The sequence below is a fragment of the Gordonia sp. 852002-51296_SCH5728562-b genome (genome assembly GCF_001665475.1).
GTDB classification, from domain to species: Bacteria; Actinomycetota; Actinomycetes; order Mycobacteriales; family Mycobacteriaceae; genus Gordonia; species Gordonia sputi.
Genome location: NZ_LZMI01000012.1, coordinates 1 through 43,654, shown reverse-complemented (window position 1 = coordinate 43,654; position 43,654 = coordinate 1). Strand labels below are relative to the sequence as shown.

44 protein-coding genes and 1 pseudogene are annotated in these 43,654 nt (G+C 66.7%); 21 read left to right on the top strand and 24 right to left on the bottom strand.

What is annotated here, in order from left to right; genetic code table 11:
* Nucleotides 1–97: 97 nt before the first annotated feature.
* The 7 genes from A5766_RS03335 to A5766_RS03305 all read right to left on the bottom strand — a co-directional run bounded on the left by A5766_RS03335 (nucleotide 98) and on the right by A5766_RS03305 (nucleotide 7,792).
* Nucleotides 98–1,927, bottom strand: coding sequence for an acetyl/propionyl/methylcrotonyl-CoA carboxylase subunit alpha (locus A5766_RS03335; RefSeq protein WP_197501301.1), 1,830 nt, complete (start codon nucleotides 1,925–1,927; stop codon nucleotides 98–100).
* Nucleotides 1,928–2,188: 261 nt separating this feature from the next.
* The gene (locus A5766_RS03330) at nucleotides 2,189–3,679 is read right to left on the bottom strand and encodes a condensation domain-containing protein (RefSeq protein ID WP_064903424.1); all 1,491 of its coding nucleotides are present in this window, start codon (nucleotides 3,677–3,679) and stop codon (nucleotides 2,189–2,191) included.
* Nucleotides 3,676–4,107, bottom strand: coding sequence for a SufE family protein (locus A5766_RS03325; RefSeq protein WP_005205817.1), 432 nt, complete (start codon nucleotides 4,105–4,107; stop codon nucleotides 3,676–3,678). The genes A5766_RS03330 and A5766_RS03325 overlap by 4 nt, the downstream gene beginning before the upstream one ends.
* An 8-nt stretch (nucleotides 4,108–4,115) precedes the next feature.
* Nucleotides 4,116–5,006 (bottom strand): sulfurtransferase, encoded by an 891-nt coding sequence (locus A5766_RS03320; RefSeq protein ID WP_064903434.1) that lies wholly within the window; start codon nucleotides 5,004–5,006, stop codon nucleotides 4,116–4,118.
* A gap of 191 nt (nucleotides 5,007–5,197) precedes the next feature.
* Nucleotides 5,198–5,908 (bottom strand): Maf family protein, encoded by a 711-nt coding sequence (locus A5766_RS03315; protein ID WP_064903422.1) that lies wholly within the window; start codon nucleotides 5,906–5,908, stop codon nucleotides 5,198–5,200.
* Nucleotides 5,909–5,921: 13 nt separating this feature from the next.
* Nucleotides 5,922–6,167, bottom strand: a complete 246-nt coding sequence (locus tag A5766_RS03310) for an acyl-CoA carboxylase subunit epsilon (RefSeq protein ID WP_064903419.1) — start codon at nucleotides 6,165–6,167, stop codon at nucleotides 5,922–5,924.
* Nucleotides 6,164–7,792 (bottom strand): acyl-CoA carboxylase subunit beta, encoded by a 1,629-nt coding sequence (locus A5766_RS03305; protein WP_005205813.1) that lies wholly within the window; start codon nucleotides 7,790–7,792, stop codon nucleotides 6,164–6,166. The genes A5766_RS03310 and A5766_RS03305 overlap by 4 nt, the downstream gene beginning before the upstream one ends.
* 143 nt (nucleotides 7,793–7,935) lie before the next feature.
* Here A5766_RS03305 and A5766_RS03300 point away from each other — a divergent pair, with 143 nt between their 5' ends.
* Complete coding sequence (locus A5766_RS03300) at nucleotides 7,936–8,769, top strand: biotin--[acetyl-CoA-carboxylase] ligase (RefSeq protein WP_141630857.1); 834 nt, start codon at nucleotides 7,936–7,938, stop codon at nucleotides 8,767–8,769.
* A gap of 18 nt (nucleotides 8,770–8,787) precedes the next feature.
* On the opposite strand, the gene A5766_RS03295 is transcribed toward A5766_RS03300, so the two are convergent.
* The gene (locus tag A5766_RS03295; RefSeq protein WP_005205811.1) at nucleotides 8,788–9,438 is read right to left on the bottom strand and encodes a DUF6069 family protein; all 651 of its coding nucleotides are present in this window, start codon (nucleotides 9,436–9,438) and stop codon (nucleotides 8,788–8,790) included.
* 108 nt (nucleotides 9,439–9,546) lie between these two features.
* Here A5766_RS03295 and A5766_RS03290 point away from each other — a divergent pair, with 108 nt between their 5' ends.
* The 5 genes from A5766_RS03290 to purE all read left to right on the top strand — a co-directional run bounded on the left by A5766_RS03290 (nucleotide 9,547) and on the right by purE (nucleotide 14,314).
* Nucleotides 9,547–10,146: a PH domain-containing protein gene (locus A5766_RS03290; RefSeq protein WP_005205810.1), complete on the top strand. Its 600-nt coding sequence runs from the start codon at nucleotides 9,547–9,549 to the stop codon at nucleotides 10,144–10,146.
* Entirely contained in the window at nucleotides 10,143–10,817 is a 675-nt protein-coding gene (locus tag A5766_RS03285) for a response regulator transcription factor (RefSeq protein WP_005205809.1), read from the top strand. Before A5766_RS03290 ends, A5766_RS03285 begins: the two co-directional genes overlap by 4 nt.
* Nucleotides 10,818–10,831: 14 nt before the next feature.
* Nucleotides 10,832–12,187, top strand: a complete 1,356-nt coding sequence (locus tag A5766_RS03280; RefSeq protein ID WP_005205808.1) for a sensor histidine kinase — start codon at nucleotides 10,832–10,834, stop codon at nucleotides 12,185–12,187.
* A 58-nt stretch (nucleotides 12,188–12,245) separates the two neighbouring features.
* Complete coding sequence (locus A5766_RS03275) at nucleotides 12,246–13,535, top strand: 5-(carboxyamino)imidazole ribonucleotide synthase (protein WP_005205807.1); 1,290 nt, start codon at nucleotides 12,246–12,248, stop codon at nucleotides 13,533–13,535.
* 269 nt (nucleotides 13,536–13,804) lie between these two features.
* Complete coding sequence (gene purE / locus A5766_RS03270; protein ID WP_039855548.1) at nucleotides 13,805–14,314, top strand: 5-(carboxyamino)imidazole ribonucleotide mutase; 510 nt, start codon at nucleotides 13,805–13,807, stop codon at nucleotides 14,312–14,314.
* A 31-nt stretch (nucleotides 14,315–14,345) separates the two neighbouring features.
* Here the strand turns inward: purE and A5766_RS03265 are convergent, their stop codons facing one another.
* From A5766_RS03265 to A5766_RS03250, 4 genes are all read right to left on the bottom strand, one after another.
* Complete coding sequence (locus A5766_RS03265) at nucleotides 14,346–15,200, bottom strand: dienelactone hydrolase family protein (protein ID WP_064903433.1); 855 nt, start codon at nucleotides 15,198–15,200, stop codon at nucleotides 14,346–14,348.
* Nucleotides 15,197–15,619 carry a nitroreductase family deazaflavin-dependent oxidoreductase gene (locus A5766_RS03260; RefSeq protein WP_039855529.1) on the bottom strand — a complete coding sequence of 141 codons (423 nt, stop codon included), beginning with the start codon at nucleotides 15,617–15,619 and terminating at the stop codon, nucleotides 15,197–15,199. Before A5766_RS03260 ends, A5766_RS03265 begins: the two co-directional genes overlap by 4 nt.
* Nucleotides 15,620–15,694: 75 nt before the next feature.
* Nucleotides 15,695–16,405, bottom strand: coding sequence for a TIGR03089 family protein (locus A5766_RS03255; RefSeq protein ID WP_064903417.1), 711 nt, complete (start codon nucleotides 16,403–16,405; stop codon nucleotides 15,695–15,697).
* A gap of 16 nt (nucleotides 16,406–16,421) precedes the next feature.
* Nucleotides 16,422–18,017 carry an LCP family protein gene (locus tag A5766_RS03250; RefSeq protein ID WP_082965433.1) on the bottom strand — a complete coding sequence of 532 codons (1,596 nt, stop codon included), beginning with the start codon at nucleotides 18,015–18,017 and terminating at the stop codon, nucleotides 16,422–16,424.
* A gap of 63 nt (nucleotides 18,018–18,080) precedes the next feature.
* Between A5766_RS03250 and A5766_RS24260 the strand changes: the two genes are divergently transcribed.
* The 4 genes from A5766_RS24260 (at nucleotide 18,081) to A5766_RS03235 (ending at nucleotide 21,841) form a co-directional block, all read left to right on the top strand.
* Nucleotides 18,081–18,275 carry a hypothetical protein gene (locus A5766_RS24260; RefSeq protein ID WP_156527351.1) on the top strand — a complete coding sequence of 65 codons (195 nt, stop codon included), beginning with the start codon at nucleotides 18,081–18,083 and terminating at the stop codon, nucleotides 18,273–18,275.
* A 445-nt stretch (nucleotides 18,276–18,720) separates the two neighbouring features.
* A complete protein-coding gene (gene rfbD / locus A5766_RS03245; RefSeq protein WP_197501298.1) occupies nucleotides 18,721–19,710 on the top strand; it encodes a dTDP-4-dehydrorhamnose reductase in 990 nt (329 codons plus the stop codon).
* A gap of 95 nt (nucleotides 19,711–19,805) precedes the next feature.
* Nucleotides 19,806–20,711: a glycosyltransferase family 2 protein gene (locus A5766_RS03240; RefSeq protein WP_197501295.1), complete on the top strand. Its 906-nt coding sequence runs from the start codon at nucleotides 19,806–19,808 to the stop codon at nucleotides 20,709–20,711.
* A 59-nt stretch (nucleotides 20,712–20,770) separates the two neighbouring features.
* Nucleotides 20,771–21,841 carry a sugar phosphate nucleotidyltransferase gene (locus A5766_RS03235; RefSeq protein ID WP_231894533.1) on the top strand — a complete coding sequence of 357 codons (1,071 nt, stop codon included), beginning with the start codon at nucleotides 20,771–20,773 and terminating at the stop codon, nucleotides 21,839–21,841.
* 45 nt (nucleotides 21,842–21,886) lie between these two features.
* Here the strand turns inward: A5766_RS03235 and A5766_RS03230 are convergent, their stop codons facing one another.
* On the bottom strand, nucleotides 21,887–22,543 hold the full coding sequence (locus A5766_RS03230) for an O-methyltransferase (RefSeq protein ID WP_064903411.1): 657 nt from the start codon (nucleotides 22,541–22,543) through the stop codon (nucleotides 21,887–21,889).
* A gap of 357 nt (nucleotides 22,544–22,900) precedes the next feature.
* Between A5766_RS03230 and sigE the strand changes: the two genes are divergently transcribed.
* Nucleotides 22,901–23,539: an RNA polymerase sigma factor SigE gene (gene sigE, locus A5766_RS03225; protein WP_064868460.1), complete on the top strand. Its 639-nt coding sequence runs from the start codon at nucleotides 22,901–22,903 to the stop codon at nucleotides 23,537–23,539.
* A 146-nt stretch (nucleotides 23,540–23,685) separates the two neighbouring features.
* Here the strand turns inward: sigE and A5766_RS24255 are convergent, their stop codons facing one another.
* Together A5766_RS24255 and A5766_RS25465 are read right to left on the bottom strand one after the other, a co-directional pair.
* Nucleotides 23,686–23,832 (bottom strand): hypothetical protein, encoded by a 147-nt coding sequence (locus tag A5766_RS24255; RefSeq protein WP_156527350.1) that lies wholly within the window; start codon nucleotides 23,830–23,832, stop codon nucleotides 23,686–23,688.
* 153 nt (nucleotides 23,833–23,985) lie between these two features.
* On the bottom strand, nucleotides 23,986–24,354 hold the full coding sequence (locus A5766_RS25465) for a hypothetical protein (RefSeq protein WP_064903409.1): 369 nt from the start codon (nucleotides 24,352–24,354) through the stop codon (nucleotides 23,986–23,988).
* Between the two features lie 209 nt (nucleotides 24,355–24,563).
* Here A5766_RS25465 and A5766_RS03215 point away from each other — a divergent pair, with 209 nt between their 5' ends.
* Nucleotides 24,564–26,165 (top strand): trypsin-like peptidase domain-containing protein, encoded by a 1,602-nt coding sequence (locus tag A5766_RS03215; RefSeq protein WP_064903407.1) that lies wholly within the window; start codon nucleotides 24,564–24,566, stop codon nucleotides 26,163–26,165.
* A 35-nt stretch (nucleotides 26,166–26,200) separates the two neighbouring features.
* On the top strand, nucleotides 26,201–26,650 hold the full coding sequence (tatB, locus tag A5766_RS03210) for a Sec-independent protein translocase protein TatB (RefSeq protein WP_005205794.1): 450 nt from the start codon (nucleotides 26,201–26,203) through the stop codon (nucleotides 26,648–26,650).
* A gap of 59 nt (nucleotides 26,651–26,709) precedes the next feature.
* Here the strand turns inward: tatB and A5766_RS03205 are convergent, their stop codons facing one another.
* The 4 genes from A5766_RS03205 to A5766_RS03190 all read right to left on the bottom strand — a co-directional run bounded on the left by A5766_RS03205 (nucleotide 26,710) and on the right by A5766_RS03190 (nucleotide 31,179).
* Nucleotides 26,710–27,855, bottom strand: coding sequence for an Mrp/NBP35 family ATP-binding protein (locus A5766_RS03205; RefSeq protein ID WP_005205793.1), 1,146 nt, complete (start codon nucleotides 27,853–27,855; stop codon nucleotides 26,710–26,712).
* A gap of 110 nt (nucleotides 27,856–27,965) precedes the next feature.
* Nucleotides 27,966–29,081: a lytic transglycosylase domain-containing protein gene (locus A5766_RS03200; RefSeq protein WP_039855527.1), complete on the bottom strand. Its 1,116-nt coding sequence runs from the start codon at nucleotides 29,079–29,081 to the stop codon at nucleotides 27,966–27,968.
* 230 nt (nucleotides 29,082–29,311) lie between these two features.
* Complete coding sequence (locus A5766_RS03195) at nucleotides 29,312–29,851, bottom strand: DUF1003 domain-containing protein (RefSeq protein ID WP_005205791.1); 540 nt, start codon at nucleotides 29,849–29,851, stop codon at nucleotides 29,312–29,314.
* A complete protein-coding gene (locus A5766_RS03190) occupies nucleotides 29,848–31,179 on the bottom strand; it encodes a magnesium transporter MgtE N-terminal domain-containing protein (protein WP_039855526.1) in 1,332 nt (443 codons plus the stop codon). The genes A5766_RS03195 and A5766_RS03190 overlap by 4 nt, the downstream gene beginning before the upstream one ends.
* Before the next feature lie 35 nt (nucleotides 31,180–31,214).
* Between A5766_RS03190 and A5766_RS03185 the strand changes: the two genes are divergently transcribed.
* The 5 genes from A5766_RS03185 to A5766_RS03165 all read left to right on the top strand — a co-directional run bounded on the left by A5766_RS03185 (nucleotide 31,215) and on the right by A5766_RS03165 (nucleotide 36,817).
* Entirely contained in the window at nucleotides 31,215–31,703 is a 489-nt protein-coding gene (locus A5766_RS03185; RefSeq protein WP_005205789.1) for a general stress protein, read from the top strand.
* Between the two features lie 340 nt (nucleotides 31,704–32,043).
* Nucleotides 32,044–33,462 carry an extracellular solute-binding protein gene (locus A5766_RS03180; protein WP_039855524.1) on the top strand — a complete coding sequence of 473 codons (1,419 nt, stop codon included), beginning with the start codon at nucleotides 32,044–32,046 and terminating at the stop codon, nucleotides 33,460–33,462.
* Complete coding sequence (locus A5766_RS03175) at nucleotides 33,459–34,799, top strand: carbohydrate ABC transporter permease (RefSeq protein ID WP_005205786.1); 1,341 nt, start codon at nucleotides 33,459–33,461, stop codon at nucleotides 34,797–34,799. The genes A5766_RS03180 and A5766_RS03175 overlap by 4 nt, the downstream gene beginning before the upstream one ends.
* A gap of 6 nt (nucleotides 34,800–34,805) precedes the next feature.
* Nucleotides 34,806–35,636 carry a carbohydrate ABC transporter permease gene (locus A5766_RS03170; RefSeq protein ID WP_005205785.1) on the top strand — a complete coding sequence of 277 codons (831 nt, stop codon included), beginning with the start codon at nucleotides 34,806–34,808 and terminating at the stop codon, nucleotides 35,634–35,636.
* Between the two features lie 5 nt (nucleotides 35,637–35,641).
* Nucleotides 35,642–36,817 carry an ABC transporter ATP-binding protein gene (locus A5766_RS03165; protein WP_064903404.1) on the top strand — a complete coding sequence of 392 codons (1,176 nt, stop codon included), beginning with the start codon at nucleotides 35,642–35,644 and terminating at the stop codon, nucleotides 36,815–36,817.
* A gap of 221 nt (nucleotides 36,818–37,038) precedes the next feature.
* Here A5766_RS03165 and A5766_RS03160 read toward each other — a convergent pair whose 3' ends face one another.
* From A5766_RS03160 to fmdA, 3 genes are read right to left on the bottom strand one after another with little or no spacing between them, the layout of a single operon-like run.
* A complete protein-coding gene (locus A5766_RS03160; RefSeq protein ID WP_064868474.1) occupies nucleotides 37,039–37,896 on the bottom strand; it encodes a ParB N-terminal domain-containing protein in 858 nt (285 codons plus the stop codon).
* On the bottom strand, nucleotides 37,886–38,572 hold the full coding sequence (locus tag A5766_RS03155; RefSeq protein WP_064868476.1) for a metallophosphoesterase family protein: 687 nt from the start codon (nucleotides 38,570–38,572) through the stop codon (nucleotides 37,886–37,888). Before A5766_RS03155 ends, A5766_RS03160 begins: the two co-directional genes overlap by 11 nt.
* 48 nt (nucleotides 38,573–38,620) lie before the next feature.
* Nucleotides 38,621–39,874, bottom strand: coding sequence for a formamidase (gene fmdA / locus A5766_RS03150; RefSeq protein WP_064903426.1), 1,254 nt, complete (start codon nucleotides 39,872–39,874; stop codon nucleotides 38,621–38,623).
* 75 nt (nucleotides 39,875–39,949) lie between these two features.
* On the opposite strand from fmdA, the gene A5766_RS03145 reads away from it, so the two are divergent.
* Both A5766_RS03145 and A5766_RS03140 read left to right on the top strand, forming a co-directional pair.
* Nucleotides 39,950–40,237: an FmdB family zinc ribbon protein gene (locus tag A5766_RS03145; RefSeq protein WP_039855522.1), complete on the top strand. Its 288-nt coding sequence runs from the start codon at nucleotides 39,950–39,952 to the stop codon at nucleotides 40,235–40,237.
* A 24-nt stretch (nucleotides 40,238–40,261) separates the two neighbouring features.
* Complete coding sequence (locus A5766_RS03140) at nucleotides 40,262–40,837, top strand: suppressor of fused domain protein (RefSeq protein WP_174273051.1); 576 nt, start codon at nucleotides 40,262–40,264, stop codon at nucleotides 40,835–40,837.
* A gap of 66 nt (nucleotides 40,838–40,903) precedes the next feature.
* On the opposite strand, the gene A5766_RS03135 is transcribed toward A5766_RS03140, so the two are convergent.
* Nucleotides 40,904–41,974, bottom strand: coding sequence for a magnesium and cobalt transport protein CorA (locus A5766_RS03135; protein ID WP_005205778.1), 1,071 nt, complete (start codon nucleotides 41,972–41,974; stop codon nucleotides 40,904–40,906).
* Nucleotides 41,975–41,987: 13 nt separating this feature from the next.
* On the opposite strand from A5766_RS03135, the gene A5766_RS03130 reads away from it, so the two are divergent.
* Nucleotides 41,988–43,010, top strand: coding sequence for a glycine betaine ABC transporter substrate-binding protein (locus A5766_RS03130; RefSeq protein WP_005205777.1), 1,023 nt, complete (start codon nucleotides 41,988–41,990; stop codon nucleotides 43,008–43,010).
* 209 nt (nucleotides 43,011–43,219) lie between these two features.
* Here the strand turns inward: A5766_RS03130 and A5766_RS24620 are convergent.
* A pseudogene (locus A5766_RS24620) lies at nucleotides 43,220–43,654 on the bottom strand (HNH endonuclease); the annotation flags it as partial.

Sequence of the window (43,654 nt, the reverse complement as noted above, 5' to 3'; positions counted from 1 at the left end):
CCCCCCCCCCCCCCCCCCCCCCCCCCCCCCCCCCCCCCCCCCCCCCCCCCCCCCCCCCCCCCCCCCCCCCCCCCCCGACTGGATGGATGGTGAGTGGCTACTTGATCTCGAGCAGCACGGTGCCCTGGGTGACGGCTGCGCCCGCCTCGATGGCGAGGCCGGTCACGACACCGTCTTTGTGTGCGGTTACCGGGTTCTCCATCTTCATCGCCTCGAGCACCACGACGAGGTCGCCTGCGGAGACCTCCTGGCCCTCCTCGACGGCGATCTTGACGACGGTGCCCTGCATGGGCGCGGCAACCGAGTCGCCGGACGCGGCAGCACCGGCCCCCTTGCTGCGTGTGCGCGGCTTGGGCTTCTTGCGGACGACACCATTGCTCGACGACCCTCCGCCGAGCGCGAGATCGCCGGGCAGTGAGACCTCGACGCGGCGGCCACCGACCTCGACGACCACCTTCTGCCGCGGCGCCGAATCGTCCTCTTCGATGGCTGCGCCACCGGTGTAGGGCTCGATCGGGTTGTCCCAGTCGGTCTCGATCCACTTGGTGTAGACGTCGAACGTCTCGACGCCGTTCTCATCGGTGTGGCCGACGAAAGCGGGGTTGGTGACGATGTGCCGATCGAAGGGCAGAACCGTCGCGAGACCCTCGACCTCGAACTCGTCGAGTGCGCGGCGGGCACGCTCGAGTGCCTGCTCGCGGTTCTCACCGGTGACGATCAGTTTGGCGAGCATCGAATCGAACTGCCCGCCGATGACGTCGCCCTGCTCCACGCCGGAGTCGACGCGCACGCCGGGGCCCGAGGGCTCCTTGTAGACGGTGATCGGGCCGGGCGCGGGGAGGAAGTTTCGGCCGGGGTCTTCGCCGTTGATCCGGAACTCGATCGAGTGTCCGCGCGGTGCGGGGTCTTCGGAGAACTCGAGCTTCTCGCCGTTGGCGATGCGGAACTGCTGGCGGACGAGGTCGATGCCCGACGTCTCCTCGGTGACGGGGTGCTCGACCTGCAGACGGGTGTTGACCTCGAGGAAGGAGACCAGGCCGTCGTTGCCGACGAGGAATTCGACGGTGCCCGCACCGTAGTAACCGGCCTCGCGGCAGATGGCCTTGGCCGACGAGTGGATGCGGTTGCGCTGTTCGTCGGTGAGGAACGGTGCGGGTGCCTCCTCGACGAGCTTTTGGAAGCGACGCTGCAGCGAGCAGTCGCGGGTACCGGCGACGATCACGTTGCCGTGCTGATCGGCGATGACCTGCGCCTCGACGTGGCGTGCCTTGTCGAGGTAGCGCTCGACGAAGCACTCGCCGCGACCGAACGCGGAGATGGCCTCACGGGTGGCCGACTCGAACAGCTCGGGGATCTCCTCGATGGTGTAGGCCACCTTCATGCCGCGGCCACCGCCGCCGAACGCCGCCTTGATCGCGACCGGCACGCCGTACTCCTTGGCGAACGCGACGACCTCGTCGGCGTTGCGGACCGGGTCCTTGGTGCCCGGAGCCATCGGGGCGTCGGCCTTCAGTGCGATGTGGCGCGCGGTGACCTTGTCGCCGAGGTCGCGGATCGACTGCGGTGACGGTCCGATCCAGATGAGACCGGCGTCGAGCACTGCTTGGGCGAAATCGGCGTTCTCGGAGAGGAATCCATAGCCGGGGTGGATGGCGTTGGCGCCCGACTTCGCGGCGGCGTCGAGAATCTTGTCGAAGACCAGGTACGACTCTGCGGAGGTCTGACCGCCGAGGGCGAAGGCTTCGTCGGCGAGCTTCACGAACTTGGCGTTGGCGTCAGGTTCCGCGTAGACCGCGACACTGGGGATTCCGGCGTCGCGCGCGGCGCGGATGACGCGGACCGCGATCTCTCCTCGATTGGCGATCAGGACCTTGTTGATCGTCGAGTTGGAGCTGATCGTGGAGTTGGGCGCTTGTTCACTGGGCACTTGCTTGATCTCCTGGGCCTGGCTCTGTGCTGAGCTGTCTTCACGGGGTGCTGCCGCCGGTGCGCGACGTCCCCCTCGTCTCACCACTCGTTGTTGATCGTGCGGCTTCGTCGTACCGGTGTCACGCCTGGGCGGTGTTGTCACGTTGACTGTGCTCTCACCTGGCGGGTGTCACCTGGGCGACGTCAACCACTCGAGTCTATCGGGTGGGTTCCGCGGTTCACCCTAGCCCACCGAGCAATCGTTCGGTTGCGGTCGGGGTCACACCGTGGAACCGAATGTGCTTGCGTCACCGACGGACCGGACGAACTCGGCGAAATCATGCAGGTAGGCGTGCACCGGACCCTCCTCACGCGCGATCACACCCGGCGCAGTACGTGCTTCGGGGTCGGCGATCAGCGTGGGGCCGACGACCTCGCCGACATGGCTTTCTCGGGGGAATCGTGCCGAGAAGCGCATCCCCGACGGTGTGCGGTTGATCCAGATGAAGACCTCGTTGCGGGCGTAACTGTGGCTTCTGATCACCGTGGCGCGGCCGCTGTCGGCCTCGGCGGCGCCGGGAGCGTAGCGCGTGTCGATGAACGAGATGACGAACTGCGGCTCACCCCGATAGCCGATGAGATCCGCAACACGCAGGAAGGGCAGCGATGCGCCCTGACGTGCGCGTTTGAGCTCTTCGGTCGCGCGGGCCACCGCTTGGTCGAAGGTGGGCGAATCCGACATGTCGAGGCAGAAGGGGGCGACGGCGACGAACCAACCCAGCGCGGTGAGCCATCGCTGCTCGTTTCGTGTGTGCCGCGGCAGGACGCAGCGGAACTCTCGATCACCGGTGCGACGGTGATGGACGATCGCGAACGCGGCGAGTATGCCGGCGGTGAGCGTGCCGCCGGCCTCCGAGCACACCGCCGTGAAGCGGTTCGCCGAGTCGTCGTCGACGATCACACCCGACAGCGACTCCTGCGGGACGTCGACAGCGGGATCGGGCGGCTCGTCGACGGCGGTGTTCGCCGCTGGTGTCTGGAACGCAGGCATGTCGCCTGCGCCTGTCTTCAGAAACGACGTCCAGGTGGACACGCTGGGATGGTCGGCTCCCGTCTGGTCGGCGAGTCGACGCTCCTGGGCGCTGAAGTCGACATAACTACCGACCTCGGGCAGTGCGGGGTCGGTGCGGTCGCGTGCGGCTCGATAGAGCGTGATCAGCTCGTGCTGGGCCATGATCAACGAGTAGCCGTCGACCAACGAGTGGTCGGCGGCGAACAGCAGCGTGAACGACGATTCGCGGCCGACGGTGGCGAACATGTAGGCGGGCCATTGCATCGGGGCGGTCGCGCGGTCGAAGGCGCCCGCGATCTGTTCGAGGAGCGGACCGGACTCGGAGTACCACCCGATTCGGCCCATCTTGAGTCGGACGGTGCCCGGCGGCGTGCTCAACCGGTGCAGGCCGTCGGCCTTGATGATGACGTGGCTGCGCAGTACCTCGTGGCGATCGATCCACTGCGACAGCGCGGCACGGATAGCGGGAATCGAGAGCGGTTCGTCGAAGTGGATCGACAGTCCGAGCCATGACTCGCGACCGCCCTCCTTGCGGGTGCGCACGCGGTAGTCGAACGCGTCGCGCAGATGCTGCTCGTGGTTGTGCGACGTCAGCCGTGTGTCGTCGAGCCAGCCTCCGAGTCCGCCGGGAACAGAAGGAACCCACTCGACGAGACCGCCCGGTTCGATCGGCTCCTCGAGGATCTGGATGAACTTCACTGATGACCGGTCTGACTGCGTACCTGGCTCTTCACCCTGCCGAGCATCCCGGCCATACCGCGAAGACGCAGTGGACTGACCGCGGCGTCGAGTCCGAGGTCGTGGTAGAAATCGCCGGGCACCGCGAGGATCGCGTCGGCGGATTCGCCGTCGAGGCCCTGGGCGAGGATGGACGCGAAACCGCGGGTCGTCGGTGCCTCCGGCGGGGCGCTGAAATAGAGCCTCACGGCGTCGGCGTCGGCGGCGTCGACCGATAAGAACACCGGAGATTGGCACTCCGGTACCGGTTCCATCGCCTCGGTCGCGAGGTCGTCGGGGAGCGCGGGGAGTTCGCCCGCGAACTCGAGGAGGAGTGTCACCTTGTCCGAATCGCCAAGTGCGGCAAAGTCGTCGACGATCTCGGCGAGGGATGCGGGGAGTGTGCCCATCGGAGTTCCTACGCGGGTGCGTCGCCGGGTTCTTCGCCGACCGCGATGGGGACGCGCACAGCGTTACCCCACTCGGTCCACGACCCGTCGTAGTTGCGCACGTGTGTGAATCCGAGCAAATGGGTCAGCACGAACCAGGTGTGGCTCGACCGCTCGCCGATGCGGCAGTACGCGATGGTCGGGGTTGCGGGGTCGAGGTCGCCGTAGATCTCGTCGAGTTCGGCACGTGAGCGGAATCGGCTGTCGGCGCGTGCGGCCTTGGCCCACGGGATCGAGACCGCGGTCGGGATGTGGCCACCGCGCAGCGCACCTTCTTCGGGGTAGTCGGGCATGTGGGTGCGTTCGCCGGTGTACTCCTGTGGCGAGCGCACATCGACCAGCGGCTCGGTGCCGAGTGAGTCGCGTACATCTGCCTCGAAGGCGCGGATCAGCGAGTCGTCGCGCTCGACGACGGGGTAGTCCGTCCGCGGGTACTCGGGGACGTCGAATGAGGTGTCGCGATCCTCCGACATCCATGCGTCGCGACCACCGTCGAGCAGGCGAACGTCCTCGTGACCGAACAACGTGAAGACCCACAGTGCGTACGCGGCCCACCAGTTGCTCTTGTCGCCGTAGATGACGATGGTGTCGTCGCGTTCGATTCCCTTGCTGCGCATCAACTCTGCGAACTGTTCGCCGTCGATGTAGTCGCGCACCACCTGATCGTTGAGGTGAAGGTGCCAGTCGACCTTCTGTGCGGTCGGGATGTGACCGATGTCGTAGAGCAGGACGTCTTCGTCGGACTCGATGATCTTGAGACCCTTGGCCCCCAGATGCGCGGACAGCCACTGCGTGGTGACCAGACGCTCAGGGTGCGCGTAACCGGCGAATGCCGGGTTCGGATCGGTTTCCACAGTCACGGTGAGATTCTCCAGCTCGGATCGGGCCACGGCGCGGGCGGCGCAGGACGGCGAAATTCAGCCTAGTCGACAACACTCCGTCCGCACGGTTGGGCGGGCACGGTTCACCAGTCGTTCTGTGACGACCTAGACATGTTTGGGGCACTCGTGTCGGGGACGACTCGTGCCCGGATATCAGTCCGGCGCGGGTGCTAGGAAGACGAGTTGGGAGACCACAGGGCCGCGACCGGGATGTCCAGTCGGCGCAGAAGGTGACGGACGGTCGGCAGTCCTATGCCGATCACCGACGACGGGTCGCCCTCGATACCCGCGATGAACCACCCGCCGCGGCCGTCGAGCGTGAACGCACCCGCGACCTCGAGCGGTTCGCCCGTCGACACATACGCGTCGATCTCGTCGTCGTCGACGTCGGCGAACCGGACCACCGTCGACGCGGACTCCGCCGAACGTCCGACCACGTCGAGTCCGCTGATGTGTGCCACGCAGTGGCCCGTCACGAGCTGAGCCTCGTCGCCGCGCACTCGCTTCCACTGCTCGATCGCCACCTGCGCCGAGTGTGGTTTACCCGTCAGCGTGCCCCGGTACAGGAGCATCGAATCGCACGTGAGCACGACGAGGTCGGGGAGGGCCAGCGCGTCGTCGGTGGCGGCGAGGTCGACACGTTCGGCCAACAGGGTCGCGATCACCGAGTCGGCCTTCGCTTCGGCCAGTCGCGTCACGGCGTCGCCCGGATTCTCGGCCGCCATGGTTTCGAGGAGGTGGTCCTCGTCGACGTCGGCTACGACGACTCTCGGGTCGAGTCCCGCATGACGCAGCACCGTCAGGCGCGCGGGCGACGCCGAGCCGAGGATCACCTCGTAGCGTCGACCGGCTCGGGTCGCGTCGGACTCCTCGCTGGACACGTCGGCGTTCCCGTCAGAAGCGCAGGAACGACGACGCCGAACCCCACACGGGACGGAGGCGGTCGATCGGACGGCCCCAGTCGTTGCGCGGCTCCGCGCTGTGCGGTTCCGGAGCGCCACCGCCACCGGTGGCGAGCAGTGCCACCAGGACTGCGACGTCCTCGTCGGTCGGATTGCCTTTCACGACACGCAACACGGGACGGGCCGGTTGCTGCCCGGCATCGGCGTCGGCAGGCGTGTTGTCGTCAGGTGAGCTCACAGCGGAATGTTCCCATGCTTCTTGGGCGGTACGTTGACGACCTTGCGCTCGAGGAGCTTGAGTGCGGTCGCGATCTGGCCGCGGGTGTGGCTCGGCGGGATGACCGCGTCGACGTAGCCACGCTCGGCGGCGACGTAGGGGTTGACCAGCGTGTCCTCGTACTCCTCCTGCAGTTGGAGGCGCAGCGCGTCGACGTCCTCGCCGTTGGCCGCGGCCTCCTTGAGTCGCGCACGATAAACGAATCCGACGGCTCCCGACGCGCCCATCACGGCGATCTGAGCTGTCGGCCACGCAAGGTTGACGTCGGCACCCATGTGCTTGGAACCCATGACGTCATACGCACCGCCGTACGCCTTGCGGGTGATGACGGTGATCTTGCCGACGGTCGCCTCGCCGTAGGCGTAGAGCAGCTTGGCCCCACGACGGATGATGCCGTTGTATTCCTGGTCGGTGCCGGGGAGGAATCCGGGAACGTCGACGAGGGTCACGATCGGGACGTTGAACGCGTCGCAGGTACGCACGAAACGCGCGGCTTTCTCCGATGCGTTGATGTCGAGGCAGCCCGCGAACTGGGTCGGCTGGTTGGCGACGATACCGACGCTGCGTCCGTCGACCCGGCCGAAGCCGACGAGGATGTTGGTCGCGTACTCGGCCTGCACCTCGAGGAACTCGTCGTCGTCGAGGATGCGCCGGATGACCTCGTGCATGTCGTACGGCTGGTTCGGTGAGTCGGGGATGAGCGTGTCGAGTTCGAGATCCTCATCGGTGAGGGTGTCCTCGATCGAACCGGCGGCGGGTTCGTCGACGGGCAGCCGCGGCGGATCTGCGCGGTTATTGCTCGGCAGGTAGGCGAGCAGGTCGCGGACGTACTCGAGTGCGTCCTCCTCGTCGGACGCCACGTAGTGGGCCACACCCGACTTGGTCATGTGGGTGTTGGCGCCGCCGAGCGCCTCCATCGTCACGTCCTCACCGGTGACCGTCTTGATGACGTCGGGACCGGTGATGAACATCTGGCTCTGCTGGTCGACCATCACGACGAAGTCGGTGAGCGCGGGCGAGTAGACGTGGCCGCCGGCAGCAGGTCCCATGATCAGCGAGATCTGGGGGATCACGCCGGATGCGCGCACATTGCGATAGAAGATGTCTGCATAGAGACCGAGGGAGACCACGCCCTCCTGGATGCGGGCGCCCGCACCCTCGTTGATGCCGATCAGTGGGCGGCCGGTCTTGATCGCGAGGTCCATGACCTTGACGATCTTCTCGCCGTAGACCTCGCCGAGGCTGCCGCCGAAGACGGTGACATCCTGGCTGAAGACGCAGACCTCGCGGCCGTCGATGGTGCCGTACCCGGTCACGACACCGTCGCCGACGGGGCGACGTTCTGCGAGACCGAAGTTGGTGCTGCGATGACGGGCGAGCGCGTCGAGTTCGACGAACGACCCCTCGTCGAGAAGATGCGTGATGCGCTCGCGGGCGGTGAGTCTGCCCTTGTCGTGGATCTTCTCGATGGCGGCCTCACCGACCGGATGCAACGTCTCGTCGAGGCGCTCGCGCAGGTCGGCGAGTTTGCCTGCGGTGGTGTGGATGTCTGGAGCAGCGTCGGGCTGCTGCGGCGCAGAGGTCATAACAGCCGATGCTATCGAGCGCTCGGTAGCCCGCGTCAACCACCCCAATATGAGATCGTCCTCATCTTTCTCGTGATCGGTGCCACGTCGAGGTGTCGAAGTGTGCCACGACGACGCTGCTCGGGTGACTAATCTCGATACCTGTGAGCGACGAGCAGACACCACAGGATTCCCGACCATCTCAGGACGCCGACGCGTTGCGTGCAGCCATCGTGGAACGCTTCGGTTCGCCCGCAAGCGGTGTGGGGTCGACGATCGAGGTCGTCGAGTCGACGGGGTCGACCAACGCCGATCTCGCAGCGCGTGCGGGGGAGCCGGGGATCGTCGGAACCGTGCGCATCACTACCGACCAGACGTCGGGGCGCGGTAGGCACGCGCGGGTGTGGTCGGCTCCCGCGGGAGGGCAGGTGGCCATCTCGGTGGCGCTCGACGCGGGCGATCAGACCGAGCAGCTGGGCTGGTTGTCGTTGGCGACGGGGGTGGCCGCGGCGTCGGCCATCGAGTCGGCAACGGGCGTACGTCCCACACTCAAGTGGCCCAACGACGTGCTCGTCGACGGGAAAAAGGTGGCAGGCATCCTCGCCGAGTACATCCCGGCGCCGACGGGCGGGGTGGTGGTCGTCGGGATCGGAATCAACACCGGCATGACCGCCGACGAGCTTCCGGTGCCGACGGCCACGAGCCTGCGGGTGGAAAGCGGCCGCCCGGTCGACGTTGCCGCACTGGTCGCGGAGTACCTGCGGGCACTGGCCGACGCGCCGTGGCCCGACGACATCGCCGAGGTCGCGCGACGTTATCGGGATCGCTGCGACACGCTCGGACGTCGTGTTCGGCTCTCGCTGCCGGGCGACCGCGACGTCGAGGGTGTTGCCGACGACATCGACGAGCAGGGGCGGATCACTGTGCGCACCGATGACGGCGAGAGATTCACGGCCGCCGCGGGCGATGTGCTGCACCTGCGTCCCGCACAGGACTGAGCACGGCGCCCACAGGATTCAGCGCTGGATGCTCTTCTCGCCCATTGCGGGGATCAGCGACAGAACCGGCAGGCCGATGACGAGATGCACCACTGCCGTACCGATCCCGGTGGATATCTGCGCCGACAGCACAAGCGGGATGATCACCGCTGCGGCGATCAGTAGCCCGACGATCCAGCGGTAGAACTGGTTGGGCGACGGGGTCGTCAGGTAGAGGACGTACCAGAGGGCGCCGCCCGCGAGTGCGCACAGGAATCCGGTGATCGCGAACCAATACTCGTCCTGCGCGAGTGGGTTCCAGACGCCGAGATTGCCCGCCTCGTTGACGCGTTGGGCGATGGCCCGGATGATCCACGCCACCAGCCAGGCGGCCAGGCCGGTCACGACGCCCGTCATCACGACGCCGCCCGCGTAGAGACCCGCGTTGATGTTCGGTCGTTGACGCTGCTTGGGCTGGTTCGGGTACGAGCCCGCGGCGGCGTATCTCGGGTCGGACTGGCCGGAGCTGTAGCGAGGGTCGCCGGGCTGCTGATTGCCGTATTGCTGCTGGTACCGATCGGTCGGCTGGCTGTAGGCACGCGACTGCGGCGAGTAGCCGGTCTCGTAGCGCGCCGTTCCCTGATCCCTGGGGTCCTGATCTCGGGGGTCGCGGGGGTCGCGGTAGCTCATGGTTCTCCTGACCTGTTGCGCGTCGTGTGCACGCAGTCTACCGAGCGGGCGGCAGGAGCCGGGCCGGGTTGACCGACCGCCCGTTCATCTGCGGATATGCTGAGATTCATGTCGTTTCCCAGGGACAACCTCGCGAGTGGTGAGCGCGTCGTCGTGCATCACCACCCGCACTGGAAGTGTCTGATCGGCCCGTTCTCGATCTTCATCGTGTGCACAGGACTCGCAGGACTCGCGGCGGGGGCGATCGGGGCGTCGACGATGAACACGACGCTCGCGCTGATTCTCAACATCGTTGTCGCGGCGTGCTGGGTCGCTGCCGCGGTCTGGTTCTTCGTCCGTCCGCTCATCGCATGGAAATCGACTCACTTCGTACTCACCGACCGTCGCGTGATCTTCCGCAGGGGAGTGCTCACCCGCTCGGGTATCGACATTCCCATCCGACGGATCAACACCGTCGAATTTCGACACGGACTCCTCGACCGCATGCTGCGCACCGGCACCCTGGTCATCGAGTCGGCGTCCGATGAACCGCTCCTGTTCGACGACGTGCCGCAGGTCGAACGGGTGCATTCGCTGCTGTATCACGAGGTGCTCGACGAACACGAGGATGACTTCGGCGACCGCTTTGACCTGGCCGACAGACACGAGGGTCGCCGACACGACGGCGACTCCGCGTACTCTCGCCGCGTGGAGGTCGACAGGCGATGACGGACGTATTGCTGGCAGAAGACGACGCGGCGATCGCCGAACCGCTGGCGCGTGCGCTCGCCCGCGAGGGCTACGGATGCGACGTCGTCGGGACGGGATCGGCTGCGCTCGAGCAGGCCCGCGATCAACGCTATGAGTTGCTCATCCTCGACCTCGGGCTTCCGGAGATCGACGGACTCGAGGTGTGTCGGCGCGTGCGCGTCGAACGTCCCGAGCTCGCGGTGTTGATGCTGACCGCGCGCACCGACGAGGTCGATTTCGTCGTCGGACTCGACGCGGGCGCCGACGACTACGTGGGCAAGCCCTTCCGGTTGGCCGAACTGCTCGCGCGGGTGCGCGCGCTGCTGCGGCGACGGCAGACCGTCGACGTCGTGCTCACCGGCGGCGACGTCCAACTCGACGCGCGCGGGCGGCGGGTGCTCGTCAACGGAGAAGACCTGGTGCTCGCGAACCGCGAGTTCGATCTGCTGCGCTTCCTCATGGAGCGTGCCGGTGAGGTGGTGTCGCGCGACGAGATCCTGACCGAGGTGTGGGGTTCTGCGGACCTGCGTTCGTCGAAGACCCTCGACATGCACATCTCCTGGTTGCGTCGCAAGATCGGCGACGACCGTCACGACCGACCGCGCCACATCGTGACGGTGCGCGGCGTCGGCTTTCGGTTCGACGCCTAGGGAGAGACCTTCCAGTGCGCCGTCGAATCCTCTACACGATGATCGCCATGCTCATGGCGGTCGGCGCGCTGCTGGGAATCCCGCTCAGCGTCATCGCATGGTGGTGGGTGGCCGACAGCGCGCACCAGTTGATGGATTCGCGTCTGAAGACGATCTCCGATCAGATCATCCGCCAGGCGGAGATGGGCGAACACCTCAACAACGCGGCCATCGACTCGGAGTCGATTCGGCTCATGCTTCCCGAGGACGGCAGGCTCACCCTGCGCTATCAGGACGCCAACGGTAGGCGGGCCATCACGTCGATCGGCGCCGACATCACCGGCGCGACGATGTCGGATTCGATCGGCCTCGGCGCTGCGGGCACGTTGATTCTCGAGATCCCGATGGACAGCGTCCGCAGCGACCAACTCGCCGCTGTCGGCATCGTCTGCCTCGTGGTCGCGGGATCGATGGCCGCCGGCACCGTCGCGGCTGCGGTGACGGCCGGGCGCATCGCCGACCCTCTCATCGACCTCGCCGACCGTTCGGAGGCCATGGCTCGCGGCGACTTCCGGTCGCGGTGGAAGACCTACGGTATCGACGAGCTCGACCGCGTCTCGCGCGCGCTGGGCGACGCGAACGCCGAGATCGCACTGCGGCTCGAACGCGAGGGCGAGATCGTCGGCGATGTCTCGCATCAGATTCGATCGCGCCTCACCGCGATCCAACTGCGACTCGACGAACTCTCGCTGCACGACGATCCGGCCGTCGTGAGCGAGGCCGAAGCCGCGCTCGGGCAGGTTGAGCGTCTCGCCGCGGAACTCGACGAACTCGTTGCGGCCTCACGCGACGAACCGGTACAACCCCACAGCATCGACGTGTCGTCGCTGATCATGACCCTTGTCGGTGACTTCGATCAGGCCTTCACCGCCGAGGGCCGCACGTTGGCCGCATCATTCTCCGGCGACGCGATTGCGCGCAGCGCCGGTCCCGGTCGGCTGCGGGAAGCGGTCAGCGTGCTCGTCGACAACGCGCTACAGCACGGCAGCGGGGAGTGTCGAATCTCCGTCAGCGACCTCAAAGGCGACATGTTGCGCATCACCGTGTCCGACGAGGGCCCCGGCGTCGCCGACGACGTGGCGACCGACATCTTCCGCCGAGGGTTCTCCGGCGGCGCGGGCAACGGTGTCGGACTCTCACTCGCCCGAGCACTCGTCGAGGCCGACGGCGGACGACTCGAACTCACGTCGCGACGGCCGCCGGTGTTCGCGATCGTGGTGCCCGCGGCCGACCACGAGAACGCCCGACCCCAGGGCGCCGGTGCATCGTCGACGTCGCGCGATGTCGGCGCACGGGTGGGGCTGCGGCGCGACCGGGTACCTCATCGGTGACGTGGGTGGATGCCCATTGCATGGTCGGTGAAGCGGCAGTCACGCCGGCCATGCCACGATGTATCGCGTGACTGCCCGAGATCCAGATACCGGCGCAAACGCCGCGGCACCGCCCGATGCGGCCGCCCGAGCGATTCCCGAACGCGACATCTTGCCGACCGTGACGATGATCGGTGGTGGTCAGCTCGCCCGGATGACTCACCAGGCCTCGATCGCGCTCGGCGAGTGTCTGCGCGTGCTCGCCGCGAGTGCGACAGATCCCGCCGCCCAGGTCAGTGCGGACGTCGTGCTCGGCTCGCACGACGATCTCGACGATCTCCGACGCGCCGCCACTGGTGCGGTGGCGCTGACCTTCGACCACGAGGGGGTGCCCCTCGAGCATCTTCGGGTGCTGGAGTCCGAGGGCGTCGCGGTGCGGCCACCGTCGGCCGCGCTGGTGTTCGCGCAGGACAAGCGGGCGATGCGGGTGAAGCTGAGCGAATTGGGGCTACCTGTACCCGATTTCGCCGACCTCGCAGGTGACCTCGGACTGGCTCGCGGCCGACTCGTCGAATTCGGTGAACGGCACGGCTGGAACATCGTGTTGAAGGCCGTACGCGGCGGATACGACGGACGTGGCGTGTGGATCGTCGACAACGGGCCGGACGCGCTCGCGGTGTTCGACGAGCAGTTCGCTGCCGGCGTCGACCTGATCGCCGAGGAAAAGGTGCAGATGCGCCGCGAACTGTCGGCGATGATCGCGCGCTCGCCGTTCGGGCAGGGTGGCGCATGGCCTGTGGTCGAGACCGTGCAGCGTCGGGGACAGTGCGCGGTGGTCATCGCTCCCGCACCGGATCTGAGTGCCGAGACCGCCGAACGTGCACAGGAGATGTCGCTGCGGCTGGCATCGGAACTCGGCGTCGTCGGTGTGATGGCGATGGAACTCTTCGAGACCACCGACGGCGAGCTGCTGGTCAACGAGCTCGCGATGCGTCCACACAACAGTGGCCACTGGACGATGGACGGGGCTGTGACGTCGCAGTTCGAACAGCACCTCCGGGCCGTTCTCGACTACCCGCTCGGCGACACCTCGCCGCGCGCCGAGGTGACCGTGATGGCCAACATCCTCGGCGCACCACAGGCGCCGGAGATGTCGATGGATGAGCGCACCCACCATCTGATGGCACGCATGCCCGACGCGCGAATTCACCTGTACGGAAAGGGAGAACGCGCCGATCGGAAGATCGGCCATGTCAACATCGTGGGGAAGCCGGGCGAGGATGGCGCTGCGGTTCGCGAGCGTGCCGAGCGCGCGGCGCACTGGATGTCACACGCCGAGTGGACGGACGGTTGGGACCCGCATTCATGAACGACGAATCCGTGAACGACGAGACCGTGAACGACGAAACGACAGGCGACCTGGTGGACCACGAGACAGACACGACCGAGGCTGGGGCAACGGAGACCGCGGCAGCGGAGGCTGGGACAACGGAGACTGGGACGACCCAGGCAGGCGCTACATCTGCGCCGGACGTGGCCGGCGAGTCCGGCGCCGCTCCCGAGTCCGACACCGCCACGGAGGCGGGCGCCGCTTTTGAAACCGGCACCGCTTTTGAAGCCGAGCCGGCGTCGCCGCCGATCCGCAGCCGGGCCCGCGTCGGACTGATCATGGGCAGCGACTCGGACTGGCCGACGATGGAGGCCGCGGCCGAAGCGCTCGCGGAGTTCGACGTCCCGTTCGAGGTCGGTGTCGTGTCGGCGCATCGCACCCCGCAGCGCATGCTCGACTACGCGAAGTCGGCTGCGGGCGAGGGCATCGAGGTCATCATTGCGGGCGCGGGAGGCGCGGCACATCTCCCGGGAATGGTCGCCGCTGCCACCCCGCTGCCCGTCATCGGTGTGCCGGTACCGCTGCGCTACCTCGACGGCATGGACTCGCTGCTGTCCATCGTGCAGATGCCCGCTGGCGTCCCGGTGGCGACCGTGTCGGTGGGCGGCGCGCGCAACGCGGGGCTGCTCGCGGTACGCATCCTCGGTTCATCCGACCCCGTGCTGCGGGCACGCATGGAGGCCTTCCAGCGTGGACTCGAACAACTTGTGCTCGACAAGGACGCCGCCCTGCGTCAGCGGCTGCTCGGCGGCGACTGAGAAGCTGGGCTGACCAGCTACTGATCAGCGGCTACTGATCGTCCGCGACCGGCTTGGTGATCCCGAGCCGCTCGGCGAAGAAGTCGAGTACCGCGACCAGGGCGTCGTGCGTCGGTTCGCCCGGAACGTCGACGAGGTCGTTGGTGAGCGCGGAATGCGGTGTCGGCAACGGTGATTCCGGATTGGCCGCCGAATCGGGCAGTTCGATCGCGAGGAATGCGTCGCCGAGGACTTCGCGTAGGAACCGAAAGCGCGACGGTGGCGACATCCGATCGCCCTCGAATCGCACGCCCATGACGTCGAGTCCGCGTGCGCAGCGTCCGACGACCGTTGCGAGGTCGTCGTCGGAGATGTCGAGTGATCGTGCACGACGAGGGCTGATAGCGAACGGCAGCGACGGTTGAGCCAGGACGGGTGCAAGGATGCGTTCGTCGGTGGCCATCGCGAGGGCGAACCCACCGGTGAAGCACATGCCGATCGCGCCGACACCCGGCCCGCCGCAGCGCTGGTGTTCCTCGGCGGCCAATGCCCGCATCCACTCGACGGCGGGTGAGGTCCTGCCCGTCGCGAGGATCGTGAAATCCCTGCTGATGCAGGCGCGTCCCATCGTGCCGAGCATGTTCGACGCGGCCCCGACGACCCCGAGATTCGACGGTGACGGATCCTGGCCGTCCACACCGTAGATCGACGGCATGACCGCGGTTGCGCCGATACCCGCGACCCGTCTGGCGAAGTCGGCGACGGCGGGGCTGATACCGGGCATCTCGGCGATGATGATCACGGCGGGTCCCTCGCCGATGCTGTGGACGCGGCGAGGGGTGCCGTGGTGGGTTGCGATCCGCACGTCGAAGTCGGAGAGCGGGTCGTCGGCGGTGTGTCGGGTCACCGCGACGTGCCTGTCGACCACGCCTCGCGGCCGTCAGGGGCGACGAGGGTGCCCTGGAGTGCCCACTCGAACGCGCGGCCTGCGAGACCGGCTGCGAGCGGAAGGTCGGGTGAGTCGGCGGGAATGATGGTGGGCCGGATCAGTGTGTACTGCTTGCCTTTTCGAGTGATCCCGGCCGAGCCCGCGGCGAGCGTGTTACGTACCCAGTCGGTGTCGCGCCCGTAGGTCAGGATGATGTAGATCTTCTCTTCGTCGCCCGTCTCACTGACCCACGCGAGCACCGGGTTCGAGTAGTTTCGCCCGCTCTTGCGTCCGACGTGATGGACCATCGCCCACGGCGCCAGATAAGGCGCCCAGCGTCGTTGCAGGGGATTGGTGATCTTCTTGTTGGCGCGGGCCAACCAGTCGGGTAGCTGCATACGGCCCACTCTGCCGCATGAGGCGTCCGCCGTGAACCACTCTGGAACAAGTGTTCACCTCGACGGGCGTCGTCGTCAGTCGAGAACGACGTCGGCGCGCTCGGAGGCCGCACGCGCCGCAAGGTCGGTGGCGGGGGTCGGGGAGACCCACACGAGACTGGCGCCGACGCTCAACGGCGCGATGATGTTGCCCAGAATGCCTGCACCCGTGCGCCATTCACGTGTCGAGAGTACCCGGCTGTGTGCGGAGACCCCGTCGTCGGACGCTGTGGCCGATGCGGTGGCGAGGATGTCGGCCGCAGGGGCGCCGTCGAGCGCAGGACCCGAATATCGAGGCGGCGAGTACTGATCGCCGTGCACTCGGACCGCCGACGCATAGTCGGTGACCCCCGGTGGAAGGTCGCCGACGCCGAGCGCGAACGGATCGAGCGAGGCGACGACGAGTTCGTCGGCGTCGGGGTGCTCGTCGATTCCCGCGGCGCTGGTGAACGCGACCCGCGGAGCGTCGACCTCGGTAGTGACATGCACATGCGCGCCTGCCCACCACGCGCCCAACAGGATTGCGGCGCTCTGCCAGTGTTCGGGCAGATCGACGACGACGTCGTCGCCGGGTGCGAGACCGAGTTCGACGACGAGACAGTTGGCGGTCTTCGCCGCCCAGTTGCCCAGCGTCGCACCCGACAACTCGGTGCGTTCGCCGGTGTGGTCGTCGTAGTAGGTGAGCAGTGGGCGGGACCAGTCGTCGATACGCCCGAGCAGCGAGGTGGTCAGCGTGTCGTCGGTCATCGGTTCCCACAGTCCATCAGTTCACACACACCGGTCCGTTGGTACCCGCCGTGATCGGTGGGGCGTTGTTGCCCACCCGCTCGCCTGCGGGTGTGTTGTTCGTCTGTGGTCCGGTGTCGTTGATCGATCCCGGACCGGCAAAGGTGTTGGTGAGCACCAACTTCAGGTGATGCTCGTCGAGGTCTGGTTGCGCCTCGACGCGCACCGCACGCAGATCCTTCGCGAGCAACTGCGCGCCTGGGTTGTCGGCGCTGTGTGCGTAGATCACCGAGTCCTTGATGTCGGCGGGCGTGCTGCTGGTCTTGCCCGCTTGGAATCCCTTGTTGGTCAAGATGTTCGAGACATTGCTTGCCAGTCCGTCGATGGTGCCCGCGTTGTCGACGTCGACGGTGTAGTCGCCGCGTCGTGATTGTGACTTGGACGCACCGTCGTTGAGCAGATTGCTGGTGAAGGTGTGCACGGCATTGGGGTCGACCGTCACGACGCTCTGCTGTCCGTCTTCGCTCCAGCCCTGTTCGTCGAGCACGGGAATGGTCGCGAACTTGACGCGCCCGCCGCTGAGATCCTTGAGCTGCTCGGCGAATTGCACGACGTTCCAGTCGTCGTCGATCACCACGGAGCGCGACACGGCGTTCTCGAGGTCGTCCAACTTCGACGGATCGGTGAGGGTGTGCGCCGAGAGGATCTTCTGCGTCAGCGACGCCATGTAGACCTGCTGGCGGGTGATGCGGTCGAGATCACCGCGGGGGAGCTCGTGGCGTTGGCGGACGAAGCTCAATGCCTGTGGGCCATTGAGGGTTTGGCGTCCGGCCTTGAAACGCGCACCCGAAAGCGGTTCGTTCACAGCGTCTTTGAGGCATACCTCGACACCACCGACCGCCTTGGTCAGCAACGCGAAGCCGAGCAATCCGACCTCGGCGTAGTGGTCGACCTTGACGCCGGTGAGGTCGGCAACCGTGTCGATGAGCGCCTTGCGGCCCGCGAGGGTGCCCTCGCGCTCGGCGTCCTCTTCCGGCTTGCCCGCTTCGACCGCTCGTTGGCGCGCACCCTCACGGGTGGTGCCGTACGCGGCGTTGATCTTCGACATCCCGATGCCGGGGACCGACACGTACGAGTCGCGTGGGATCGAGATGGCCGTGGCCGACGATCCGTCGTTGGGGATGCGAATGAGCAGGATGGTGTCGGTGTTGGTGGAGATGTCGTTGCCTGCCCGCAGCCACTTGAGTTCCTCGGACGACAGCGGGTTTCCCTTGGCGTCCGTGCGGGAATCGGTGCCGACGAGCAGGATGTCGGTTGCGCCGTCGTCGCCTCCGCCGAGACCGAGGCCCCCGAGCTGGGTGATCTTCGACGTCAGTCCGTTGACGCTGCTCCACGCGTACCCGGTGCAGACCAGCACGGCGACCGAGACCAGCGCGATCAGTCCGCGCCCCCAGGCTTTGCGTCCGAATCCGCCGACGGCCGCGAGGGTTCCGCGGGCGGGCGTAGGTGGATCCTGGTTCGGGGTCTTCTTGTCGGGAGTCTTCTGGTCCGGTGTGGTGGGGCTCGAGTTGAGAATGGCCGAGCTCTTGGTGTGAATCTCTCCGGAGCGACGCTGCCGGGGCCGTCGCTTCACGCCTGGCTCCGCGGGTGCGCCGACCTTGTCAGCGACCGCGGCGGACCGGCGTGAGGTCGGTGCTTGCCGAGGCGGTTGCGGCGTACGCGGGCGCTGTCCGTCGGGACCTTGTCGACGAGACGCCTCGGGATTGCCCCGACGCTCGCCGGTCCGCTGACGCTCGGAAGTTCGCTGGCCCGTGCTCCGCTGGCCCGTGCTCCGCTGGCCGGTACTCCGTCGGCGCGGTTCTCCGGTGCCTTCGCGCCGCGGCGCGTCTGATGGCGCGCCGTCGGGGCGGGGTCGTTTCGGGCGGGTCGCGCGTTGCTCGTCGTGCGCGTCCTGGGCTGGGCGTCGGGGATGGGCCGCCCGGGGCTCGTCGTGCGCGTCCGAGGTTGGGCGTCGAGGGCCGCTGGGCCGCCGACGCGTGCCTTCGGGTCGTGACTCCACGAGTGGTCAGGTCCTTTGCGATCGTCGAATCCGGCGTTCGGCTCCCGGCTCAGGGGGTCGCGTCCCGTTCCCCGCGGGACGCATGTGAATGCCGTTATTCAAGAGGTTGACGTTACTGAAGTTGTTGTACTGACGTCAGGCTACTGAAGTGGCGCCCAATATCGCGGTTGCAACGCCGACGCGATCTCGTCGTCGGAGGTCCGCGTGACGTGACGATCGACACCCCGTGTGTCAGGTCACGTGCGCGAGGCTGGGATCAGTGCGGCACGATGAGGCCATGCACAGTGGTGACGACGTCGGTACGAAACCATCGGACAGCGGCAGCGCACCGAAAGCGCGCACGGTGTGGATCGTCGGAGCGGGCGGTCAGCTCGGCGCGGCGCTGCTCGATTCCGCGCACCGACCGCCGCACGTGCGGGCGCTGACGTCGCGCGACATCGACATCTCCGACGCCGCGTCCGTCGGGCGGGCACTCGCCGACCTCGACGTCGGGGACGTCGTGGTCAACTGCGCGGCCTACACCAACGTCGACGCCGCGGAGTCCGATCGCGAACGTGCCGCCGCGGTCAACGCCAGCGGCCCGGCAAATCTGGCGACGCAGACCGCGGGAGCCGGCGCGTGGCTGATCCACATCTCCACCGACTACGTCTTCGGTGGGGTTGCCGCCGGCAGCCCACGCGAGGGCGAGACGCGGCCCGCGCCGCGGACCACGCCATACGAAGCGGTCATGATCGACGACGGTCCCGCTCCCGAAACCGTGTACGGCGCAACGAAACTCGAGGGCGAGCGTGCTGCGCGAGCCGCCGATCCGACCGCCACGATCGTCCGCACCGCCTGGGTGTACACCGGAGGCCGCGACAGCCCCGACTTCGTCGGCACGATGCGGCGTCTCGAGGCGACTCGCGATGCGATCACCGTCGTCGACGACCAGACAGGCTCACCGACCTACGCGCGTGACCTCGCCGACGGCCTGTGGGAATTGGCGGCACGCGTCGGCGACGACGCCGTGACCGGGGCAGTGCTGCACGCCACCAACACGGGTGCCGCCACGTGGTTCGACGTCGCGCAGGCCGTCTTCGCGGAAGTGGGCGCCGATCCGGCGCGGGTATCGCCCGTGACCACAGACGAGTTCCCGCGGCCCGCACCGCGGCCGGCATATTCGGTGCTCGACGCGTCGTCGTGGGCAGGCGCGGGGCTGACTCCGCTGCGGGGGTGGCGGGATGCGCTGGCCGCGGCGATCTCGGAACCCGGCGTCGGCGGCGAGTGAGGCTCCGCTGATCCGCAGACGGCTGTGACGAACGTGGGAGGACGCACCCGGGAGGGACGTCGGGGATCCTGCCTGCCGTTGGTTACCCTGACCGGGTGACTTCTGCCCTCGGTGTCGTGACGGTGACCTATTGGTCCGGCGGCCACGTGGAGACCTTCTTGAAGAGTCTCGACCACGCGACCTCTGCTGTGCCCCGCGTCATCATCGCCGACAACGGCTCCGGCGACGGCGCGCCCGAGGCCGCCGCACGAGACCACGACAACGTGACGTTGGTGCACACCGGCGGCAATATCGGCTACGGCGGAGGCATCAACAGGGCGGTTGCCGAGCTCGGCGCCGACGTTGACTTCATCGTGATCGCAAACCCCGACGTCGAGTGGTCGCCGGGTGCGATCGACGAATTGGTCGCAGCCGCCGCACGGTGGCCGCGGGCCGGCGCGCTGGGGCCCCTGATCTACGAACCGGACGGTTCGGTGTACCCGTCGGCACGCAGCGTCCCGAGCCTGGTCTCCGGAACCGGTCACGCACTGCTCGGGACCGTGTGGAAGTCGAATCCGTGGACGGCGGCCTACCGCGCCGACGACGTCGCGCCGAGTGAACGGCCCGTCGGCTGGCTGTCGGGATCGTGCCTGCTGGTGCGCCGCGAGGCGTTCGAGGCGATCGGCGGCTTCGACGAGCGGTACTTCATGTACATGGAAGACGTCGACCTCGGTGATCGGCTCGGCAAAGCGGGATGGCTCAACCTGTACGTGCCGGGCGCCGAGGTCACTCACACCAAGGGCCATAGCGCAGGTCGCGACCCTGGCGCGATGCTGCCTGCACACCATCGCAGCGCGTACATGTTCCAGGCTGATCGCAATCCGGGACTGCTGCGCGCACCATTGCGCCTTGCGCTTCGGCTCGGACTCGCTCTTCGCTCTCGCCTCGCAGTCCGCGCTGCGGGGCGCGCCCTGATCGATGATGATGATGATTCGACCCACCCGAGAGGACACGACCAGTGACCGGATTCACCGTGCCGAGCACGGCCACGTCGACTTCCGCGCCCAGTGCCGACGTCGACATGTCGAAGACCCAGGCGGTGATCCTCGTCGGCGGCAAGGGCACACGGCTTCGCCCGCTGACGCTGTCGGCGCCTAAACCGATGCTGCCCGTTGCCGGGCTGCCCTTCCTCACCCATATGTTGTCGCGAATTCGCGCTGCAGGAATCACCGACGTCGTACTCAGCACCTCCTTCAAGGCGAGTGTGTTCTCGGAGTACTACGGCGATGGCTCGAAGCTCGATCTGAGCCTTCGCTACGTGACCGAGGACGAGCCGCTGGGCACCGGTGGTGGCATCCGCAATGTGCTCGATCTGCTCACCGCCCAGGACATCGTGGTGTTCAACGGCGACGTGCTCAGCGGAACCGACATCAGCCAGGTCGTCGCGACACACCAGAGCACCGAGGCCGACGTCACGCTGCATCTCGTGCGCGTCGGTGATCCGCGTGCATACGGCTCCGTGCCCACCGACGAGAGCGGAAGGGTCACGGCGTTCCTGGAGAAGACCCAGGACCCGCCCACCGATCAGATCAACGCGGGCACCTATGTGTTCCGCCGCGAGGTCATCGAGCAGATCCCCGCAGGCCGCGAGGTGTCTGTGGAACGCGAGGTGTTCCCGCGCCTGCTGGCCGAAGGCAAACGCGTCCAGGCCTACGTCGACAACACCTACTGGCGTGACATGGGTACGCCGGAGGACTTCGTGCGCGGCTCGGCCGATCTCGTGCGCGGGATCGCGCCCTCGCCTGCTCTGGGGGACCGTCACGGTGAGTCGTTGGTCCACGAGGGCGCCGGCGTTGCGCCCGGCGCCGTCCTCGTCGGCGGAACCGTCGTGGGTCGCGGCTGCGAGGTCGGCCCACGTGCCCGACTCGACGGCGCGGTGCTCTTCGACGGCTCGGTCGTCGAAGCGGGTGCGGTCGTCGAGCGCAGCATCGTCGGCAAGGGTGCGCGTATCGGCCCGCGTGCGCTCATCCGCGACACCGTCATCGGCGACGGCGCAGAGGTCGGCGCGCGGTGTGAACTACTGCGCGGCGCGCGCGTGTGGCCGGGAGTGCAACTACCCGACGGCGGCGTCCGCTTCTCCACCGACGTCTGAGAGTCCGTCGAGTTCGTCAGTGGCTTTCGCCGCTGCATGTAGCAGTCAGCGGGCTTTCGCCGCTGCGAGTACGCCGCCTCCGAGGGGAACGACGACGGGCAGCAACTGGTCGTCGTCGGCGATCCGCAACGCGGCGGCTCGTGCTGCGCTTGTCACCGGGTCGGTGCGCGTCGGGTCGCCGACCGCTCCCGACGCTGTGGCGTTGTGTACGACGACCACGCCGCCCGGTCGCAACATCCGGACGGCCTCGTCGACGAAGGTCGGGAGGTCGATCAGCGGACCGTCGATGAAGACGAGGTCGTAGGAGCCGTCGGACAGCCGCGGCAACACCTCACGCGGAGTGCCGTTGATCAGCCGGGTCCTGCCGGGCGGGATGTCGGCGCCTGCGAACGACGCGCGCGCTGCCCGGTGGTGTTCGGGTTCTGGGTCGATGGTGGTGAGGACCCCGTCGCCCGACATCCCGTTGAGAAGCCAGAGGCCGCTGACACCCGTACCGGTCCCGATCTCGGCGACGGCGTGTGCGTCGCACGAGCGAGCCAGCAGCGCCAGTAGTGCACCCACCGCCGGGCTGACGGGATCGGTCCCCAGTTCATCTGCGCGTGCCCGCGCGGCGGCCAGCGCGTCGTCTTCGACGATCGCCGATTCGGCGTAGTCGATCAGGGCCGCGGCAGCGGCGTCGGTACCGGTGGGTGCATCGGTCATTCCATGAGATTAGGCCGCGCACCGCCCTCGATGTCAGTGGCACGCCCGATTCGGGTGTTCACGGAGGTCGACGCGCCGCAAACTCGACCCATCCGAATCGTCGCGGGCTCCGACCTACTTCTGTGACGACGTGCTCGGCAGTGAAGACCTATTCGGCCAGCACGTCTCAGCGAAGACTTACTCAGTGAAACCTCAGCCGCCTCACACTGCGACCACACCGCGATGGGAGAAGGTGAGACAACAGCACGGGCGCGGTGGTCGGAATAGCCGGCGATGCGCAGGTGTTCAAGATAGCGAATTCGTGTCGAATCGGACTTGCGCCGCTCGACAGTCAAAGAAGGGAACCGGCCACACGCGATGACTGATCCCCAGGCGTCCACCACCGCAGAACTGAATACGGGAGTCGAGGCGATCGACGTCATCCCCTCGGGGACCGCAGGCTTCGACGCGACCGGCGACGAGTTCTTGATGCCGACGTGGGATGAGTTGGTCCGTGAGCACGCTGACCGCGTGTACCGGCTGGCCTACCGCCTGTCGGGCAATCAGCACGACGCCGAGGATCTGACGCAGGAAACCTTCATCAGGGTGTTCCGGTCGCTGTCGAATTACCGGCCGGGCACGTTCGAGGGCTGGCTGCACCGCATCACCACCAACCTCTTCCTCGACATGGTTCGTCGTCGCAACAAGATCCGTATGGAGGCGCTGCCCGAGGAGTACGACCGGGTCCCCGGCGACACACCCGATCCCCAACAGATCTACGCCGACGCCAATCTCGACCCCGACCTCCAGGCAGCGCTGGACTCGCTGACCCCGGATTTCCGTGCCGCCGTCGTCCTCTGCGATATCGAGGGACTGTCCTATGAGGAGATTGCCGCGACGCTCGGCGTCAAGCTCGGTACCGTGCGCAGTCGTATCCACCGGGGAAGGCAGACGATCCGTGATCACCTCGCGGCTCGTGGCCACGACAATCGACGTTCGGTAGCCGTCGGAAGCTGACGTTTTCACCCGTTTCGGGAACCCCGGGCACCGTCGTGCCGTTTGGGATTCGGATAGGCTGTGGTGCCGGCACGGGCACGCAGCGCCCTCCGTCTCGCGGACCCGACCGGTTCGCCCACGGAGACCGACCTGTGAAGAGGGGTGAATCACACATGATGGACGGCCGACGGGATCGACGAGATTCCGCAGCGGACGCCGACAAACGAGCGCACGTCGACAACAGCCCGCCTGCCACCGGCGCGCCTGCGGACGATGGGTTTGCTGATGGGGCGTTTGCTGATGGGGCACCTCATGTCGACACCGCGGGGCACGCCGACGGTGTGGTTGCATCGCCGGGCATGCGGGGCCGGAGACGTTCTCCGTGGAACCCCGCCACGTGGTCGCCGGCGACGTCGTCCTTCGCGCCCAACCCCGCTTTCCGACGCCCCCGCCCACGTCGATTCGCATCAACCGAGCATCTCGCACCCGAGGCAGTCGCGGCATTTGTCGACGGCGAGCTGGGCATGACCGCGCATGTGCGGGCGACCCATCACCTCGCGCTGTGCCGTGAATGCATGGATGCCGTCGACGCACAGCTCGATGCCCGTACCCGGCTGCGTGATTCCGGCACCGTGGCCATGCCCGCGGATCTGCTCGGCCAGCTGAGCCAGATCCCCACGCGTGAGATCGACATGACAGGTGTGCGTGACCGCCGTGAACATGGCCGCAGGGAGCAGAGCCATCGCGAACAGGGCCCCCGAGAAGAGGGTCGTCGCGAACAGAACCGCCGCGAACAGGGTCGCAGTGCCGGCACGCTCGGTCCCAACAACTTTCATGCGAGCCCGTTTCCGGATGGACGTTTCCGCGGGCCCTGTGCCACCCCGGGACCACTCGCAGCATCGGGCCTGCCACCGGTGAATGCACAGGCCGACTTCGGGCACGAGTCATCGCGCCCCGCCACTGCGCCGATCGACGCGGTCAGCGGTGAACCCGCCCGCGGGCGCCGCAACCGCTGGCGCGGGCGCTGAGTACCGGTAACCAACGCGTGGGAGCAGACGACATCGACGAGACCGCTGCCGGCCGATCGGACGGCGGTCAACGCCGTTCGCAGCCGGACGATTCACCGTTCAGCCGAGTGAACGCCGCTGCAACGGGAGGCGATACCCAGCCCGGCAATACACAGCCCGGCGACGCGCAGACCAGCGACGGCGCTGCGGCTCGTGGCCAGCAGCGACACGTTCCGGTGTCTCCCGCGACCGCGCAGGTCTTCGGCCGTCCCGCGGGCGTACGTGGTTCCTTCGCGACAACACCGTCGTCGTCGAGGCCCGCCCCGCAGATCGCGCCACCCGACCCGGTGCTGGCCGAGGCTTTCGGCAGGCCGGAGGGTTCCGACGAGACACTGCAACGCGATCCACTCGCCGCGTACGGCGTCTCGACCGACGAGCCCGCTCCCGCAGATCCGTGGCGCGATCCGGAGAGCATTGCGACCCTAGACGCGCCGGCACTCGTCGACGAGGCCGCGAGACAACCGACGGTCGCCGGTCCGAAGCTGGGCGTCAAGGATCTGCTGTTCGGTAAGCGGGTGACGTGGTACGCCCTCGCAACCCTCGCCGTGCTGGCACTGCTGATCGGGTTGGTCGGTGGCCTGATCGGCCGGTTCACCGCAGAGGTCGCGGCGCCGCTGAACAGCAACACGGTGAAACTCTCGACGGGTGACGGCGGAGACGGTGGGGGAGAGCCGAAATCGGCCGTCGCGCGCGTCGCCAAGGCTGTCGAGAAATCTGTGGTTGCGGTGGATGTGCGGACCGCGAGCGCGTACGGCACCGGTTCGGGTTTCGTGATCGACTCCGCCGGTTACATCCTCACCAACAACCACGTGATCTCGATGGCTGCGAACGACCGGAGCGCCAAGCTCGAGGTTGTCTTCTCCGATCGCAACCGTGTGCCTGCCCGGATCGTCGGCCGCGACATCCACACCGATCTCGCGGTACTCAAGGTCGACAACGTGGCCAACCTGACGGTTGCCAAGATCGGCAACTCAGACAACCTGCAGATCGGTGAAGAGGTCATCGCATTCGGCTCGCCGCTGGGACTCGACCGCACTGTCACCAGCGGGATCGTCAGCGCGACGCACCGCGCGGTTCCACTCCCACCCGACGCCGAGTCGGACACCGACGCGGTGATCGACGCGATCCAGACCGATGCCGCGATCAACCCGGGCAACTCTGGTGGTCCGCTCGTCAACGAGTCAGCGGAGGTGGTCGGCATCAACACCGCCATCGCCTCGGGTGCCGGCGGCTCGATAGGTCTCGGCTTCGCCATCCCCATCAGCCAGGCCATCCCCATCGCCCAGTCGTTGATCCGTGACGGCAAGGTCAACCATCCGCAGATCGGCGTGAGCGCGAGCTCGGTCCGTAACGACCGTGTACTCGGCGCTGGCGTGCGCAATGTCGTCGCCGACGGACCCGCCGCGCAGGCGGGCGTCAAGGAGAACGACGTCATCACCTCCTTCAACGGCCGCAGCATCGAAAGCGCCGACGAATTGACGGTTGCGGTGCGCACGACGAAGATCGGTGAGCGGGTGCCGTTCACCTACTGGCGTGATGGTCGAACCTTTAACGGGTCGATCACCACTGCCAGCGACTAGCGGCGACGTTTCGGCGACAGAAGTAGGGAAGTGCCATGTTCAGCAGCATCGGTTGGGGTGAGATCCTCGTGCTGCTCGTCGCTGCGTTGGTCATTCTCGGCCCCGAGCGCCTACCCGGAGCCGTGTCGTGGACGATGCAGTCGCTGCGCAAGGCCCGCGAGTACGCGACGGGCGCCACCGATCAGCTGAAGAACGACTTCGGCCCCGAATTCGACGAGCTGCGTAAGCCGCTGTCGCAATTGAACGAGCTACGCGGACTCACTCCGCAGTCGATGATCACCAAGCATCTCTTCGACGGCGACTCGTCGATCTTCACCAGCGGGCCGTCGTCGAACACCGTGGAGCGCGACTCGCAGACCCCGCCGATCAAGCCGGTCTCCGCGCCCGTACCCATGACCAAGGACGCTCCGAGTTCGACGACGAGTGCGTCGAACTCAGACCAGACCCCGCGTCGGCACGACGTCGCCGACTGGGACGCCACCTGACTTCCGATCCCCGCTGATCGCAGCCTCGGGACCGCGTCGGTTGTGGCGCGTTGTGGCCGTCAGCCGTGGCGCGTCGTGTCGATGCCGAGGCTCATGCCCGCGAGGCCACGTCGACGCACCGCGAGCTTGTCGGCGATCGCGCGCAGTGCGCGTCCCGATGCCGAATCCGGCGCCGAAAGCACAACGGGCTCACCGGTATCGCCGCCCTCACGCAGCGCCGTCTCCAGCGGTACCTGACCGAGCAGGTCGACGCTCGACCCCACTGCCCGCGTCAACCGCTCTGCGACCTTCTCACCGCCTCCGGAGCCGAACGGCTCCATCCGCGTACCGTCCGGAAGTTCGAGCCACGACATGTTCTCGACGACGCCGAGGATCTTCTGCCTGGTCTGCAGCGCGATCGCGCCCGCGCGTTCGGCGACCTCGGCGGCGGCCTGCTGCGGGGTGGTCACCACGAGGATCTCCGCACCGGGGATGAGCTGTGCGATCGAGATCGCGACGTCGCCGGTTCCGGGTGGGAGGTCGAGGAGGAGTACGTCGAGATCTCCCCAGTAGACGTCGGAGAGGAACTGTTGAAGCGCGCGGTGCAGCATCGGTCCGCGCCAGGTGACCGGGGTGTTGCCGTCTGTGAACTGCCCGATCGAGATGAACTTCACGTTGTGGCTGATCGGCGGCATGATCATCTTCTCGACCTGCGTCGGCTTGGCGTCGCTGCCGAGCATGCGCGGTACCGAGTGGCCGTAGATGTCTGCGTCGAGTACGCCGACGGACAGCCCGCGTTGCGCGAGGGCCGTCGCCAGATTGACCGTCACCGACGACTTTCCGACGCCGCCTTTACCGGACGCAACGGCATACACCCTGGTCAGCGAACCGGGTTGTGCGAACGGGATGACCGGTTCGGCCTTGTCGCCGCGGAGCTTCTTGCGTAGCTCGGTGCGCTGCTCGTCGTCCATCACGTCGAGATCGACGCGGATCGTGCCGACACCGGGGACGTCGGCGACGGCCTTCTCCACGCGACCCGAGATCTCGGTGCGCATCGGACAACCCGACGTCGTCAGATAGATGGTGACGTCGACGCTCGCGTCGTCGTTGATCTGCACCGACTTGAGCATTCCCAGGTCGGTGATCGGCTTGCCGATCTCGGGATCGTTGACCTTGCTCAGCGCTGAGCGGATCGCGGATTCGGTTGGCTGAACTCCGGTAGTCATCTCCGCCAGCTTAGCGCCGCGATCAGCGCAGGTAGAGAACGGGTGGGGTGCCCACCCGGACACCGATCACGCAGTCGGTCCGACCATCTGGCCGCGACCTCGAGGCACACCTACCTCGGTAGGACCTTGAGTGCGGGGGTGCTCGTCGTCGCTGGTCCTGGCTTGCGCGGCGCGTCCTGCTGGGGTGCGGGCTTGGGCGCGGGCTGGCCGGGGATCGTGATACCCGGAGGCAGGCAGATCGCGCCAAGACACTGCTGCGACGGCGTTGTCGGAGTCGATGGCGTCGACGAATCCGACGACGAGTCGGGTGAACTCGGTTCGCCCGGCTTCGGAGGCTTCGACGGTTTCGACGGCTTGGAACTCGACGACGAGGACGAGGACGGTCGCTTCGGCTCGGGAATGGGGTTGGTCGGCATCACGCCGGTCGCATACGCCCCGGCCCAGGCGAGGACGTTGGTCACGTAATCCATCGAGTGGTTGTACCGGTACACCGCTGCGACCTTGTTCTTGTCGGTCATGATGTCGGTGAATCCCGAGCACAGGTAGCGGCCGGCAGAGTAGGTGGAGTCGAAGATGTTGTTCGGGTCGGCCTTGCCGTCGCCGTTACCGTCGGCTCCCCATGCCGCCCACGTACTGGGAATGAACTGCATCGGTCCCATCGCGCGTGCATAGCCGCCCTGGTGACGAATCACCTCGTTGCCTGCGAGAGAGCCGTCGAGCACGGGCCCTTCAATGGGATTGATGGTGTTGCCGGACTGGTCGACGGACCCGTTGCTCGCGTGATTCGACTCGATCCTGCCGATGCCGGCCAGCAGGAACCACGGGAGCTTGCACTGTGGTTCCTCGGTACCGATGCGGTTCGCGGCAAGTTTGTACGCCTGGAGCACGACGCCCGGTATGCCGAGCGGACCCGATGGCAGGTCAGCGGCGAGACGATACTGCGGAGCGGCCGCGGTCGCCGCAGCGGCGGAACTGGCCGAGACGGTCGGCGGGGGTGCGAATCCCAGCAGCGCGACCGGTTCGGCAGGTGCGACCGCCGCGAGCACCACCGGCTTCTCGGGCTCGGCGCGCACCGCCACCGGAACCCCGCCCTGGGCGCTCGACGTCGCAGCTCCGAGCACCATCACACCGACGAGGGCACCGCCCGCGCCGACGGCGAGAGCTCGTCCGGGGAGTCGGGTGCGCTTGGGGCCGCGACGACGTCGAAAAGGGTGTGGCGCTTTCAATCTCGGACCTTCCCGAGATCGCTGCCACCCAACAGTCGAGTCTGACCCGTCATCGACACTCCATTGCCTCCACAGAAACGCCGGGCGTCACTGTCGACTGATGTCCGACGGCACTCCGGCTGTGACCCACCATACATATGGGTCACGCGTCCGATTGTGGAACCTCCACGAAAGTTCACCATGTGAAAGTCATCGCGTGATCTACCCGTGAAGTTACGCGCAACGCGGTACTAGCGCTCGGGGTGATGCCGCGCCTTCTCGGTCTCGGTCGAGCCATCGAGTCCCTCGAGGCGGGCGACGAGCCGGTCGGTGAGGTCGTCGAGCATGTCGTCGAGTTCTTTTCGCAGGTAGTCGCGGGTGACGGTATCGCCGACGGCGAGGCGGACCGCGGCGAGCTCTCGGGCGAGGAACTCCGTGTCTGCTTTGGTCTGGGCGGCCCGCGCACGGTCCTCGTCGAGCGCGACCCGGTCGCGATTCTCCTGCCGGTTCTGGGCCAGGAGGATCAGGGGAGCTGCGTAGGCGGCCTGCGTCGAGAACGCCAGGTTGAGCAGGATGAACGGGTACGGGTCGAAGCGCAGCGCAACCCAGCTGAGATTGATGATGATCCACACGATGACGATCACCGTCTGAATCGCCAGGTAGCGGCCGGTACCGAGGAAGCGCGCGATGCGCTCGGCGTACATGCCGATCAGGTCGCTGTCGACGTGGAACGACGGGCGTCGGTTGACGCGGGGGGTGTCGAGGCGGCGGGTGCTCTGCTCGCTCGTCATTCACTCGCTCCTGATGTGCCGCTGGCGTTCGCGGCGCCTGCCGTCGCCGACTCTGGTTCGTCGTCCTCGGGTTCGTTCTCGCGCCAGTCACGCGGGAGCATCTCGTCGAGGAGGTCGTCGACACTGACCGCGCCGAGGAGGTGGTTCTCGTCGTCGACCACCGGTCCACAAACGAGGTTGTAGGTCGCGAAGTAGCGCGTGACCGTCTCGAGTGAATCGTCGGGGTGCAACGACTGCAGGTCCGTGTCGAGGATGCCACCGACGATGTTCGCAGGTGGCTCGCGCAGCAGCGCCTGCAGGTGTACGCATCCCAGATAACGGCCGGTCGGCGTGGCGGTAGGTGGACGCACGACGAAGATCATGCTGGCCGCTGCCGGGGTGACGTCGGGGTCGCGGACTCGTGCGAGCGCCTCGGCGATCGTGGTGGAGGCGGTGACGATCAGCGGCTCCGAGGTCATGAGGCCGCCCGCGGTGTCGGGGGAGTGGGTGAGCAGTCGTCGGACGGGCTCCGACTCCTGGGGATCCATTCGCTCGAGCAGCGACTCCGCCTCGGTGTCCGACAGTTCGCCGAGGAGGTCGGCGGCATCGTCGGGGTCCATCGCCTCGAGCACGTCGGCGGCACGTTCGACGCCGAGGTGTGCGAGCACTTCGGTCTGATCGTCCGGCGGCAGCTCCTGCAGCACGTCGGCGAGCCGCTCGTCGTCGAGGGCTTCGGCGATCTCGTCGCGACGTTTGGGTGGCAACTCGCGCAGGGCGTTCGCGACGTCGGCGGCACGCATCCCCTCGAACTGGGAGAGCGCCTGTGCCACGCCCTGTCCGGGTAGCTCGAGTGCGCTCGCGGTGAGTCCCTGCACCCGATTCCACTCCACCACAATGGTTTCGCCGCGTCGCAGTCCTCGACGTGCCGGACGTGCCGCGACACGCGAGACCACCCAGTCGCGAGTACGGGTGCGCTCGATACCGAGGTCGACGACGATCATGTCGATGCCCTCGAGGTCCTCGTGGTCGGGATCGTCGATTCGCACGCGCGTGTCCAGGATCTGCCCGATCGCGAGTGCTTCGCCGGGGCGCAGGTGCAGTCGCCGCAAACTCACGGTTCCGGTGTTGAGGGTCACCGCGGTGGGGTCGATGGACGTGACCCGGAGCATGGGGACGAAGATCCGTCGGCGCGTGGCCAATTCGACGGCGAGACCGAGCACGCGAGGCTGTTGTCCCGGAAGGCGCACGGCGATGACGGCATCGCGGACACGACCGATCGACTCACCATCAGGACCAAGGACCGCCAATCCGACTAATCTGGCCACGAAGACCTTGCTCACCGACGCCATGTGGGTAAGGGTAGTTGCCGAGTGGAGGACATGACATGACCAACCCGTTGAGTTCCGGTCGGCAGACCCCGGGTCTCCCGACCCCGCCCAAAGGGTGGCCGATCGGCTCGTACTCGACTTACGCTGAGGCGCAACGTGCTGTCGACTATCTCTCCGATGAGAACTTCACCGTCCAGGACGTGACGATCGTCGGCGTCGACCTGATGCAGGTCGAGCGTGTCATCGGCCGACTCACCTGGGGCAAGGTGATCGGCGGCGGTGTGGTCTCGGGGGCATGGCTCGGACTGTTCTTCGGATTGCTGGTCTCACTCGTCGTCAGCGGCAACGCGTTGGTGCCCATCCTGTTCGGTCTCGTCGGCGGCATCGTCTTCGGCGTCATCTCGACGACGATCCCGTACGCGGCGACTCGCGGCCAGCGTGACTTCGCGTCGACGATGCAACTCGTCGCCGGACGCTACGACGTTCTCTGCGACCCGAAGAGTGCCGAAAAGGCCCGCGACATGCTCGCCCGCCTCAATCCCTGACCCACTCTTCGATCCCGTGCGTATGCGCGTGAAACCGGCGTGCGCGAAGAACTTTGGCACGGTCGCGCCGAATGTGTTGCTTGTCACTACCGCGCCGGGCTAGCGTAGCCACCAACGCCATGGCGCGCGGTGACGCTCGCTGTGCTGCGTACGACATCGAGGAGGCTGCGTGCGGAGCGACGGTGACCAAGCCGAAAGCGGCGATCACGACGGGAATACGGGCAACAGGCATTTCGGTAACACGGATATAGGCAACAGGGATACAGGCATTGGGGTCCAGCGGAATAGGGCCGCAGGCGATGTTGCCGGGCGAGCAGTGGGGCGGAGCCGATCGCGACGTATGTCGGTGAAGGCGGCCGTCGCCGCTGCGGCACTGGTCACCGTGCTCCCGATCGTGTCCGCGTGCGGTTCCGGTCATGAACCAGGAGTCCTGAATCTGTACCCGCCTGCCGACGGTGCCGGTTCGATCAAGTCCATGGGCGACAAGTGTTCTCAGGAGTCCGGTGGCAAATATCGCATCGTGACGACGGCCTTGCCCAAGGCTGCCGACGACCAGCGCCTGCAGTTGGCGCGACGGCTCTCCGGCAACGACAAGAGCCTCGACCTGATGGGCATGGACGTCGTGTGGACCGCCGAGTTCGCCGACGCGGGTTGGTTGACGCCGGTACCCGAGAATATCGCCGGTGAGGTGGAAGGCAGGACGCTCGGTGGTCCGCTCGAGACCGCCAAGTGGAAGACCAAGCACGATGACGCGGAACGCCTTTACGCGATCCCGATCTGGACCAACACCCAGTTGCTCTGGTACCGCAAGGATGTTCTGCGCGAGACCCTCGACAAAAGCCAGCCCGCCAAGACGTGGGACGGCATGGTGGCCGACGCAACCCGCAGCCTTGCCAAGGGCGGGCCGAGCTACATCATGGTGCAGGGCAAGCAATATGAAGGCCTGATGGTCTGGTTCAACTCGGTACTCGCGAGCGCGGGCGGCGAGGTGGTCGATCCCAACGACCCGAACAAGGTGACGCTCAACGACACCCCAGAACATCGAGCGGCCACGGTGAAGGCGCTTCGCATTCTGAAGGCCGTTGCGACCGCTCCCGGACACGATCCGTCGTTGACCAACGGCGACGAGACCAGTTCGCGACTGGGCATGGAGACGGGAAAGGCGATCTACCAGGTCAACTGGCCGTTCGTGCTGTCCTCGATGCGCGAGAATGCCGCCGCGGGCAGCGTGCCGTTCCTGACCGAACTCCAGCAATATTCCGGTCTGTTCGCCGACAAGGACAACACCCCGACAGACGAACAACTGGCGCCGGTGACCCGTGCGGTTCGGCAGAAGTTCGACTTCGCTCCCTATCCCGGTGTGACAGAAGGAATTCCGGCCAAGAGCACGGTCGGCGGACTGAATATCGCAGTGGCGAACACCTCGCAGCAGAAAGACCTGGCGTTCGAGGCGGCGATGTGTCTGACGAATGCGCGGGCGCAGAAGTTCTACTCGATCGACGCGGGCACCCCGCCGGTCATCTCGTCGCTCTACAGCGATCCCGATTTCCGCGCGGCCTATCCGATGGCCGACGACATCAAACTCCAGCTCGAACCCGAGCATGCTGCACTGCGCCCGAAATCACCTGATTACCAAGCGATCTCGACGCTGCTGCAGGCAAAGCTCTCTCCGGTCGGCTCCTGGGACCCCGAGACCCTTGTCGACGAGCTTGCCGAGCAGGTGCAGAAGGCGATCAACGGGGAGGGACTCATCCCATGACATCCGGCAACGACGGCACGGGCAACGACCCGGCCGAGGAGCGCAGGGGCAGGCACGCAATGCCCGGCGACGGTGACGACACCGGGGGATCGGCGACGACGGACGGATCGGCAACCGGGCACGGACCCGGATCGTACGGGCGCACAGTGCATTCGGACGCGTGGACGCCGCCGGAGCGTCTCGGGCAGCCCACCGGGGGCGCACCCGAGCACGCCGCGCCGACGTCGAGCGGCTCGTCCGCTGAGGTTCGGTCCTCTGGGGTTCCGTCCACTGAGGTCCCGTCCTCTGGGGCTCCGTCTTTGAAGAAGTCGGCGCCCCTGACGCCTACCGCCGCGCAAGCCACGGTGGTCGGGGCGGCTTCCCGCTCGGATGCCGCGAGGTCGGTAGGCGGGACTTCCACGGCGACTCTGGAGCGACCCGCGACGTCGTCGAAGCGCGCGAAGCGATCCGGTGAGGTGAGTGAGGGCAAGAAGCAGGAACGTCGACTGGCGTACTGGTTGATCGCTCCGGCAGTGATCCTCATGTTGGTGGTCACCGCGTACCCGATCGTCTACGCATTCTGGTTGTCGCTCAACAAGTCGAGCCTGTCGGCGCCGGGCGAGCGTGAGTTCACGTGGTTCAGCAACTACGGCACGGTGCTCAGTTCCAACTACTGGTGGACGGCGTTCTTCGTCACGCTCGGCATCACCGTGGTGTCGGTCGCCATCGAGTTGGTGCTCGGCATGGCGATCGCGATCGTGATGCACCGCACCATCTTTGGGCGCGGTGTGATCCGGACGGTCGTGCTGATCCCCTACGGCATCGTGACGGTTGCGGCCGCGTTCTCGTGGTACTACGCGTGGACACCCGGAACCGGCTACCTCGCCAATCTTCTGCCGGACGGCAGTGCGCCGCTGACGCAGCAGTGGCCATCACTGGCGATCATCGTGCTCGCCGAGGTCTGGAAGACCACGCCGTTCATGGCGCTGCTGCTGCTCGCCGGTCTCGCGCTGGTGCCCGATGAGCTACTCAAGGCCGCAGAGGTCGACGGTGCGGGCGCGTGGACCCGCCTGCGGCGCATCATCATTCCGATGATGAAGCCCGCGATCCTGGTCGCGCTGCTCTTCCGTACGCTCGACGCGTTCCGCATCTTCGACAACATCTATGTGTTGACGGCGGGCAACAACAACACCTACTCGGTGTCGATGCTCGGCTACGACAACCTGTTCAAGGCGTTCAATCTGGGTGTGGGATCAGCGATTTCGATACTTATCTTCGTGTGTGTCGCGATCATCGCCTTCATCTTCATCAAGGGCTTCGGCACCGCCGCGCCCGGTTCCGACAACGAGGGGAGGTAGGACGCCATGAACCGCACCGCCAAATCTCGGGTCGGCTGGCTGATCGCCGACATCCTGGTCGTGCTCTACGCGATCATTCCGCTGCTGTGGATCATCAGCCTGTCGTTCAAGCCGGCCAGCAGCGTGACCGACGGCAACTTCTTCCCGACGCACTTCACACTGGAGAACTACTCGGGGATCTTCCAGACGAGTGCGTTCACCTCTGCGCTGCGCAACTCGCTCGGAATCGGTCTCATCACCACGCTCATCGCCGTCGCGATCGGCACGATGGCCGCCTATGCGGTTGCGCGACTGGACTTCCCCGGCAAGAAGCTGCTCGTCGGTGCCGCACTGCTGATCGCGATGTTCCCCCAGATCTCCCTGGTCACACCGCTGTTCAACATCGAGCGCAGTATCGGACTCTTCGACACCTGGCTCGGCCTGATCCTCCCGTACATCACGTTCGCTCTGCCGCTGGCCATCTACACTCTGTCGGCGTTCTTCCGCGAGATCCCGTGGGAGTTGGAGAAGGCGGCAAAGATGGACGGCGCCACGCCATTTCAGGCGTTCCGTAAGGTCATCGCGCCGCTCGCAGCGCCCGGTGTTGTGACCGCGGCGATCCTGGTGTTCATCTTCGCCTGGAACGACCTGCTCCTCGCACTGTCGTTGACCTCGACCGAGCGGGCGATCACCGCTCCCGTCGCGATCGCGAACTTCACCGGTAGTTCGCAATTCGAGGAGCCGACCGGCTCCATCGCTGCTGCGGCGGTCGTCATCACCATCCCCATCATCATCTTTGTGCTCTTCTTCCAACGTCGAATCGTCGCCGGCTTGACCTCCGGCGCGGTGAAGGGATAGTCCCCATGGCAGAGATCGTGCTCGACAACGTCAGCAAGAAATACGCGGACGGCACTGTCGCCGTCCACGACTTCACCCTCACGATCGCCGACGGCGAGTTCATCATCCTCGTGGGGCCGTCGGGTTGCGGAAAGTCGACGACCCTCAACATGATCGCGGGTCTCGAGGACATCAGCAGCGGCGACCTGTACATCGGTGGGGAGCGGGTCAACGACAAGTCGCCCAAGGACCGCGACATCGCCATGGTGTTCCAGAGCTACGCGCTCTACCCGCACATGACGGTCCGACAGAACATCGCGTTCCCGCTCACCCTGGCGAAGTTGCCGAAGGACGAGGTCAACAAGAAGGTCGACGAGGCCGCCAAGATCCTCGATCTGACTCAGTACCTCGACCGCAAGCCGTCGAATTTGTCCGGTGGCCAGCGCCAGCGCGTCGCCATGGGGCGCGCGATCGTGCGGTCGCCCAAGGCATTTCTCATGGATGAGCCGCTGTCGAACCTCGACGCCAAGCTCCGTGTCCAGATGCGCACCGAGATCTCGCGTCTGCAGACGCGACTGAGCACGACGACCGTCTACGTCACGCACGATCAGACCGAGGCGATGACCCTCGGTGATCGTGTGGTGGTGATGCGCAACGGATATGTCCAGCAGGTCGGCGCACCCAACGAGCTCTACGACAATCCGGTCAACGTGTTCGTCGCCGGGTTCATCGGTTCGCCGTCGATGAACTTCCTGCCCGGCACGCTGAGCGCGGACGCGATCGATACGCCGCTGGGACGATTGGTGCTCAGCGACCACGATGTCATTGCAGCCGAGGCGAAGAAGGAAGGCAGCAACGGCGAGGTGCTGATCGGTATCCGGCCCGAGCAGATCGAGGACGCTTCGCTCATCGATCCGGCGGTCAAGGCACGTGGCACGACGTTCACCGCCGATATCGATGTGCTCGAGTCGATGGGTTCGGACAAGTACGCCTACTTCACCATTGACTCGGGCCGCGCAGCCAACGACGCCCTGGCTGAACTGGCGGCGGACTCGGGTTCAGACCTCGGTTCCGGCGAGATGGTCGCCAGGCTCTCGCCGGAGTCGGCGGTGACGAAGAACTCGCGCGCCGAGTTGGTGTTCGACACCGACAAGATCGCCGTGTTCGACCAGCAGTCGGGAGTGAGCCTGCGCCGCAGGTGATCTCGACACGGGTACTCGCTTCGCTCGTGCCCTGCTCGATCAGCGGGGTTTTCCGCTGGTCGCGCGTCCACCGCTGGTCGAGCGTCAGCCCGCTGGTCGAGCTTGTCGAGACCACCGCTGGTCGAGCGCCAACCCGCTGCTCGAGCGCCGACCCGCTGGTCGAGCTTGTCGAGTCCACCGCTGCTCGAGCGCCAACCCGCTGGTCGAGCCTGTCGAGACCACTACCGCCGGCGGCGGCGCGACTGCTCGCGAAGCTCCTCGATGATCTCGTCGTCCCAGATGTGCCTGCGCACAAGGCGATAGCGCTCGCCCGCGACCCACATGTAGAGCTCGGCGTCGTCGGTGATGTCCGGCCGGACCTCGGCGCGGCGTGCCATTCGGACGACCGGTAGAAACTCCTCGCCGAACCACCGGCGCGCGACTTCCGGTCTGCTCAGGAACTCTCCGACCTCCTGGCTGAGCCGAAAACCCCACGCCTCGACCGCCTCCGCGAGTTCGGCGTAGGCGAACGGGTCGGACAGACGCACGGCATCGGCCTGCGCTCCCGTGAGGGGAACGCGCGCGAGAAAGAGTCGGCGGTGGTCTTTGAGTACGAGGTCCGACGGCGCGTTGATGCCGTCAGGTGTGATGCGCGTGTGGATTTCGGTGACGTAGGCGTCGATCGTCTCGACATGGTGGGCGATCGCGATCGAGACGCGGTGATGGCCGTCGATGACGAAGTACATCGACCCGATCTTGTACAGCAGTACCGGCGGGACCGACTCTCCCCGACGCTGCGCGGCGGCAAGACGTTGCCAACGTTGCCGGATGCGCGACGACGTCGGCCGGAAGTACTTGTCGAAATCCTTTGTCCGGTCGACACTTCCGACGATGTCACGCACGTTGACCTGCTGCAGACCCAGGTTGGTCTCGCCGGTTCTGCCGAGTGCGCGCACGACTTCGTCGAACGGCAGGATCGTGTTGACGTCGGCGGGTTGGCGGGTGAACCAGTGTGTGAGACGGGCGAGTTCGGCCTGACGTCGCATGCGGGCGAAGTCGTTCTCGGCGTCGGCGTCGGGAAATCCGGTGTCACGCGCCATATCGTCGCCTCACGATCGTGAAGTCGCGGCTCTCGGGCTCGATGTCGAACTGGCAGTATCCGACCACGTTCATCGACACGGTGTCCTTGCCGACGATCTTGTCCTGAGGATGTGCGCCGAACGGATGGACATGGCCGTGGACGAGTAGTGCCGGATGAAGGTCCGACACCAGGCTGTTGAGGCACTCGAAACCGCGATGCGGCGGGTCGTCGCCGTCGCCGACGCCACGGGCAGGACTGTGGGTCAAGACGATATCGGGTCGACGCCGCCGCAGGTGGGCGCCGATACGGACTCGCCAACTGCGCCATCGCTGTTGCGCTTCGGTGTACTGATTGGGGCCGCCGTTGTAGCGGATGGAGCCGCCGAGTCCACTGATACGCAGCCCGGCGGCTTCGACGGTGCGGCCGTCGGCGTTGATCGCTCCGAGCGGGCCGGGATCGCGTGCCGGTAGCCCAGCGCGCACCCAGCCGGTTCTGGATTGTCGGTAACCACTGAGATCTGGGTCGTGGTTACCCGGAACGAAAACGCACGGCGCGTCGCAGAGCATCATGAGAGAGTCCAGATAATCGAAGGGAAGGTCCCCGGCGCCGAGGATGAGGTCGGGTTTTCCCTCAATGCCGACCCCGAATGTGAGTGAGTCCACCACCTCGTCGGCGACAGCCAGGACACGCACCATGTGTGTCAGGGTAGGCCAACCGGCGCGCGGTGCATGTGGCCGAGCCCTTTAGAAGCTGGCGTGCGGAGCGCCGATTCCCGGGTCGATCCGCACCGGGCCGTCCTTGGAGGGCGCGACCGGAAAGTCGAAGATCGCGGTCGGAATGTACACGGTCGCACAGGAATTGGGAATGTCGACGACCCCGGACAACCGTCCCTCGATCGGCGCCGAGCCGAGAAGCAGGTACGCCTGCTCCGGGCTGTATCCGAACTTCGTGAGGTACTCGATCGCGTGCAGACATGCCCGCTGGTAGGCGAGGTCGGAGTCGAGGTAGCGCTGCTCACCGTCGAGCGTGACCGATGTACCCGAGAACGCGATCCACTCCGAGTACTGCGGATCGGTGTTGCCGGGCATGAAGATCGCGTTCTCGGTGACGCCGTAGGTCTCCATGCCGCCCTTGATCAGGTCGACGTGCAGATCGATGAAACCGCCCATCTCGATGGCCCCGCAGAAGGTGATCTCGCCGTCGCCCTGTGAGAAATGCAGGTCGCCGAAGGACAGGTTGGCGCCCGGCACGAAGACGGGATAGAAGACGCGACTGCCCTTGGTGAGATTCTTGATGTCCTGGTTGCCGCCATTCTCGCGAGGCGGTGCCGTTCGCGCAGCCTCCGCGGCGACGCGACCGAAGTCGGCACCGCTCAGCGATCCGAGGATGGCGCTGTCGGGTTCGGGTGGAAGTGCCAGTGGCGGAACGCGTTCGGGATCTGTGGCGATCAGCGCGCCCTCCCGCGCATTCCAGGTTGCCAGCAACTGTGGGCTCGGGGCCGTGCCCATCAGGCCGGGATGCACGATTCCGGTGTACTTCACATGCGGCACATGGCGACTCGTCGCGCTCTGCCCGGCGAAATCCCAGATCGCCTTGTAGGCGTCGGGGAACTGTTCGGTGAGAAACCCACCGCCGTTGAGCTTGGCGAAGATGCCCGTATAACCCCAGCCCTGACCTGCTAGCGGACCCGAATCCTCCTGGGGAATGGGCCCGACGTCGAGGATGTCGACGATCAGCAGGTCGCCGGGCTGCGCGCCCTCAATCGCGAACGGTCCGGAGAGTGTGTGCACGTTGTTCAGCGGGGCGTTGAGGATGTCGTCTGCCGAGTCGTCGTTGTGGATCGCGCCGTCGAACCACTCGCGGCAATGTGCGCGGAAGGTGTCTCCCGGCTTCACCGTGACCGCAGGCGGAATATCGGGATGCCACCGATTGTGTCCGACGATCTGCTGCGCGGTGAACGGCTTCGATGAGTCCAACGGGAAGAGCAACTCCGGCATGACGGCCTCCTGATGTCGCGACGGTGCAGTGCCATTCAAGATTCCGCGACGCACAGGTCGCGCTATGGTCTGCACATGCCAACCTACGTCTTCCGGTGCCCGCAGGCATGCGATGACGTCGAACAGGTGCACTCGATGCTCACCGTCCCCGACGACGTGGAGTGCCCGGTCTGCTCGGAGCGTGCTCGACGAATCGTGACCGCCCCGCGGCTCGGCGTCGGCGACAGTGCTGCCATGCGGGCACACGACGCAACACGAGCGACCGCCGACGCACCGGCCGTTGTGTCGTCGGTCCCGGGTTCGCCGCGACGTTCGACGCCGGTGACCACCAATCCGCTGCACCGGCGGTTACCGCGTCCCTGAACCGCCCGGCTACCGTTGAGTGCCGTGAGTCCTTCCGTCACCGACACCGTGCACGAATACGTCGTCTCCGAACTCGGCGTCGAACCACAGCGGGCGTCGGTGACCTTCCTGGGCGTCGAGCCCATCGACGTCGAACGATTCGCGCTCGACGACGACGTGGTGTTCGTGACCGTCGGATGCGCCCGTCATCCGATGACCGATCCGGGCGACCTGCATGCCGACCCGCTGCGCGGCCCGCGCGCCGAACTTGTGGTGCGGATGCACAACCGGGTCCCGATGCCCGGACTGCACCGGCGATTGGCGACCGTTGCCGCGGCGCCTGCGGTCGAGGGACTCATCCTCGCGCCGGACGCACTGGTCGATCTCGGTGAGCCCCTGTGGGATGGCGCGCCGTTCACCGCGCTACTGACGATGGCCGACGATCTGGGCGAGCTTGCACTACCCGACCCGATGGAACCGGTGCGGTTCCTGCGAACGATCCCGATCACCGCGAACGAAGCCGCCTGGGTGCGACTCAAGGGAGCCGACGCCCTGCGCGAGGCGTGGGCGGAAGCGGGCATCGACATCGCCGACCCTAGGCGTTCTCCCGCCACCATGTGATCCGGTGCGACACGCCTCGCGCGGGCCGTCCGCGCAGGTTGGCCACGCAGCCAGGTACGTCGCCGACTACAGCCAGTGACTTCGACGGAACGTCGCCCACAGGCCGCCGCAGATGAGGAACATGACCAGGCACAGAATGCCGAAGCCCTGTCGGTCGTGCATGCCGGGCAGGATGTCGAAGTTCATCCCGTAGAGGCCTGCGACCATTGTCGGCACCGCGGCGATGGCCACCCATGCCGAGATCTTGCGCATGTCGCTGTTCTGCTGAATGCTCACCTTCGTCGCGGCGGCGTCGAGCAGGGAACTGAGGACTTCGTCGTATTCGACGACGTGCTCGATCACGGTGCTGAGGTGGTCGGACACGTCGCGGAACTGGCGTCGAATCTCCTTGGGCACCAACGTGTTGTCGGAAGCCAGCCGCGACAGCGGGCCCGCAAGCGGTGTGACCGCACGGCGCAGTTCGAGCACCTCGCGCCGGAGTAGGTAGACCGGCTCGATGTTGAGCCAGCGCTGTTGCCGCGAGAAGACGGTGCTCTCGATCGACACCACGTCGTCCTCCATCCGTTCGGAAACGGCGAGGTAGGAGTCGACGACCTTGTCGGCGATGGCGTGCAGTACGGCGGTGGGACCCAGCGCGAGGCGTTCCGGTCGGGCTTCGAGTCGTCGACGCAGATTGTGGAGGTGGGTGTGGTCGCCGTGGCGGACGGTGATGACGAAGTCGCGCCCCGCGAAAACCATGATCTCGCCGGTTTCGACCACCTCGCTGGCCTTCTCCATCGACTCGTGTTCGACGTACTTGACCGTCCGCAGCACGAGGAACTGAGTGTCGTCGTAGACCTCGAGCTTCGGACGTTGGTGGGCGTGCACCGCATCCTCGACGACGAGTTCGTGCAGGCCGAACACCTCGCCGACGCCGGTCATCTGCGCGTCGTCGGGAGCGACGAGTCCGAGCCACACGAACCCCTCGCCGCTCTCACGTACCTGCTCGAACGCGTCGGCGTAGGTGATACGCCCCGGCTGCCTGATCCCGTCGACATAGACCGCGCAGTCGACGACCGCCCGTGCGACGGGGACCGGAATCCGGGGGAGCGGACGCGCACCACGTGCGTTCCGTGCACCTGGGCGGAGGTTGGGCATTGGCACGAGGTGGATGCTACTCGCGCAGGGGCATCGTTATACCGTGAGAGCCGTGCGGAATCGTGTGTGGGCCACCGCTGTCATCATTGCGGTTGCGATGGTTGTCACCGGGGTGCTCGCGGGATGTTCGGATTCGTCGCGCGGCTCGGCGTCGTCGAGTCGACTGCTGCATCTCGGTTCGGCCGACGACTCGGCGCTGCGTGTGATGGCTGAGATCTACGCCGGAGCACTGCGCGACGTCGGTGCACCCGTGGCAGATGACATGGCCCGCGGCGACGACACCGCACTGCTCGACGAGATGGATCGCGCGCGGGTCGACCTGTTTCCGGCATTCAGCGGCGAACTGCTCACCTCGCTCGCGCCGAAGTCGACCGTCACGTCGTCGGACGAGGTTTACGACGAGCTCAATCGCTCTCTGCCCCAAGGTGTTTCGGTGGGCGACGCGACGCCGGTGAGCGCAACGCCCCAGGTCTTCGTCGCGACGTCGCTGGCGCAGTCGAGCAACGTCACCGACCTATCGGAATGTGGGCGACTGCCCGAAGGGCTTCCCGTGGTGGTCGTCGGACGTCCGCAACCCGCCGACATGGCCGTGTTTGCCGCGCAGGGTTGTCGCTTCGGTGCGGTGGAGTCGGTCGGATCGGCACGCGAGGTGATCGCACGGGTCGGGACGGCACAGGCTGTCGGCGTCGTGACAGCCCTCGACGCCGCGGTCGCTATCGACCCCGCGGCGCCACAAATCCAGGCGCTGAGAGTTCCCGTGCCGACGCAGCAGGACGCGGGACAAACCCCGGCTACTCCGACTACGACATCCACCCCATCCGCCCCGTCGAGTCAGTCGCCGCAGAGCGGGCCGCGGGCGCAGAATCTCGTGCCGGTGTACCGGACCGCCGCGCTGACCCGCAGCGAGGTCAAGCAGATCAATCGTGTCGCGGGGGAGATCACCACCGCCGATCTCGCCGAACTCGCACGACGCGCAGACGCGGGCACCAAGCCACGCGACCTCGCGGCCGGGTGGCTCGGCGAGCACGGCCTCTAGTTGGAGCGGGGCAGGAGGCTTCGTCGCCCCCAACCACGTTGCCCAACCACGTTGCTCAACCACGTCTGCCCCGCCACCGGGGTGTGGTGGCGGGGTGTAGACGGTTGCGGCACAGCCGGATTCGACGGTTTGCCCGGTTCGTTGGGCTAGCGTGTCGGCCGGGTCGGCGTGGCCGGTCAGCTGGCGCGGCCGGTCAGCTGGCGCGGCGATCAGGCTGCGTCTGCCAGCGGTGGGTCGACGCCTCCTGGTGGGTCGACGTCGCCGAGCCACCAGGGGCTGGCTGGTGGGGCCGGACCAGTTGGCGCGTCGGGGTCTGTGGGCGGCTCGGGCTCGGGTGGATCAGCGAGGTTCCATTGGATGTCGACCCGCGCGCTGAGCGGTGGGGCACCGGTCAGGCGCATCGAACCCGCCAACGCGAGCTCGACGCCGGTCAACGTCGACTCATTCGCCCTCGGCGCACTTGGCGTCGAAGGCGACACCATCCAGGCACCGACTGCGTCCGCGACGATCTCCGCGTCCGTTGAACCCGGGGCTCGCGCGCCGATCTCGGTAACCGTCGCGCCTGTGCCGGCCGCGCGTGCAGCCGCTGCAGCCTCGTTGCTCGTGTGTTCGGCGGTGAGGTAGTCGTGGAAGTCGGCTTTGAC

Coding starts and splice junctions, on each gene's coding strand:
- A5766_RS03325 (WP_005205817.1), bottom strand. CDS start 4,107: ATGGGCACACTCCCCGCATCCCTCGCCGAGATCGTCGACGACTTTGCC.
- A5766_RS03305 (WP_005205813.1), bottom strand. CDS start 7,792: ATGACCTCTGCGCCGCAGCAGCCCGACGCTGCTCCAGACATCCACACC.
- A5766_RS03295 (WP_005205811.1), bottom strand. CDS start 9,438: ATGAGCTACCGCGACCCCCGCGACCCCCGAGATCAGGACCCCAGGGAT.
- A5766_RS03290 (WP_005205810.1), top strand. CDS start 9,547: ATGTCGTTTCCCAGGGACAACCTCGCGAGTGGTGAGCGCGTCGTCGTG.
- A5766_RS03285 (WP_005205809.1), top strand. CDS start 10,143: ATGACGGACGTATTGCTGGCAGAAGACGACGCGGCGATCGCCGAACCG.
- A5766_RS03275 (WP_005205807.1), top strand. CDS start 12,246: ATGTATCGCGTGACTGCCCGAGATCCAGATACCGGCGCAAACGCCGCG.
- A5766_RS03260 (WP_039855529.1), bottom strand. CDS start 15,619: ATGCAGCTACCCGACTGGTTGGCCCGCGCCAACAAGAAGATCACCAAT.
- A5766_RS03255 (WP_064903417.1), bottom strand. CDS start 16,405: ATGACCGACGACACGCTGACCACCTCGCTGCTCGGGCGTATCGACGAC.
- rfbD (WP_197501298.1), top strand. CDS start 18,721: ATGCACAGTGGTGACGACGTCGGTACGAAACCATCGGACAGCGGCAGC.
- A5766_RS03235 (WP_231894533.1), top strand. CDS start 20,771: ATGTCGAAGACCCAGGCGGTGATCCTCGTCGGCGGCAAGGGCACACGG.
- A5766_RS03230 (WP_064903411.1), bottom strand. CDS start 22,543: ATGACCGATGCACCCACCGGTACCGACGCCGCTGCCGCGGCCCTGATC.
- sigE (WP_064868460.1), top strand. CDS start 22,901: ATGACTGATCCCCAGGCGTCCACCACCGCAGAACTGAATACGGGAGTC.
- A5766_RS24255 (WP_156527350.1), bottom strand. CDS start 23,832: ATGAGGTGCCCCATCAGCAAACGCCCCATCAGCAAACCCATCGTCCGC.
- A5766_RS25465 (WP_064903409.1), bottom strand. CDS start 24,354: ATGAAAGTTGTTGGGACCGAGCGTGCCGGCACTGCGACCCTGTTCGCG.
- tatB (WP_005205794.1), top strand. CDS start 26,201: ATGTTCAGCAGCATCGGTTGGGGTGAGATCCTCGTGCTGCTCGTCGCT.
- A5766_RS03205 (WP_005205793.1), bottom strand. CDS start 27,855: ATGACTACCGGAGTTCAGCCAACCGAATCCGCGATCCGCTCAGCGCTG.
- A5766_RS03195 (WP_005205791.1), bottom strand. CDS start 29,851: ATGACGAGCGAGCAGAGCACCCGCCGCCTCGACACCCCCCGCGTCAAC.
- A5766_RS03190 (WP_039855526.1), bottom strand. CDS start 31,179: ATGGCGTCGGTGAGCAAGGTCTTCGTGGCCAGATTAGTCGGATTGGCG.
- A5766_RS03185 (WP_005205789.1), top strand. CDS start 31,215: ATGACCAACCCGTTGAGTTCCGGTCGGCAGACCCCGGGTCTCCCGACC.
- A5766_RS03180 (WP_039855524.1), top strand. CDS start 32,044: ATGTCGGTGAAGGCGGCCGTCGCCGCTGCGGCACTGGTCACCGTGCTC.
- A5766_RS03175 (WP_005205786.1), top strand. CDS start 33,459: ATGACATCCGGCAACGACGGCACGGGCAACGACCCGGCCGAGGAGCGC.
- A5766_RS03170 (WP_005205785.1), top strand. CDS start 34,806: ATGAACCGCACCGCCAAATCTCGGGTCGGCTGGCTGATCGCCGACATC.
- A5766_RS03165 (WP_064903404.1), top strand. CDS start 35,642: ATGGCAGAGATCGTGCTCGACAACGTCAGCAAGAAATACGCGGACGGC.
- A5766_RS03160 (WP_064868474.1), bottom strand. CDS start 37,896: ATGGCGCGTGACACCGGATTTCCCGACGCCGACGCCGAGAACGACTTC.
- A5766_RS03155 (WP_064868476.1), bottom strand. CDS start 38,572: ATGGTGCGTGTCCTGGCTGTCGCCGACGAGGTGGTGGACTCACTCACA.
- fmdA (WP_064903426.1), bottom strand. CDS start 39,874: ATGCCGGAGTTGCTCTTCCCGTTGGACTCATCGAAGCCGTTCACCGCG.
- A5766_RS03145 (WP_039855522.1), top strand. CDS start 39,950: ATGCCAACCTACGTCTTCCGGTGCCCGCAGGCATGCGATGACGTCGAA.
- A5766_RS03135 (WP_005205778.1), bottom strand. CDS start 41,974: ATGCCCAACCTCCGCCCAGGTGCACGGAACGCACGTGGTGCGCGTCCG.
- A5766_RS03130 (WP_005205777.1), top strand. CDS start 41,988: ATGCTACTCGCGCAGGGGCATCGTTATACCGTGAGAGCCGTGCGGAAT.